This window comes from Aliiglaciecola sp. CAU 1673 (assembly GCF_029223185.1).
Taxonomy (GTDB): domain Bacteria; phylum Pseudomonadota; class Gammaproteobacteria; order Enterobacterales; family Alteromonadaceae; genus Bowmanella.
The window spans coordinates 1-57,671 of sequence record NZ_JARHUG010000012.1 but is presented as its reverse complement, the minus strand read 5'-3'; the positions used below and the strand labels follow the sequence as shown (position 1 = coordinate 57,671).

Genomic DNA, 57,671 nt, shown 5'->3' with positions numbered 1-57,671 from the left:
CAAAGACGGCGACGCCGAGTAAATCGATCCAATGCAACCACTGCCCCATAACCAACCCATTTCTTTAAAATTCAGGGGGATAATCCATTACTCGGAAAACAAAAACAACGCTTTAGAAAAAAAGCCGCAATAAACCCTTGCCTGAAGATGAAATGCCGTGCTATTTGTAAAAATAGTGACGTATTCCGGATAGAAGAATAGGACAAACCTTTCGCTATCCCCCTTGATGAGCAAACTGCTTAACATGAATTTCCTAGCCAAGCTTCTTCTTACTGTTGCCCTCAATGTGGCAGTGATTGTCGTGGTGATTATTCCATCTCCGCGGGGGAAGCCCTTGGCCTAAAGTAGCCCAGCTTCAAAAAACCCCCGCACGAAAGTCCGGGGGTTTTTTCGTTTCTGGGCCGGTAAAAAATGATGACAGCCGGAACAGTTGAAAATGAGCAATAAAATGACAGGTGCACAGGCAATCCTTAAATTTCTCGGCCATCAGGGCATTGAAGCGGTGTTCGGTTACCCGGGCGGAGCCATTATGCCCTTGTATGATGCATTGCTGGATTCGCCCATCCGTCACTACCTGTGCCGCCATGAACAAGGCGCTGCCTTTGCGGCCATCGGCCAGGCCCGCTCAACCAATAGCGTGGGGGTATGCGTCGCCACCTCGGGTCCGGGCGCCACTAATCTGCTGACCAGTCTGGCCGACGCCAAGCTGGACTCAGTACCGTTAGTGGTGATCACCGGCCAGGTGGCGCGCCCGGCCATGGGTACCGATGCCTTCCAGGAAGTGGATGTACTGGGATTGTCGCTGTCCATCAGCAAACACAGTATGCAGGTGCTGGATGGCAAAGATTTACTGCCGAGTCTGGAACGCGCTTTTTTCATTGCTCAGGATGGTCGCCCCGGGCCGGTACTGGTGGATATTCCAAAGGATATCCTGTTATCAGAAGTGAGTTTCCCGGCCCTGAAACCCGTACAACCGAACACAACGACCTCAGCTGATGCGGACCTTATCGCCAAAGCCAATCAATTGCTGGCACAGGCCAAACGCCCGCTCGCCTATGTAGGTGGTGGTGTTGGCATGGCAGAGGCCGTGCCGCAATTGCGGGACTTTATCACCACCAACAGTTTACCCACGGTATCGACCCTCAAAGGCCTGGGTGCCGCCGATGCCGATCATCCTTTGTATCTGGGCATGTTGGGCATGCATGGACTACCCGCGGCCAATCTGGCCGTGCAGGAATGCGATCTACTCATTGCCATCGGCGCACGTTTGGACGATAGGGTAACCGGCAAACTGGATGAATTTGCGCCCCACGCCAAACTGCTGCATCTGGACATTGATCCGGCCGAAATCCACAAGCGCCGCCAGGCCGATGTGGCAATTTTGGGGGATTTGCAAGCGATCCTGCCGCAATTACAAGGGCCGGCCTCAGCAGCTTGGTGTCACCATATAGCCCAACGTAAGGCAGCAAAAGCCTATAACTATTCGCAAGCTGATGACGCAGAGAATATTCATGCTCCCACTCTGCTTCACTATTTAAGTGAGCAGACTAAGCGAGAAGCCATTGTTAGCTGCGATGTGGGCCAACATCAGATGTGGGTGGCCCAGCATATGACATTTGCCGATCCTACCCGACATTTAAGTAGCGGCGGCCTGGGCACCATGGGATTTGGCCTGCCCGCAGCTATTGGTGCACAAGTGGCCCATCCCGACAAAGCGGTTATCGCCGTATGTGGTGATGGCTCATTTATGATGAATGTGCAGGAACTGGCCACCCTGCGTCGCTATGGCCTGCCGGTGAAGATTCTGGTGCTGGATAACCAGCGTTTGGGCATGGTGAAACAGTGGCAGGAGCTATTCCATCAAGAACGCTACAGCGAAACGGATTTGTCCGACAATCCGCCCTTCAGCCGCCTGGCCCAGGCTTTTGATATTGCCGCCGAGGAAATCAGTGAACCAAGTCAGGTGCAGGAAGCAGTAGCCCGTATGCTGGCTCATCAGGGGCCTTATCTTTTGCATGTCAGGCTCGACGCTAACGCCAACGTCTGGCCTATCGTGCCACCCAATACCGCCAACCATCAAATGTGGGAGCAACCTCAATGAACTATCAATTAATGCTGTCATTACAAGATCAACCTGCGGTAATGGAGAGGGTGCTGCAAACCACCCGTTACCGTGGTTTTTGTATTCATCAATTGCGTATGCAGCAAGGTCCTAAGGGACTGTCAGTGACCATGGACGTGAGTGGACAACAACCCATTCATATACTGACGGGCCAGTTGCGTAAACTGTATGATTTATCATCACTGGAAATTGCCAGCGCACAACCGGTTGGCAAAACGGCATAGAAAGGAATATTTATGGCAAAGAAAACAGCTGAATTTATTTGGTTTAACGGCGATATCATGCCCTGGCAGGACGCCAAAGTGCATGTCATGACCCACGCCATTCACTATGGCTCCTCGGTATTCGAGGGCGTTCGCGCCTACCATACACCGGATAAAGGCACCTGCATTTTTCGCCTGCAAGATCACACCCGGCGCCTGTTGGATTCGGCCAAAATATATCGCATGACCATCCCTTATACGGCAGAGCAAATTAACCAAGCCTGTAAAGATATTGTGCGTCAAAACAAGCTGAAATCTGCCTATATCCGACCTATCGCTTTTTATGGCGATATTGGTATGGGTTTGCAGATCCCATTTGGTCAGGAGACAGAATTAGTAGTCGCGGCCTTCGAATGGGGAGCTTACTTGGGCGAGGAAGGCCTGAAAAATGGTGTTGATGCTGGCGTGACTTCCTGGAATCGCTTGGCTGCCAATACCATGCCTACCGGCGCCAAAGCCGGTGGAAACTATCTTTCATCCCAACTGATTTCTATGGAAGCCCGTCGGCACGGCTACCAGGAAGGTATTGCCCTGGATATCAACGGCTATTTGAGCGAAGGGGCGGGCGAAAACCTGTTTATTTTCCGTGACGGCAAGGTGTCCACACCTCCTCGCACCGCCGCCATTTTGCCGGGCATCACCCGCGATACGGTCATTACCTTGCTGAAAGAGCTAGGCTATGAAGTCCGGGAGGAAAATATTCCCCGTGAAACCCTGTATCTGGCCGATGAGATCCTGATGTGCGGCACCGCCGCCGAAGTTACCCCGGTGCGCAGTGTGGATGGTATCAAAGTGGGTAATGGTGGCCGCGGCCCCATCACCGAGAAAGTACAAGAGAAGTTCTTCGGGCTGTTTAACGGCAGCACCGAAGACAAATGGGGCTGGTTAACACCAGTCGAATAACCAGGCAGCCCACACAAGGCCTGCTATTAAAGATTATTGCAAGAATTAAGGAAGTCCTATGCCAAAGTTACGTTCAGCCACCACCACTCAGGGGCGCAATATGGCCGGTGCTCGTGCGCTATGGCGCGCTACCGGTATGACCGATGCGGATTTTGGTAAGCCCATTATTGCCGTGGCCAACTCTTTCACCCAGTTTGTGCCCGGCCATGTGCACCTCAAGGATATGGGTCAATTGGTCGCCCGTAGCATCGAAAAAGCCGGTGGCGTGGCCAAGGAATTTAATACCATCGCCGTGGATGACGGCATTGCCATGGGCCATGGCGGCATGCTCTATAGCCTGCCCTCGCGCGAGCTGATCGCCGACTCGGTGGAGTACATGGTCAATGCCCACTGTGCCGATGCGCTGGTATGCATTTCCAACTGTGACAAGATCACCCCCGGCATGCTGATGGCAGCTCTGCGCCTGAATATCCCTGTGGTATTCGTTTCCGGTGGACCAATGGAGGCGGGTAAAACCAAGCTCTCTGATCAGATTATCGCCCTGGATCTGGTGGATGCCATGGTGGCGGCAGCCGATCCAAAAGTTTCCGATAAAGACAGCGAAGAAATCGAGCGTTCCGCCTGCCCTACCTGTGGCTCTTGCTCCGGCATGTTTACCGCCAACTCCATGAACTGCCTGACCGAGGCGTTGGGTTTATCACTGCCAGGTAACGGCTCGATGCTGGCCACCCATGCCGACCGTAAGCAGCTTTTCTTAAAAGCCGGAGAACTGGTGGTGGAGTTATGCCAGCGTTACTACCGCGACAATGACGAGTCGGCACTACCGCGCAATATCGCCAACTTCCAGGCCTTTGAAAATGCCATGAGCCTGGATATCGCCATGGGCGGCTCGACCAATACCATTTTGCATCTGTTAGCGGCCGCCCAAGAGGCGGAGGTGGATTTCAGCATGGCTGATATCGACCGCTTGTCGCGCAAAGTACCCCATCTTTGCAAAGTGGCGCCGGCGACCCAGAAATACCATATGGAAGATGTGCATCGCGCCGGTGGCGTGATGGGCATCCTGGCCGAGTTGCACCGCGGTGGACTATTAAATGCCGAGGCCGGACACGTTCTGGGTCAATCCATGGAAAAGGTGATTGGCAATTGGGATGTGGTGGACGAAGCCAATGAAACCGCACGCATGTTCTATCGCGCAGGTCCTGCCGGTATTCGCACCACACAGGCTTTCAGTCAGAGTTGTCGCTATCCCGAGTTGGACACCGACCGTGAGGGCGGCTGTATCCGTAATATGCAGCATGCCTTTAGCCTTGAGGGCGGCTTGGCAGTGCTGTTCGGTAACCTGGCACCCAACGGCTGTATCGTCAAAACTGCCGGGGTGGATGAGTCCAACCTGCGCTTTGAGGGCCCGGCGCGAATTTTTGAGAGTCAGGATGCGGCAGTCGCCGGTATCCTTAATGACGAAGTGCAAAGCGGGGAAGTGGTCATTATCCGCTATGAGGGTCCCAAAGGCGGTCCGGGTATGCAGGAAATGCTCTATCCCACTTCCTACTTAAAATCCAAAGGCCTGGGTAAAGCCTGTGCCCTGGTCACCGACGGACGATTCTCTGGCGGTACTTCAGGATTGTCCATCGGCCATGTGTCACCAGAGGCAGCAGGTGGTGGCAATATCGCCTTAGTGCAACCAGGTGATCCTATCGCCATCGATATTCCCAACCGTCGTATTGAGTTATTGGTGTCTGATGTGGAATTGGATGAACGGCGCGCCGCCATGCAGATGCGTGACAAACCCTGGCAACCGGAAAACCGTGAGCGCCAGGTATCTCTGGCCCTGAAAACTTACGCCATGCTGGCCACCAGCGCCGACAAGGGCGCGGTGAGGGATAAATCCTTGCTGGAGGGCTATTAATGGCCCTCTCCGATACCGACTACCTCAGAAAGATCCTGCTTTCACCCGTCTATGATGTGGCGGTGAAGAGCGATCTGGTGCATCTGAATAAACTCTCCGCTTCTCTTGGTAACGATATCTGGCTGAAACGCGAAGACCAGCAGCCGGTAAAATCTTTTAAATTGCGCGGCGCCTACAACCGCCTTTGCCAGCTTACCGATGCACAAAAAGCCGCAGGCGTGATTGCCGCCTCTGCCGGTAACCATGCCCAAGGCGTGGCCTACTCGGCGCGCATCAAAGAAATCAAAGCCGTGATTGTGATGCCGGAAACCACCCCGGATATTAAAGTGGATGCAGTGCGCAGCTTTGGCGGCAAGCAGGTGGAGGTGATCCTGCACGGTACCAGTTTCGATGCCGCCAACGCCAAGGCCAAGGAATTAGCCGCCGAGCATGGCTATGCCTATATCCCCCCCTTCGATGATCCCGATGTGATTGCCGGACAAGGCACCATTGGCCGCGAATTGCTGGAACAAAATCCCAACCTGGAAACCCTGTTTATTGCGGTTGGCGGTGGCGGATTGGCCGCCGGTATTGCCGTCTATCTTAAGCAACTTAAGCCGGATTTACGCATTGTAGCGGTGGAATCGGAAGAGTCTGCCTGCTTACAAGCAGCCATGGCAGCCGGTAAGCCGGTGGAATTGCCCAGTGTCGGTATCTTCGCCGATGGGGTGGCGGTCAAACTGATTGGTATAGAAACTTTTCGCCTCTGTCAGCAATATGTGGATGAAGTGATCACTGTCTCCAGCGATGAGATCTGCGCCGCCATTAAGGATATTTTCGATGATACCCGGGTCATTGCCGAACCAGCAGGCGCCCTATCGGTAGCGGGCATTCGTAAGTATGTTCAGCGCCATAATCTTAAAGGTCAGCAACTGGGCGGTATTCTTTGCGGTGCCAATATTAACTTTCATACGCTGCGTTATGTGTCAGAGCGCTGCGAACTGGGAGAGCAAAAAGAGGCAGTGTTTGCGGTACGTATTCCCGAGCGCCGGGGGGCCTTCAGGCATTTCTGCGGACTACTCGGCGGACGTGCCATTACCGAATTTAATTATCGCTACGCCAGTGATGACGAGGCCCATATTTTTGTAGGCCTGAAGCTACGCCAGGGCCGCGCCGAATTTGAGCAGATAGAAAAAGTCCTGCGCAGCGAAGGCTACGATCTGTTTGATCTGTCAGACAATGAAATGGCCAAGCTGCATGTGCGTTACATGGTGGGTGGCAGGCCGCCTAGTCTGCTCAATGAACATGTATTTTCCTTCGAGTTTCCCGAGTATCCGGGCGCCTTGATGAAGTTTCTTAATACCCTGGGTGAGCGCTGGAACATCACCTTATTCCATTACCGCAACCATGGTGCCGCAGAAGGACTGGTATTGGCGGGCTTTGATATTCCTGCCGATACCAGGGCGGAGTTTGACAGCCATGTGGCACAGCTCGGCTACCACTTTGAGGAGCAAACGACCAATCCGGCTTACCGCTTCTTTTTGTCAGAATTAAATGGGATTGAAAAGTAGCGTTTTGAAAAACTGTGCTTTACTTGCCTAACCACAACAAGGTGAGCATCGAGATGGAAGAGGGCCTGAAAGAGAAAACCGGAAAAACATTGGATGAATGGAAAGCCCTGTTAGCGCCCAAGGGCTTTGCCAAACATGGCGAGATTATGGCGTTTCTCAAGGGAGACTGTGGCCTGACCCATGGCTATGCCAACTTTATTGCCCTCAAGTTCCGCGAAGCAGACGCCGCATCGCACTCTGAAGAGGACTTACTGAGTGCCCAGTACAAGGGCAAAGAGAGCCTGCTGCCTATTTTCGACAAACTTCGTGATGAAATCCTGAAACTGGGCAGCGATATTGAGGTAGCGCCCAAAAAGGCAGCAGTCAGTTTTCGCCGCAAACGCCAGTTTGCCTTGGTACAACCTTCCACCAAGACCCGTATCGACCTGGGACTTAAGTTTAATAACCGGCCCCATAGCGGACGTTTAGAGACCTCAGGCCCTTTTGGCACCATGTGCACCCACCGCGTTCAGTTGACCAGCCCTGAGCAAATAGACCAACAAGTGCTTCAGTGGCTCAAAGACGCTTACGATGAAGCGGGCTAATACCAAGTCCAATAATGATCTGGTTAACTCAGAGCAGGTCAGAAGGGCTTATATCTGCAACTGCTCCTGCGTTGTTCTACTTCACGCCATCCATGGCGCTCCCTGCGGGCGAGGCCAAAATGCCCCCTTGGCTGTGTTAGAGGCCCTTGATTTAGCCCCACTAAACCTGCTGGCCTCTGCCTTGCCAAGGAACATTTTGCCTCTCGCTGAGTGATCACATCATTAATGGACTTGGTATACGCTTAATGATCTTCTTCCTCGAGCGCCAGTCCGGCCAGTCCTGCCACCATCAGCATCAACAGCGGCACACCGATCACATGCATACTCATCGGCATCTCAGTCTGCCATTGGATCCAAAAGGTCAATAACCAACTGCCCAGCATCAGGGCTACCACTAACCAATGTTTAATCAGGTGACTCATGATTTATCCTCCACGTTCAACCTGGGGAAATTGTAGTCTCTTGCAAATCTGACGGTTAGTGGCAATAATGATAAAAAAAGTGCCAATAGTGACATCATGACACCGAAAAAGATTGCCATCCTGGCCACAGATAACGCCATGGGCTCCACCTTGATGGCGGCGGTGGACTTCTTCGCCTTCGCCAATTCATTCTGGCGCTATTTGCACCCGCTGGAGCAACAGGTTCCCTTTGAGACAGCTGTATATAAAGCCGGCGGCGGTAACATTCAGTGCTCGAACGGCTTTGTGTTGCCTTGTCAGGACTTGTCGGCACTTAAGGATGCCGATGCACTGATCTCTGTTGCCGCCTACACCTACGATAAAGGTGGCTTTAGAGAATATCTGACCGAACTTCAGCCCGCCCTATCAACGCTTCGTGAAGCCAAAGCCAGAGGTACTTGGTTGGTCAGTCATTGCACTGGCACCTTTTCATTGGGTGAAGCCGGGGTGCTGGACAATGAGCAAGCCACCAGTTGTTGGTGGATGAAGGATATTTTTAGCGAACGTTACCCGAAAGTGCATCTGCGTATGGATGAAATTGTGGTCACAAGCAACAGGGTGATAACCGGCGGCGCCACCACCTCCTTTCCCAATGTCTGTCTGAAATTGCTGGAGGAGCTAATCGGCGTGCAGTTTGCTAATGGCCTGGGCAAATTAATGCTGCTGGACCGACAGCGTCTGTCGCAACAAACCTTTATGGACCCGACCCTGGTTATCCGTCATCGGGATAGCCTTATCGAGCAGGTGCAGGACTGGATGCTGGCCAACTATGCCGAGCAGGTCAGCCTGGATGCCCTGTGTGACAAATTTGCCGTCACCAAGCGCACCTTAATTCGGCGCTTTAAGGCCGCCACCGGGGAAACGCCACTGGCCTATTTGCAACAAGTGCGGGTGGAACAGGCGAAGAACCTGCTGGCTGGAACCGATATGCCGGTTGAACGTATTGTAGAGAAAGTGGGGTATGGTGATCCGGCGTCATTCAGAAAGCTCTTTGTAGCCCAAACCCAGTTGACGCCTAAGGCTTACCGGCAGCGCTTTAGCTACCTGCCGGCGTTAAGTGCTTAGATACCAAGTATTGGTTATTCGCGCTCGCTCAGTTCCTGTTCAAGCTTAGCCAGGCGCTCTTCCATGGCGGTGAGCTTTTCACGGGTGCGGATCAGCACCTGAGTTTGTACATCAAATTCTTCACGGCTAACAAAGTCCAGCTTGCTTAGCTGTGCCTGCAATACCTGCTTAACCTTGGCTTCCGCCCCTTCTGCTACTTGCTTTACGCCAGGGGGAATGGCATCGGAAATATGCTTGGCAATTTCTTCCAGTTTCTTGGGATCTAACATGTTCTTTCCTGTGGGGATCTCTTTAGGCGAGTATATCAATTATGGGGCTTGAAGGAATCAAGCCCCACATCAACAGGAATTAATGCAGGCGCTCCGCCAATTCCCAAGGCTCCAGCACCAATCCGTCTTCACCGGGTACCGGGAAAACTACCACCTGGATTTCATCATCCTCCAGACCCGGCAACCATTTGTCTTGCCAATCCTTAAGGCTGATGGCATGCGGACGGCAATGGGCCCATTCGCCCTCAATCCAATCCTGCACAAATTCACTGGCCGGCCACACCGGAATGCAGTCTTCATCTTCGGCGGTCATCATCATCGCGCCATGATCATCCACCAGTGTCCAAACGGTCTTCTTCTCCTGTATCAGTTTGTTGAAATAGCCGACCCGTTGCTCCGGGGTCTGGGACAGCACCGATTGCTTCATATCCAGGGTGAGTTCAGCGTTCATGGGATCACTCCTTTTTGGCGTTGAGAGCAGAAACCAGTATTTGTGCGTGCTCGGCCAAATCATGACCGAGATCGGTTAGATAACCACCGTCTATACGATTAATAATCCCCTTATCAAAAAGCCGTTTAGCCGCGTCCACCACTTGCGGATCGGCGTCATGATGGATTTTGAGACCTTGGGTCAGGCTGTCATGGGGAAACTTGAGTAGCAGATTGAGTTCCGCAACGAGGGAAGAATCGAAGGCCATGGCATACTCCTATGTATAACCTTTGGAAGCCCTTAAGACTGCCTCACGGCAATCAGGGCTCTTATTTTCGGTACATGCCGTCGAAGACATCAGTCCAGGTCTCGCCATCGTCTTTGCTGACCTGCCAATGCTGACGCACCGTTCCGTCCATATTGGGCGTCCAGCGAATACGGTGCAAGTGTTTTTCACCCTTGGCTGAGAGGCCCGGTCCCTGTAGTACCATGACACCGCCTTCCAGGCGACCTTCTAATTGTAACAACTGTCCTTGATTATCCACCCAGGTCTGATGCCAGAGGTCGCGACTTTTATCGTAGATATTCAGACTGCGCCCTTCAAAGCCACTCTCGGTGCGATAATGTTCCCTGAGCACACAGTTATCCAGATCGGCGCTGATCTCATTAGTACCGGCTAGCGTACCCTTGGCCGTTACTTGCCAACTGCCTAACCAAAAATCGAACTGGTCATATTCCGGGCCTTCACAAGCACTGTGTACCAACGGACTAAAAAGGGCTGCGAGGGTTAACAAGATTCTCATTCGCTTCTCGGTTATAATGGCTTTGTTTAAAAATATAACTCAAACACATGAAATACAAAGACTTACGGGACTTTATCGGGCAGCTCGAAAAACAGGGCGAGCTTAAGCGCGTCAGTATCGAAATCGATCCGGTACTGGAGATGACGGAAATCGCCGATCGCACCCTGCGTGCCGGTGGTCCCGCCATCTTATTTGAAAATCCAAAGGGCTTCGATATTCCCGTTCTGGCCAATCTTTTTGGCACGCCCAAAAGGGTGGCCATGGGTATGGGACAAGAATCGGTGGAAGCCCTACGCGAAGTAGGCAAGCTGCTCGCTTACTTAAAAGAGCCCGAGCCGCCAAAAGGCTTTAAGGACTTGTGGGATAAACTCCCCGTCTTCAAGCAAGTGCTGAATATGCCGGCCAAAGAGGTTAGCAAAGCCCCCTGCCAACAAGTGATACTCAGTGGCGAGCAGGTGGATTTGACACGCCTGCCTATTCAAACCTGTTGGCCTGGCGATGCTGCACCGCTAATCACCTGGGGTCTGACGGTGACCCGCGGTCCCCATAAAAAACGCCAGAATCTGGGTATCTATCGCCAGCAACTGCTGGGCCCCAATAAACTTATTATGCGTTGGTTGTCTCATCGCGGCGGTGCACTGGATTTTCGTGAATGGTGTGAAGCGCATCCAGGCGAAAAATTCCCGGTGGCGGTAGCCTTAGGCGCCGATCCGGCCACCATTTTGGGCGCCGTTACGCCTGTCCCCGATACCCTCTCGGAATATGCCTTCGCGGGATTGCTGCGCGGTGATAAAACCGAAGTGGTTAAATGTATCAGCAACGATTTGCAGGTCCCGGCCAGCGCGGAAATCATTCTGGAAGGCTATATCGAACCAGGTGAAATGGCACCGGAGGGCCCTTATGGTGATCACACCGGCTATTACAACGAAGTAGATGATTTTCCGGTCTTTACCGTGACCCATCTGACCCATCGTAAGGACCCGATCTACCATTCGACTTACACGGGTAGGCCACCCGATGAGCCGGCTATTTTGGGCGTCGCCCTGAATGAAGTTTTTGTGCCCATTTTGCAAAAGCAATTTCCCGAAATTGTGGATTTTTATTTGCCGCCAGAGGGCTGTTCCTACCGTATGGCCGTGGTCACTATGAAAAAGCAATATCCTGGTCATGCCAAACGGGTGATGATGGGGGTGTGGTCATTCCTGCGCCAGTTTATGTACACCAAGTTTGTGATTGTTTGCGACGATGATGTGAACGCACGTGACTGGAACGACGTGATCTGGGCCATCACCACCAGAATGGACCCAGCGCGCGACACCACCATGATTGAAAATACCCCCATCGACTATCTGGATTTTGCCTCGCCGGTTTCCGGCTTGGGCTCCAAGATGGGGATGGATGCCACCAATAAATGGCCAGGTGAAACCGACAGGGAATGGGGAATACCCATTACCATGCGCCAGGACATTAAAGATAAAATCGACGGCCTGTGGGATGACCTCGGCCTGGTTGCCAATAAAGATTAAACGAGATGACAGAGATTCAAGCCAAAGTACACAGCATCACACCCCTTACCGCCAATGTGTACCGTATTGTGTTGGCACTACCTCAGCCATTGCCTTTTAAAGCGGGGCAATATCTGCGGGTAATTATGGGCGATAAAGACAAACGCCCTTTCTCTATCGCCAGCGCCCCAGGCGAAGATGAGCTGCTGGAACTGCATATTGGCGCCGCCGAGAACAACCCCTGGACCATGCAAGTCATTGAGAAGCTGCGCCAGCAACCATTCATCAACATAGATGGTCCTCATGGCAAAGCACATCTGCGCGAAAACGGTGCAAGACCTCGTATTCTTATAGCCGGCGGTACCGGATTCTCCTACACCTGGAGTATCCTGCAGGAACTGCTGAGATCCCCATTAAAAGAACCGTTGTTCCTTTATTGGGGCACCCGCACCCTGGACGACATGTATGCCCATGATGCGCTTGTGGCCTTAGCGGCCAAGCATGAGAAGTTTAAGTTTATCCCAGTATTGGATCAGCCCCACCATGATTGGCAGGGCCGCAATGGCTGGGTACATAAAGCCGTCATGGAGGACTTTATCAGCCTGGAGCCTTACGAAGTCTACATTGCCGGACGTTTCGAGATGGCCGGTGTCGCCCGCGAAGACTTCCATCAGCAAGGTCTGCTGCTGGAAAATCTGTTCGGCGATGCTTACGAATTTATTTAATTTTTGCAGGTACAGACATGGACAGTCCCGACTACGGCAATTACACGCCTGAAGAGTTGTATCAAGCCCTCAGCAGTATTGATAAAGAAGCCTATCCGGAAAATTACAGGCGCCTGAAATCAGAGTGGGCTAAACGCTCACACCTGGACGCTCAACCAGCACCCGAGCCTGAGGCAGAAGGCGGACCATGGTCCATAGGTGGATGGCTGATTTTAGTGGGATTCGGGATTTGTGTGGGACCGGTGCGACTGTTACTGGCGCTGACCAGCGAAGAATATCTTCAGGCGTTTTCTGTGGACGTTTGGCGCAATCTTACCGATCCGGATAGTCCTGCTTACCGCCCCTTGTATGGGCCTCTTTTTGTGACTGAGGTGGCGGCTAACTTACTGATCCTGCTATTGTCATTGTTGCTGATCTACTTGTTCTTTTGGCGCAAAAAGTTGTTCCCCAGACTTTATGCTGTCTTGGCCTATTCTGCTTTAGTGTTCACGCTGCTAAGCGCCAAAGCCACCGAATACGTATTCGCAGATGTTCTGGACAGATTGCCACCACTACTGCCCATAGAAACACTTCTTCCACAACTGGTCGCCTGTTTTGTTTGGGTGCCCTATATGTTCTTCTCTGAGCGAGCCCAAAAGACCTTTGTGCACTAGCCAAACTGTTTGGCAGGCAATCTGATTTCGGCGCAAGCGCCAGGACCATCGTGATTATTGGTTAACTGCAATGTGCCGCCATGTTGCTCAATAATTTGACGACAGAAAGCCAGGCCGATTCCCTGCCCCTTTTCCTTAGTGGTGTAGAAAGGCACGAAAAGGTTGTCCGGATTCTGGATACCCCTGCCTTGGTCAATGATGCGTATGCGTTGTTCGTCCGCCACCCTATCCACTTCCAGGCGCACCGCGAGGTTTTCGCCACCGGCTTCTTCGGCATTTTTCAGCAGATTAATCAGCACCTGCTCCAGCAATGTGGGGTCTGCCCATAGAATCTCTGTGTTGATACAGGTTTCCAGTGCCAAGCCTGGATTAAGGGCCCGAAGCCGCGGGACCAATTCCGACAGCGCAATATCTCTGGGCTCGGGAGTCGCCGTTTTCGACAGGCTGGCGTAACGGTCAACAAAGTCTTGCAGGGATTGGCTACGATTCACGATGACGTCCAGCGCCTGCTTGGATCTTTCATCCTGCTGCATCATCGATAGGCTTTGTGCCAGAGACTTGATAGGAGTCAGGGAGTTGCGGATCTCATGGCTTAGCACTCGAATAAGCCGTCGCCAGGCAAGCTGTTCGGCCTGGTTGAGTTCTTTTTCAATATTGGTCAGTACCAATAGTTCAAACACCCCTTCGGTTTGCTGGAAATGGCTCTTACGCAATTGCCAGCGCCTACCCTGCTGTGTATCAGCAAACCGCCATCCATCCTGTTCCCGGACTAATCCCAATTGCTGGGCGCCCATGCCTCTTACACTTTGCCAGGGGCGATTTAACCAAACAGAAAAGGCTGCATTGGCATGGCTAAGACGCTGCTTGGGATCGAACACCAGGATTGGTGTGTCCAATTGCTCTATCAGGCGGTAGATAAGAAACACATGCTGGTCATAGCGACTCTTGCGTTTCTGCAGCTCTTCAGACAATCCATTGATTTCACTGACCAGCTCAGAGGCGATACCTCTGCGGTAATGCCCCCGCATCCTCAGGCTGTAATCCTCCAGGCGAATGGCCTCAACTTGCGAGGTCAGTCGGTAAAACGGATCCAGCAATTGCCGGTACAATCGCCCCAGGAACACTCCCAGCGGGGCCAATACCAGTAACAAAAGGGTTAATGTCAGTAGCAAAGAAGCGCCAGTAGAATGCAGACAGAATAAGAGCAGGAAGGTGACCAGTGTGAACAGTGCAAAACCCGTCCATTGCAGCTGTCTTTCCAGTGAGGGGCGCGGTTTTCTAGGCATCTTTAGCCTTAATGCCGAATTTTTCCATACGCCGATAGATGGCGCTCTTGCTGATCCCCAACAATTCTGCGGCTTCCCTCGCCATGCCGCCGGTCTGTTTCAAGGCTTGCTGCAATAATTGTTGCTCGGCTTCATCCAAAGGCATCAATGGCAGCGCTTCGCCGTGCAGAGGACTCTGCACCTGAGCGCGCAACTGCAAGTCTTGAGCCTCAATTCTGCTGCCCCGGCAAAGTAGTACGGCCCTTTCCATCATATGGCTGAGCTCGCGTATATTCCCTGGCCAGGCGTAGGCTTGCAAAGGGCTTTCCACATCCGGCGCAAGGCTTAACTCCGGGCGGGCATATTTATGGCCATGTAGCGCAACAAAATGGCGGGCCAGGGGTAAGATGTCCTCAGGCCGTTCCCGCAATGCCGGGATCCTCAGTTCAATGGTATTCAGCCGGTAATAGAGATCGGGACGGAACAGCCCTTGTTGCATTAAGGCAGAAAAGTCACCATTGCTGGCGCTGATCAGGCGAATATCACACTGCTGGGTGCGGCTTGAGCCCACCGGCTCAAATTCTCCCGACTCCAAGACTCTGAGTAGTTTTGCTTGCTGACTAAGGGGAATATTGGCAATTTCATCCAAAAATAGGGTGCCGCCTTTGGCCATTTCGAAGCGGCCGATACGATTTTCCCTGGCGTCGGTAAACGCACCTTTGGTATGGCCGAACATCTCACTTTCAAAGAGCTGCTCGGGGATGGCGCCCATGTTCACCGTCACCAAACTTTGCTCCCGACGCAAAGATTGCTGGTGTATGGCACGGGCGATACTGCTCTTGCCGGTGCCATTTTCGCCGGTGAGCAATAACGTGGCATCGGTTTTAGCCAGACGCTCAATTTGTTCATGCAGGCAGGCCATGGCATCGCTTTGCCAAATCAATTCAGATTGATTCTGCAATGCTTGATTGTGCTGCTTCAAGCCGCGATTTTGGCGTTCAAGCCCCTGTAACTTGAGTTGTTGCCTAACCACCTGTAACAACCGTTGATTGTCCCAGGGCTTTTCAACAAAGTCGCCGGCGCCTAGTTGCATGGCTTGCACGGCCAACTCTACGCTGGACCAGGCTGTCATCGCCACCACCGGAATGTCCAATGCAGCTTTGTGCAATTGTTGGAGGAAACTCAGACCTTCTTCGCCGGAGGTCGTATCCAGGCTGTAATTCATATCAAGCAGGATCAGCGCAATGTCGTTGCTTTTGAGTAATTCCAATGCCTGGGTGGGCGATTCCGCCTCCAGACAGTGATAGCCATGATTGCCCAACAGAAAGGCGGCGCTTAAACGCACATCGGCCTTATCATCAACAATGAGTATATTTTGCTTCATTTTTTATCTTGGCCCGGCAATGCCGGGCCTTCAGTGTTATTCGTTTCGCAGCGCCTTCACCGGGTCCTGGACTATAACCCGTCTAACCGGTAGATAACAGGCTAGTGCAGCGGTTGCTGACATCAACGGCAAAGCCGATAACAGGGCCAAGACGTTAGGCTGAACCAATTGGCTCAACTGTTGTTTGGCCAGGCCATAGGCTAGCAGCGCGATAAGCAGTCCACCCAGCAAACCTAGGGCCACAGGCAGCAGGCTTTCCAACATGATCTTGCGCTGCAATTGGTGGGTCTTTGCGCCCAACGCCATATGAATGCCCAGTTCATAACGACGCATTTGCGTGCTGTAGCTGAGTACACCGTAGATTCCTGCACCAGCAAGCAACAGCGCCAACAAAGTCAAACCCAATGTCAGGGCCGCAGATACCTTGTGGCGGTAGATCAGTTCCTGGTAGCTGGTATCTAATTTAATAAACTCTTCAATACGCAATTTGGGATAGATCTGTGCCAGGCTTTCCATAATCTGTTGCTTACTCAATGCAGAGTCAGCTGATACTTTGATGTCAAAACCAACGAAATAGGGAAAATGTGGCAAATAATATTTGGCCGCAGAGCCTTCTTCCATATCGCCTGGGTTAAAGTAGTCTTTGACCACGCCCACTACCCGCATGGGCTGATCTTCCTCGAGTTTAAATACTTTACCCAGAATGCCTCCTTCAGGAGCTAATATGTTTGCCAGGGATTCACTGACTACCATTTCGGTACTAGATTGGTCATCGGCCTGATTTTGAAAGCCCCGTCCCTGAGCCATGGGCAACTGCAACAAGTTGAAGTAGTTCTCATCGACCAGATTGATACGAAAACTACCGATACGCTGCATATTTTCATCACTGAGGGTAATACTCATGCGGCCTTCCCGAATGGGAGCTGCAATTGAACGACTCACAGCAGCGACTTGTGGCATTTTCTGCAAAGCAGATTTGAGATCACGACTCAAGGCGGCGCGGGCATCGTTATCCCTGAATTCCTGCCCAGGGTCCACGCGCAGGTGATAGAGCTGGTGGGTGTTGAAACCCAAAGGCTTTTCGATAGTTTGCAGCGCTTGTTGCATCACCATGGTACTGCCAATTAACAGCACGCAGGCGAGGCTGACCTGGGCAATGACAAGACTGCTGCGCACCTTCTTATCAATTTGTACACCGCTTCCTTTACCGCTGCTTTGTAGTTGTTCCCTGAGATCACGAAAGTTAATTACTGAACGAGACAGCCAGGCAAACAATAGAGCCAGCACCAAAGCTACAAACACAGAAAACACCAGGGTGGCAACATCCAGGGACAGCTCATGCAGCCTGGGCAATTCCCCTTCAGCCAGTTGCTGTAGCAAGACAAAACCCCAACCGGCCATTAACAAGCCCACTGTGGTGGATGCCAAACATAGCAGCAAACTCTCAGCAAACAACGCCCTGAACAGCTGTTGGGTGCGGGCTCCAAGGGAGGCCTGAATAGCCAGCATCCTGCGTTTTTGTGCGGCGCGGGATAGAAACAAATTAGTGACATTGGCAGTGGCGATAAGCAAAAGCGCCAGGGCACCGGCCAACAGAAGCAGCGCCACATTCTGACTGTCGGCGCTGATCGCATCCTCAAGACTGATAAGGGCTACACTCAGCATTTCATCTTCTAAGGTACTACCGCTGGCCCGATAAGCATCATTTAAGAGGGCACTGAGCGTTGCTTGGGCCTGCTGATGGGAGACTCCATCTTCAAGCACTGCGATGGCTTTCATGGCACTGGTAAACATCCCCCACTGTGCATCTGCATGTGGATTGTTATCCCATGACAGCCAGATATCTTCGTATTCGATATCTGTCAGTTGCGGGGGCTGGAAGTTTTCGGCGGCCACCCCAACCACCCGGTAGGTATTGTCGCCGAGTTGTAACTTGCTGCCGATAATATCCGCGCGACCTTGGTATTGCTCCTGCCATAAACGAAAACTCATCACCGCTACGTGCTCACCGGAATCTATGCCTTCTTCCTGGCTGAACGGTCGTCCCAGCGCCATTGGTGTAGCCACCAATTGAAAGTACTCGGGCGTCACATAGCGCACTGATAGGCGGGGTTGATCCTGGTGGTTAACCAGCACTGTCCTGTCTCGCTGCACTAAAGCCATCGACTCGAGTGAATTCTGTTGCTTATACAAATGCTGCATGCCGGCAATAGAGTTACTGCCATGCTGGGGAACGCCGTCAACTGTAATGACATGGTCCAGCACCATCAATTTGTCTGCATCCGGATAGGGAAACGCCTTAGTCAGCAGTAGATGGTTTAGATTGAAGATACACAGAAGCGCACCCAGGGTGATACTCAAGGTAGCGACCACAATGGCCACAAACCCAGGGGCTCGCTTCAGGCTAAGGTAGGCCAGCTTGAATTCATGAATAAGGTTGGTGACAGCCATTATACCGCCTCCTGAAAACGCAACGATTCGGCCATACGCCCATCCAGCAGATGCAGACGACGGCCGGCCATATCGGCATAACGAGGATCATGGGTTACCATGCATAAGGTGGTGCCGGCCTGGGTGAGTTTGGCCAGCATATCCATCACTGCATCGCCGTTTTTAGAGTCCAGGTTACCGGTTGGCTCATCCACCAGCAGAATGGCCGGGTCGCCCACCAATGCCCGGGCGATAGCGATACGTTGCTGCTGCCCGCCAGACAACTGATTAGGTTTGTGGCTGGTACGATGGGACATCTGCACCTTTTCCAGGCTGGCCATCACTTTGTCTTTAATCACAGAGGCAGACAATGCCGGTTCGCGGTAGCGCAGGGGCAGCGCTACGTTATCAAATACTGACAACTCATCAATCAGGTTGAATGCCTGGAAAATAAAACCAATTTTCTGATTACGGACCACCGCCCGTTCATTGATGGAGAGCTTGCTGACATCTTTGCCTTCTATCAGATAACGCCCGCTGGTGGGACTGTCGAGCAACCCCAGCAGCGACAGCAAACTGGATTTTCCACAACCGGACGGGCCGGAGATGGAGAGGTAGTCGCCATCGTAAATTTCAAGGTCGACGCCGCGCAGTGCATGGGTTTCCATTTCCTCGGTGACAAAGACCTTAGTGATATCGATCATTTGGATTTTGGCTTCGGTTGTCATGGTTAGTCCTTAATGCTGATGGAGGGTTGGTCTTGCCAGCGCGACATATCGGTGAGGATATAGGATTCTCCTACCGCGGCGCCTGCAATAATTTGAATAAAATCACCTGCCTCTGCTCCTAAGTTGATATTGGTGGCTTTGGCATGGCTTTCGTCGGATAGGCGGAACAGTCTCATGCTGTTACCAGGCCTGGCCCCGATAGGCTTTTTGATATACAAGGTGTTGGTCAATTGTCCGGTGTGGATCAGGCCATCGATGCTGAGCTCCGGCCTGGCGTTGTCGGGTAGGGCACTGGTAATTTCGACTTCCACCAGTACCGAGCCCTGCTGAATAACCGGGTCGATACGTCTGATCCGGCCCTCAGCCTGACCACCACGGGTATCGATATCCACCGACTGACCGATGGCCAATTGCTGAACCTGGGACTGGGAAACCAGCAATTGGGCCTGCAGTTCTTTCATGCTGCCCACCAAGGCAACTTGTTCGCCGATAGCGACGTTTTGTCCGAGTTCAACCGGCAATTGCTGCAGCACGCCATCCATTCCGGCGCGCACGATCAGACGCTCGAAGCGCTGCGTTATCACGGCCAATTGCTCTTGCTGCTGATCGATGCGCTCCTGAGCAATGACTAAGCTTTCTTCATGCCCCTGTGCCAGTTGCTCCAGGCGCTGCTGCTCGATGTTTAGCAGTTGCTTAAACTGCTCCAGTTCGGTGGTTGAGCGCTTGAAGTCCAGACTCGAAACAATCCCCTCGGCATGTAGTTTTGCCTCGGCTTCCACCCGGACTTGGGCCAACTCCAACTTGGAAGACAAATCAGCCAAAATCGCTTTTTGAGTCAACAGCTCACGCTGTTGGTTGATTTTGAGTTGGCGGACCTCGGCTTTGCGGTTGTCCAGCTCGCGTTTGGCATCCCGAACCTCCTGTTCCACTTCCGGATTAGACAGTCGCAATATAATGCTATCGGGGGTGACCAGCGCGCCGGGACGCAGCACAATTTCTTCAACCAAGGCATTGGTGGGTGCGGTAAGAAGCCTTTGCACCTTGGATTTAAGCTTGCCGAAGCCATCCACTTGCATCGGCAGGTCGCCTCGCTGCACTTGGGCAGTCCAAATGTCTTGGCGATCGACTTTGGCCTCGGCGCCAGGCTGAACTAATAACCAAATGCCGGCGATGGCAAAGCTGCCAAAACCCACCAGCAAACCAAGCTTACTCACCGACTTTTTGGGCTTTTCTCTTTTGATATCCATGCTTTGGCTCTATTTGCAGTTAATTAAACAGAAAAAGCAAAGCTGATGCCAATGTATATCTATTTGTTTTTAATGGCTTTTTAAGAGTTTGATGGGGATTTAGAGAGGGGTTGTTCCCGCTTCCGCGAAGAAGAATTGCGAAAGCGGGAGAGGGAAGGTTATGGCTGTGTCGCCAGCCAGCTAATCAATTCCACCACGTCATCAGGAGTCATATCCCGGGTCACAGTAGCTTTGTATTTACCGTTAACAAAGAAGTAGGGTACACCGCCCAGGTTACTGCGGTATTTATCTATCTGCTTATTGTTTTTGGCCAATTGACTGTTGATGCCGAAACTGGCAATCAACTTATCGAACTTGGTACCATCAACGCCGTTTTCGACAAATAGCTTGCGCAGATCGGCTATTCCTTCGATGTTCTTTCTGTCCTTGTGGATGTGGTCAAAAACGACCTTATTCAGTTCGGCCTCTCTACCTAAGGATTTCGCCAACAGCATGCCTTTGGTCAGCAGTTCCTGGGTTTCTTTATCGGCAAAGCCCATGTAGTTCACATGTACTTTTTCAAAGCCCGCACCTTGCTTGGTTAGCTTGGTCTTCAATTCTGCCACCATGGGTTCAATGGCGTTACATGCCGGACACCAAAAGGAGAAAAACTCGGTAACGACGGGGGTGGCTGTGGCCTGCTCTGAGACCACTTCAAAGTGAATGCCTTCCTGCCACTTTGCAGCAAGCGATTGAAAAGGGAGCATGGCCAAAAAGGCGAGAGCAAGAATGGGTTTCATCATGGGCTATCCGTTAGCTAAAAGGCCAGGGTAACAACCCGGATAGCGACCCCAAACAATGAATTTGTAACAAAAATATCCCGGCTTAGAGCCGGGATATTTATGCAGCTTATTTAAGCTTGGTCAGCCAAACCAGTAAATCAATCATATCGTCGGGCGTCATTTCACGGGTGAACTTGGCCTTATATTTGCCGTTGATAATGAAGGTAGGCACTCCGGTCAGGCTGCGCTTGTATTGATCGATGGCTTTGTTGTTTTTGGACAACTGGCTGTTGACGCCAAAGCTGCCGATCAATTTATCGAACTCTTCAGCACTGAAGCCGGCATCCAAGGCGATAGCACGTACATCGGCAGCACTGGTCAGGGGTTGGCGCTTTTCATGGATATGGCTGAAGATGGCCTTGTTCATGGCTTCTTCATGCTTTAGCGCACGGCCGACTAACATGCCCTTGGTGGCAGCATCCTGCGTTTCAGCAGACACATAGCCCATAAAGTTCACATGCACTTTTTCGAATTCGGTGTTGCTATCCAGTTTTTTCTTTAGCTGGGCCACCAGGGGTTCAAACGCATGGCAGTGAGGGCACCAGAAAGAGAAGAACTCTAAAACCTGTGGCTTGGCAGTGGCCTCTTCGGCGATCACTTCGTAATGGGTACCTTCCTGGTATTTTTCCTGCGCGCAGGCTTGCAGGGGCATCATAAAGGCGAAAAACGCCAGTGTTAGTAGCTTTTTCATTGTTATTTGACTTCCAAAAGATAAAAACCGGGGAAAAGAGTATCACAGCTTTTTGCTGATGCCGATAAGGGCAACACTGCCCTTCATCGACCGTTCAGAAAAGCAAGCTAGAAACTAAAAACTGCACCAACATACAAGGTACGTCCCTGACGCCGGTAACCCAGTAACTCCTCATAATCCTTATCCAGCAGATTGTCTGCTCTTAGACTTAGCTTCCACTGGCTGTCGAGGCGATAATGGAAAGCAGCATTCAAGATCGTTGCCACAGGCAGGGCCACATAGGTGGTTTGATAACTCGGAGGAGGAAAGAAAAGATCCTGGCGGCTACCGAGATAATTTATTTGCAGGAAGAAATCAGCTTTTTCGTCCAGGAAAGTATAGGTCAGGGCAAGGTCTGCCGAGTGCTTTGGCCGTCTGACCTCAGGGCTCTCTTCATCACCTTGGCTGGCATCCAGGTAGCTATAATTCAAGGCTATATTTACCCCCTGCCATTGACCAAAAAGTTGCCACTCCAGGCCTTGCCTGTCGCTCTCGCCGTCAATATTGACGGATGTTGCACCGCCCAAATCCACGTCATAGACGTAGCCGTTAATTTCATCCTCTAATTGACTGCTGTACAGGCTCAGTTCACTGCGCCAGCCATTCAACTGAATGCTCAGACCCACCTCGCTGGTAACCGCCTCCTCCGGTCGCAGTCCCGGGTTACCAATGAACTGATCTGGCGTATAACCAAAGCGCTCGATAAATGTAGGATTCTTAATCGCCTTGCCATAACTGGCAAAGGCGCGATAGAGGGGGTTGAACTGATAGCTGAGGCCCACCCGATAGGTGGTCGCATCCTCAAAAACCTGGTTATTGTCCTGACGCAAACTGCCGTTTAGTGTAAGGGCATCACTCAGTTGCTGAACCACGTCGAAGATGGCCGACTGAGTCTGGTTTTGCTGTTTCTGATTGGGATCTCCCCAGAGCGATGCTTGTCCGCGTTGGGTAAAGTCTTCTTCTACATGCTCCAGTGCCAGGGTAACGCGGTTAGCAGCGCCATAGCGAAAGTTGTTTTGCCATAAAAAGCGCAGCTTGTCGCTGTCGGTTTCGCTGACATCATAGACGGAAGCCTCAGAAAAGCCGGGGCTGAAATTTTCACTATTGTTACGACTGTAATGCAGCCCCAATGACTGACTCCAGAGACTGTCAGCAGGGCTATATTGCCACTCTACTTTTCCACTACTTTGTCTGCCATGAGTAAAATTGTCACTATCCGCAGGCAGGCCGGTTATAAAGTCTGTGTTATCAAATTCGTTGTAAGTATCTTGATGGCGCAGTTGTGCAATCAGTTTCGACTGCACCGAAAGGGCCCAGTCTATTCCAGCTGAAACCTCGTTGTTGCGAAAGCCATCGGTCTCGTCGCCTTGACGTGAGATATTCTGACCGTCACTAACACCATGGCTGACGGCCCCGGTAAACCCCAACGCAGAGCTCTTAGTTTGAATATTGGCACTGAGTTGGCGACTTTGGTTTTGACCAACTTCTGCTTTTAGTCCACCACTAATGCGCTCCTTGGCGGATAGGGTAGTGATATTGATCACTCCTGATAACGCCCCGCTGCCCCATAGCGCACTTTGTGGACCGCGCAGAATTTCAATGCGTTCGATGTTATCCAGCGTCAAGTGAGCAAAGTTAACCCCACCATCGCTGAGATCATTTATTTCAACGCCATCCACTAACACCAGCACATGATTTGCCTCACTGCCACGCAGACGTAACTGAGTTTGCGTGCCCTTGCCGCCATCCTGACTAAAATGAAGACCAGCCTGACTTCGTAGCAGATCGGAAACATTCTGCACACCGGCGTCTTCAATTTGCTGACGATCAATGATGGATACTGACGCGCTGAGCTTGGACAGCTCGATGGGCTGTCGGGCCCCAAGGATACTGATAACTTCGATATCTTCGGCCGCATAAAGGCCATAGGACGAGAGCAGGGCGACCGTTAAAGCGCCCCTTATAAACGTTTTTTGCATACAAATTGCCTGGATTAGCACTCCACCCGAGTGCAGATTGAATCCGCTGACAGCTATTGCCAGCACCTGCAAAAGGCCGGTCTCCGGGCTTATGAGTTCGAACAATTCGGGCTTTGTCGCCTTCCCATAGCAAACCGCTACAGTGGCATATGGACAAAGTTCACTCATTTACCGTTGCGGGGGCAGCGTCGGTTTCTCACCGACTTCCCGTTTAACCGCTTATTTATAACAAGCAGCACCATTTACGCGCTCTATTATAAGCGGTTGTTCTTAAAAGGACAGTGTTATTTGGAAATCTAGACGGCTAAAAATAGGTTTGTGATTGTCATTGCAGACTCCCGCTCTCGCGGGAGTGACAAACAATAGAAGTTAAGGCATCAAAGAGAGAGGCGGCTCCTGAAGAGCGGACAACTGCTCCTTAAGTGACAATATCTGCTGTTCCCAATACTTCTCCGACGAGAACCAGGGGTGAGGAGCGCCCGGAACTTACGAGTGCTCGCAGTAAATTCAGCTCCGAACGCGAGGCAGAGGATGCCGAGCTGGGCGAACCACCAGGGACGGATGCATCGCACCTAAGGCATCAAAGACAGCGGCGGCTCATGAAGATCGGACAGTTGCTCCTTAAGTGATAATATCTGCTGCTCCCAATACTTCTCCGACGAGAACCAGGGGAAGGCTTGAGGAAAAGCAGGATCCTGCCAACGACGGCTTAACCAGGCCATATAATGGACCATGCGCATGGCTCGTAGCGGTTCAATCAACTTGAGTTCCTTACTGTCGAAATCACAAAACTCTTCGTAGGCCAGCAGCAGTGTGTCCAACTGTAGCAGCCGCTGCTGACGGTCCCCTGACAGCATCATCCAAAGATCTTGTATTGCCGGGCCCATACGGCAGTCGTCGAGATCCACAAAACTGGGACCATCCCGCCATAGGATATTGCCGGGATGGCAATCGCCGTGCAGGCGTATCAGATGTTGTGGCCGGTATTGGGACTGTGCCAGTGCAATCACCTGGTCCAACACGGTGAAAAAGGCTCTGTGTAGCCCATCTGGTACCAGCGGGTTTTCCGTCAGCGTGCGCCGGGACTCATGCAAAAACTCTTCGCAAGACAGGGCTGGCCTTTGCTCGAAGGGTCGGCTTTTTCCAACGGCATGAATACGGCCGATAAAACGCCCCATCCACTCCAGCTGATCAAGATTGTCCACCTCGAACTGGCGCCCTCCTACAGAGGGGAACAGAGCAAACTTATATTGCTGATACTCTTGCAGGCTTTGTCCATCAAATCGCAGCGGCGCTACCACGGGAATTTCCTGGTCCTGCAACTCCCAGGCAAAATCATGCTCTTCCTGGATTTGTGCCTTGCTCCAGCGTGCCGGACGATAGAACTTCACCACCAGACGGCGTTTATCCTCGTCAATAAACTGGTAAACCCGGTTTTCGTAGCTGTTTAGCGCCAGCAAACCGGATTCCACCCGGATGCCGGTACTTTCGATAGCGTCCAGAATCAGGTCCGGCGTCAGGGTGGAAAAACTGAAATCACTCATCAGCGATACAAAAACTTAGTTTCGCCGATCACCGTGACTTCCTCATCACCTAGAGCGGTTATCTTGAACTGTATTTCCTCTATGCTGCTGGTCAGTTTGTAAGGATCGATAGCCACTGAAATCGGCTGCACATAAACTTCGCCGCCTTGCACCGAAATTTCTGTGTCGCCGGTAATTCGGGGGGAATCCAATCCCTGCAATTCTATCCGATATCTGGCTTCATGCTGTGACTTGTTGAGGACTTTGAGGATGTAGACATTCTCAACCAGGCCGTCAGATGTTTCCCGATAAAGCTGAGTGCGATCACGGATAATATCTACCTGCAGAGGCACTCTGGTCATGATCTCCATAACCAGGAAACTGATCATCACCAGCAACACCACGGCATAGCCTACCAACTTGGGTCGTAGAATATGGCTGCTACCGCCATTAAGACGATTTTCGGTGTTGTAACTGATTAGCCCTTTAGGGTAATCCATCTTTTCCATCACACCATTACAGGCATCTACGCATGCGCCGCAGTTGATACATTCGTACTGCAAGCCGTTACGTATATCAATGCCGGTGGGACATACCTGCACACATAAGTTGCAATCAATACAGTCACCAATTCCCTTTGCCTGCAGTTCCTCGCGGCTGGCTTTGCGGGAACGGGGGCCACGATCCTCACCACGATGCAAGTCATAGGTGACGGTATAGGTGTCTTTATCGAACATCACCGACTGAAAACGGGCATAAGGGCAAATGTGAGTACACATGATTTCACGCATCCAGCCAGCGTTTCCATATGTACAGAAGGCGAAAAACAACACCCAAAATGTCAGCCAGAAACCACTGTTAAAGGTGAGAAAGTCTAAAAACAGGGCATCAATGGGAGTGAAATAGCCGACAAAGGTCAGTGACGTCAGCAATGCAATAGCCCACCAAGCCAGATGTTTGAGCGTTTTGCGCCAGAACTTGTCAAAGTCCAAAGCACGCTCGTCCAGCTTCATGCGTTGATGTCGACTGCCTTCAATCTTCTCTTCTAACCACACAAACATATAGGTCCAGGTAGTCTGCGGACACATAAAGCCACACCATACTCGCCCGGCAAAGGTGGTCACAAAGAACAGCGCAAAAGCGCCGATAATGAAAATCCACGCCAGCAGCGTGAGATCCTGCGGCCACAGTGTCAGCCCGAAGATATTGAAACGCTGTTCGCCGATATCCAGCAAGATGGCCTGATTACCGTCGTAACGAATCCAAGGAAAAACAGCAAACATGGCCAGAAAGATAAAACCGAAATAACGTCGAAATGTTTCCAGAGGTCCCTGTACCGAGCGCACATAGATACGACTCTTCGCACCATATCTCAGCGCCTGTTCCCGGCTGTCCGGAATATGGATCTTTACGGGCGTGACATTTTTTACGGGTATGCGATCACTCATTACCTTGGATCTCTGCTTTTAGTTTCACTCGGTGTGAATACACGCGGTGTGAAAACACTACATTTTTGCCACTTGGCAGTATTATCAATGGTTTAGCCTTCTGAGAGTAGGCGCTTTGTGACTAAATTCACATTTATGTACTTTCAGAAATTTCTGAAAATTATAAAGTTTAACCGCGCCTTGGCAACCATTAACTGCATTACCCTTTATCTGCCCAGCGCCCAAGATACTATCGCCATTGATTTTGGTACTGTAGGCAATACCTAATTTTGAACAGACTAACGAAAAGCGCTCAACTTCCCAGCTTCAACAGCGCTGTGCATATTATGAGCAATTCTTGGTTATGACTTAACATAAGTATTGCTTATGTGCACAGGCACTGGCTTAGGATATTATGACTGCCAATGATGTTACTTGACCCAACACAATGAAACGCTTTGTAGTACTGATTCTTGAGATTGCTTTTCTGGTTGTCGTGTTGCGCAGCCCGTTTGTGCAGTATTGGTTTTCCGATATGCAGAACAGCCTTTCTGATCTCATGCTGGAAATCGCCTTGGCGGGGGAGCGTCAGATGTTGTCTGGTCTTCGCGAAAAGGTAGCGCCGCATATAGCCAATCTAAAGGATTATCAGAAGGCCTACATTGACGATGTGATGTCAAGCCGCGCCAAGCTCGAGCAATTCAACCTGCGCTACTGCCAGGCTGGTGACAAAAACCCCTATGTTTACGGTAATACCCTGACCTACCTGTGCTCAGAGATTAAGAGCACAGATTGGAACTAGTCCTTTCCTGACGCAGCCTGGCTGCTGATCCCGCGAATAAAAAACTCACAGCATTTTGTAACCACGGCGTCAGACTCTTCGCTGCTTAATTGGGGAGACCAGCATATGGCCTGGTCCCAGTAGCCCAAGTCACGAATCGGTCCATAAAACAAAGCCGCCGCCAATTCTGGCGCCATATCACCCAAAGCACCGGCTTTGCTGGCTTGTATAAACCAGTTGTGCAGACCCTGCTCACAGTCCACAAATTTACCGTTTAGGCGATTCGCCTCTTTTTCCGAACGCATGGATTCAATAATCACAATACGGGAAAGGCGTAGATAATCAGGATCGTTACTCAGTTGCACGGCCAAAGTACCGAGCTTCTTCAACTGCTCAAGTAGTGGACGGTCCGGGTCATAAGCAATATTCTTCAGGGGAGCGATACGCTGCAGTAAAGACTCCACCACAGCATCCAGTAGATTTTCTTTGCACGGATAATGGCGATAGAGAGTGCGCTTTGACACGCAAGCACGACCAGCAATGCCTTCCATGGTCGACGCCATCATACCCTTTTCGCAAAACTCACCAATGGCCGCCGCCAGAATATCATTTAACTTGTCATCACTGCGTCCCATTTGGACCCTCAATAGGCCTATACAGGCCTGACTACTTCACCACGAACACAAATAAGCGAGATCAATTTCGCCCTTTTAACTACTGCCTCCTATTATGGAGTCAATGCAAAAAATACATTTTGCAACAACAAAGTGCTGTTGTATCCCTGGCGAAAGTATACGACATCGTGTACTTTTTCCATCTATTTTATCATGATCTCAGCGTTCTCGCTTTTTTAGGAGCCAATGGCAACAATGCACATTACTTCCAAGGCCTCTTCACTTCTTATTACAGTAACGGCTTGTCTGGTTTTGTCCGGATGCAGTCAGGATGCACCTGAACAACATATGGAAATGCACCCGGCAATGGTCAGCGTGATGTCTGTGACACCGCGAACGGTTCCTTTTATGCTGGAACTTCCGGCAACCTTGTCAGGTTCAAAAGAAGTGGAAATTCGCGCCAGGGTGTCGGGGATCGTGGAATCCAGAAATTTTGAGGAAGGGGATAAGGTCGATGCCGGCCAGTCGCTCTTTACGCTGGACTTGAAACCTTTTGAAGTTGAAGTTAATCGCTATCAGGCCGATTTACTGGCGGTAAAATCCCGTTTGAACAAAGCTGTGCGGGAAGTGAAGCGGTTATCCGCTTTGCGCGCTAACAAAACGGTTTCACAGCAGGCTTATGACGATGCGGTGTCGGCTGAAGAAATTGCCCAGGCTGATCTGAAAGCTGCAGATGCCAGACTGCGTGAGGCTGAGCTGAATCTCGAATACGCCAAGGTAGCTTCCCCGGTAACCGGTATTGCAGGTCGCGAACTGGTTTCAGAGGGCACCTATGTGCCTGGTCCCGAAATATTGCTGACCGAGGTCACACAACTGGATCCTATTCGAATTCGCTTTGGTTTATCCGAGCGTGAACAGTTGCAAATGCGCCGCGATGCCGAAGCAGGCCGGTTAAGCTTGCCCCAGGATGGCCATTGGCAAACCCGCGTAAAGCTGCAGGATGGTTCGTTCTACGATCACGTTGGTGAAGTGAATTTCCGCGATGTGCGCATCAATACCTACACTGGCACCAGTGAACTACAAGCCATTGTGCCTAACCCCGACTTCAAACTACGCCCAGGACAGTTCGTACGGGTGGTGCTGGAAGGTGCTGCGCGTGAAAACGCCTATGTGGTGCCCCAGCGCGCCGTACTGGACAGCGGTACGGGCAAATACGTCTATTTGATGGCCGATGGCGAAAACGGCATGAAAGTGGCCAAACCGGCACCGGTGGAAGTGGGAGAGTGGGTAAACCTAGAGGGTGATCAGGGAATGGAAAATGCCTGGGTGATTCGAAACGGCCTTAAAACCGGTGATCAGGTCATTATCGACGGTATGGCCCGCATTTTCTTCCCGGGAATGCCGGTGACCCTGGGTAAGCAGGGCACAGCGCCTGGCGCAGCGGAATAAGGGGTAAGCATGTTTTCCCGTTATTTTATCGACAGGCCCATTTTTGCTTTTGTTCTTTCCATCTTCGTGGTTCTGGCAGGCTTGGCGGCCATGCGCAGTCTACCGATCGCTCAGTATCCCGAAATCGCCCCACCAGTAGTGCAAGTGTTGGCAGTCTATCCAGGTGCATCAGCCGAGGTACTGGAACAAACCGTGGCCACCCCGATAGAGAATGCCATAACCGGTGTAGAAGGCATGATGTATATGTCATCTACGTCCACCAGCGCCGGGGTGACCACCATTCTGGTGACCTTTGAAATTGGCACCGATGTGGATCAAGCGGCGGTGAACGTGAATAATCGCGTCAAACAGGTGGAAGCCCGTTTGCCGGAAGAGACCCGCCGTCAGGGTGTAATAGTAGAAAAAGGCTCCTCCAGCTTCTTGCAGGTGCATGCCTTCTATTCGCCGGATGGCAGCCGCGAAGCCCTTTGGACTTCCAACTATGTGACCCTGAACATCCTCGATCAAATCAAGCGAATTCCAGGCACCACCAACGTACAGATCTTCGGTGCCAAAGACTATGCCATGCGCATATGGCTGCGGCCGGACCTGATGAGTCAGTTAGGGGTCACGGTAGAGGAAATTACTGCTGCGGTACGTGAGCAAAACTCCCAATACGCCGCAGGTAAAATCGGCTCGACACCCACCTCCAGTAGTCCGCAAGAGCTGGTATATAGCGTCACAGCCCAAGGTCGTTTGACCTCCGCAGAAGAATTTGAACAGATCCTGATTCGCTCCAACCCCGATGGTAGCGCCTTGCGCCTGAAAGACCTGGCTCGGGTGGAGTTGGGATCCAAAGACTATGACTTTGCCGGGCGAATCAATGGTAAAGATGCTGTGCTGGTGGGTATTTTCCTGCAACCTGGCGCCAACGCCCTGGAAGTGGCTAAAGAGGTGAATGAAACCGTCGCCGAGCTGAAAACCCGTTTCCCTACCGGCCTGGAACACTCGGTCCCCTATGACACCACGCGCTTTGTGGAAGTGTCCATCAGGGAAGTATTGAAAACCCTGGGTGAAGCCATGGTACTGGTATTCCTGGTGGTCTATCTGTTTCTGCAAAACTGGCGCGCCACGCTGATCCCGACTCTCGCAGTGCCGGTGTCTTTACTGGGCACTTTTGCCGGATTGTACTTACTTGGTTATTCCATCAACACCCTGACCTTGTTTGGTATGGTGCTGTCCATCGGTATTGTAGTGGACGATGCCATCGTGGTGCTCGAAAACGTCGAGCGCATTATGCATGAGCAGCATCTCAATGCCCGGGAAGCGGCCATCAAAGCCATGCAGGAAGTCAGTGGCCCGGTAATAGCCATTGTGCTGGTGCTATGTTCGGTATTTGTACCCATCGCCTTTTTAGGCGGCTTGACCGGTGAGTTGTTCCGCCAATTCGCCATCACTATCAGTATTTCAGTGTCCTTGTCTGGTCTGGTAGCGCTAACCATGACACCAGCCCTGTGTGTGATGATCTTAAAGCGCGAACACAAGCAAACCGACGGCTTGTTCCGCTGGTTTAATGACTGGTTCCATGGGCTGACCAACAAGTACGTGGGCTCGGTCAGTTTTATGCTGCGCCGCGGTCTGCTGGGTCTGGTATTAATGGCGGGCATGATTGCCATTACCATTGGTATGTGGCGGGCAACGCCGGGCTCTTTGGTCCCGGATGAAGACCAGGGTTTTTATATTTCGGCCATTTTCCTGCCTGACGGGGCCTCATTAGAGCGCACCGAAGAAGTGGTGGCCGAAGTGGTCGCGGCCATCCAATCCAATCCTGCCAACGAAAATGTGGTGGCCTTTACCGGCTTCGACTTTATCGGCGGCGGCTATAAAAATAGCGCGGCGACTATCTTTGTTACTCAAACTCACTGGGATGATCGCGAAGTAAGCACGCAACAACTGGTGGGTGAGTTGTTTATGAAAACCGCTCATATTAAGGAAGCGTTGGTGCTGGCCTTTAACCCCCCGCCCATTTTTGGCTTAGGTAATACCGGTGGTTTCGAGTTCTACTTACAAAACCGCGGCGAGGGCGGCCCAGAAAAACTACAGCAAGGTATGCAAACGCTGATGGGTGCTGTCCAGCAGAGCCCGGTTTTAGACGGGGTGCAAACCTTATGGCGTCCCAATTCGCCACAACTGAAGGTGGATATCGATCGCGAACAAGCCCGCGCTATGGGCATTCCGATCGACAGCGCCTTTAATGCATTGGCCGGTACCTTGGGCACCTACTATGTCAATGACTTCAACAAATTTGGTCGCGCCTGGCAGGTATTGATGTCAGCTGATGCCGAGTTTCGCATGTCTCCCCGGGATATTGGTCGTATCTATGTGCGCAGCAACAGCGGCGAAATGGTACCCATTTCTGCTTTTGCTGACATCCAATACAGCACCGGCCCCGACAGCCTGGAACGCTATAACAACCTGCCGGCGGTAAAACTGTTGGGCAATGCCGCCCCTGGCTACAGCTCTGGCCAAGCCATTGCTGAAATTGAGCGTATTGCCAATCAGGTGTTGCCACCGGATATGAGCTATGACTGGACCGGTACCGCTTTCCAGGAAAAGCGTAGCGCAGGTACCACGGGGCTGGCATTGAGCATGGCAGCTGTAATGGTCTTTTTGATCCTGGCTGCCCTTTACGAGCGCTGGTCCTTACCCTTCTCAGTCATGCTGGCGCTGCCTTTCGGTACTTTTGGTGCCTTGGTGGCTATTTGGGTCGCTGGGTTGACCAACGATGTGTACTTCCAGATTGGTTTGGTGACCTTGCTGGGATTGGCCGGCAAAAACGCCATTTTGATTGTCGAATACGCACTGATGAAGAAGCAGCAGGGCTGGAGTAGTGCTGCGGCGGCATTGGAAGCCGCGCGCTTGCGATTCCGCCCCATTATTATGACCTCAATGGCCTTTATACTAGGTGTTGTGCCTTTGGCGTTCAGTTCAGGCGCCGGCGCTGGCGCCCGCCATAGCGTGGGTACCGGGGTGATGGGAGGCATGATAGCCGCCACGTTCCTGGCGGTGTTCTTCCTGCCGCTGTTTTTCTATTGGCTGACGGAACGCAAGCTTAAGGAAAGCCGTGATGGAAAGTCACTCAGCGATGAAATCGCCGAACATCATAAGAAAGAAAACGTGGAGGCGGATGAAGGTTTAGCCTGAAGAGGTTCGGCCCGAAAGGCCTAAACTGAGAAGCTCGGACTGAACGTCTTATAGCGTTCGGTTTGAGCCTCTGCGGCTTGTCCATTTTGAAATCGACAACAGTAGAATTCTGGATAAAGACACTTTATAACAGTAAGTTGTGAGCGAAGGCAGGGACAAGGGATTATGGACGTCAGAAAAATTTCTGAACAGATTAACAGCCTTTCTAATAAGGAATTGGCAGAGCTAACCATCGATCTCGAAACGCAGAAGCTGATCATGGGACATCGACTGGTGCAAAACCAAAATGCATTAATGGCAAAGCGGCTGAAATACTGGTGGCTGCCAACATCAGACTATATGGCTCCAGCGCTGGTCATTGTTGTTTTCCTTCTTCTGCTGTTTCCCTAGCCGCAGCTGGTATAAGCCATATCGATAAGTTTCATCATCATTTGTTCTGAGACGTCTACGCTTTAAAGCCAAGTACACTTATTAAGTGGATTTGGTATCTTGGACGCCTAAGGACAGTGTATGAAAAGCGAATCTTGCCCTCTCCCACCAATACCGGCCTGGCTGACAGAACACCAGTACAGTCTGGAGCTACCGGCCTATCTGCCGGAAAACGCGATGGCGGATCTGTTGAAAATTGCGGCACGGGCAATGGCCATGACACCGCCGTGGTATGTGCCAGCCATTTTTGGCCCCACTCTGTCCTGGCTTCCACCACACCGGCCGTTGTCTGAATTTAAGATTCTTAATATCTGGAAGCTGGCGCGTACCCTGCAGTATTTGTTGGCAGTGTCCGTTCCATCTTATTCCCATAAACCTGGCCCCTGGTCACAAACCCTGCTGCCCGGCATGATTCAGGAACTGTTCTGGCGACCAAGCAGCTACTACGAGCACCCTGATACAAAGCCGATAGACAAACCTTTCGCTGACGAACAATGGTTTTACCTGAACGGTGTGGCCACCAATCAGGCGGTGGCAGAGATTAATGCAGCACTGCTGAGCGAGATGTTCGCTCGCCCGATTACCGGCATCCATAACCAAACCAACGGCTTGTTGCTGGATTTGCTGGAATGCGCCATGGGCAAGAGTTTTAAGGTCGATCCAGATTTAAATCTGGATCAGACCATGACCGAACCTGCGTTTAAGGCGGCCATTATCCTGCTGGAGGCGCTAAAAGATCCCAAGGTATCCCGCATCGTCTGGATCTGCCATTCACAAGGCACCATTATCACCGCCAATGTGCTAAGAGCCATCTCCAAAGCCCTGAGAGTGCTTGAGCATAAGGGGATCCGGGAAGAAGAAAAGCTGGCGCCACTGGATAGACTGGCCCTGGCATTTTTAAAAACCGAAGAATGTGGTATCGCCCAGGCCCAAGACAGTGAACAACGACTGGTACAGGTGCTTGGTAAGCTTGAGATCTATTGCTTTGCCAATTGTGCCAATGTGATGACCCCCGTCACCAAGATTCGACAGACTGATGGCGCCGAGCTTGGCCTGCCTTTTATAGAGAACTTTGCCAATGAGCATGATTTGGTAGCACGACTGGGAATTATCAGTCCCCTACATAAACCAGACAATCCCTTAATCAACCTCGCTGGAGCACTTTACCTGCAACAAGGTAAAAGCGCCTGGGGACATCTTCTGAATGAGCATTATCTCTACCCGATACTGGATTTCCTTAGCGCAAATAACAATGAACGGCCCAATCCTTTTGCGCCGCAAAGTGCGGATATTCCACCAAGACCTCGCCTGTATAGTTACTTCCAAGGCCAACGGCCGGCACCACTTTTAAGCGATGCTCAGTGGCTACGTCCGGTAGGGGCGTGCAAGCCTTGTAATAAGGCCTAATAAAGCCAGGCTATTGCCACCCTAAAGCGGTCTGCTGGGTTATTGAGATCATCAGACGATGCTGGCTGCCACCAGTCAGACTTTTTAACTCAGAGTAATTTAGTGAAACCGATAGCAAAAAATGGCAGTGCTCTTCAAATGACAAATACAGAGCAGCAGCCCTATGGACTGTAAAACTGTCAATACAGCTTTCCGCTACTTCAACACCACCTGATCTAGCATATTCAGCAGCTTATCCATATTGTCTATTTCTTGAGCGCTCAGGCCTGCCAACAGGCGCCTCTCGTATTCCATTGCCAGCGGCACCACTTCTTTATACAAGGCCTGCCCCTGCTCGGAGAGGGACAGTTCAAAGCGGCGATTGTCGCTGTCATCCTGGATTTTGCTGATATGGCCTTTTTCAAGCAGGCGTTTAACGGCGCGGGAGACGGCCACTTTATCCATGGCGGTCAAACCGGCGATCTGTACTGCGGATAGATTGGTGCCCTGACCCAATACCGCCAGGATCCGCCACTCTGGAATACTGATATCGAAGCGCTTGCTGTAAAGCTTGGCTAACGACTGGGAAATTTTATTCGACAGGGTGGACAGGCGATAGGGCAGAAATCGCTGCAAATTCAAAGGAGTAGTTGGTTCTGCCGACAAAATGAGGCTCCCTTATTGAAAAAGGTTTCATTTGAAACTAATGTGGACACCCAAATTATATTGCGGGCACCAATATTGCCAAAGGTTGCCCAAAAACAAGTAAAGAGTAAACAAGGGGACGAGAATGGCTGATTTGTTTGAAAACCCAATGGGCCTGGACGGCTTCGAGTTCGTGGAATTCACCGCACCACAAAAAGGTATTCTGGAGCCGGTATTTGAGTCCATGGGCTTTGTTAAAGTGGCCCGCCATAAATCCAAAGATGTAGAGCTGTGGCGTCAGGGTGATATCAACTTTATCACCAACTATGAGCCTAAAAGCCATGCTTATTACTATGCCATCGAGCACGGCCCATCGGCTTGCGGTATGGCTTTTCGCGTAAAAGACGCCCAGTACGCCTATTCACAAGCGCTGAAAAAAGGCGCGCAACCGGTACAAATTGAAACCGGCGCCATGGAACTGCGTCTGCCTGCGATTAAAGGCATCGGCGGTGCTACCTTGTACCTGATTGACCGCTATGAGGAAGGTCGTACTATCTATGACATCGACTTCAACTGGATTGAAGGCGTAGACCGTCATCCAGAAGGCTGCGGTTTCCATACCCTGGATCACCTTACGCACAACGTTTATCGCGGTCGCATGCAATATTGGGCCGACTTCTACAGCAACTTGTTTAACTTCCGCGAAATCCGCTACTTTGACATCAAAGGCGAATATACCGGTCTGCTGTCTAAGGCGATGACCGCACCCGATGGCAAGATCCGCATTCCTCTGAATGAAGAAGCTGGCGGCGGTGGCGGCGGCCAGATCGAAGAATTCCTGATGAAGTACAACGGCGAAGGCATCCAACATATTGCCTTTGCTTGTGATGACCTGATTGCCTGCTGGGATCGCCTGAAGAAACAGGGCGTGAAGTTTATGACTGCCCCACCGGCCACTTACTATCAGATGCTGGAAGAACGTTTGCCTGGCCATGGCGAGCCGGTAGACGAGTTGCAAGCCCGCGGCATTTTGTTAGACGGCACCACCGAAGGCGGTCAGCCCCGTCTGCTGCTGCAGATTTTCTCTGAAACCGTGTTGGGTCCGGTGTTCTTCGAGTTCATCCAGCGCAAGCAGGACGAAGGTTTCGGTGAAGGCAACTTCAAAGCTTTGTTTGAATCCATCGAACGCGACCAGGTAGCGCGTGGCGTGGTAGGGAGCAAATAATGAATATCCAACGTATCCACCATGTGGCCTATCGCTGCAAGGATGCCAAGGAAACGGTAGAGTTTTACCAGAAAGTCATGGGCATGGAATTTCTGCTGGCCATTGCCGAGGACCAAGTGCCCTCTACCAAGGCACCTGACCCATACATGCACGTCTTTTTAGACGCTGGCATGGGCAACGTTTTGGCGTTCTTTGAACTGCCTAACTCACCGGAAATGGGTCGTGACGGTAATACCCCGGCCTGGGTACAACATATCGCCTTTGAAGTCGCGAGCATGGATGAGCTGCTGGCCGCCAAAGAACGTTTGCTGAACCACGGCCTTGATGTGTTAGGGCCCACAGAGCACACCATCTTCAAATCCATCTATTTCTTCGATCCTAACGGCCATCGTATTGAGCTGGCGGCCAATACCGCCAAGCCCGGCATGCTGGAAGAGCTGAAGCGGGTAGGCCCGGCCATGCTCGAAGAATGGTCGAAAACCAAGAAAGCACCCAAGCACGCAGCCTGGCTGCACGGCGAAGGTGAGTTCAAGGGAGGCAAAGCATGAAGTTAGCCAGCCTTAAAGTTGGACGTGACGGCAAACTGGTGCTGGTGAACCGCTCACTGACTAAAATGGTCTCTGTGGCTGATATCGCGCCTACCTTGCAGTTTGCACTGGATAACTGGGACGAAGTGCAAGGCCTTCTGAATACCCGTTACCAGGCCCTGGAAAGCGGTGAGCTGTCGGGTGAGCCTTTTGAGCAAAGCCAATGTGCCTCGCCCTTGCCCCGCGCCTATCACTGGGCTGACGGCAGCGCCTATGTGAATCACGTAGAGCTGGTGCGTAAAGCCAGAAATGCCGAGATGCCGGAGACATTCTGGACCGATCCACTGATGTATCAGGGTGGTTCCGATACCTTCCTGAATCCGCATGACCCCATTGTGATGCCGCAATCAGATGGCTTTGGCATCGACTTCGAGGCGGAAATTGCGGTGGTACTGGACGATGTGCCCATGGGTGTATCGGCAGAAGAGGCGCTTAAGCACATTCGCCTGGTAATGCTGGTCAACGACGTGTCCCTGCGCGGATTGATTCCTGGTGAGTTGGCCAAAGGTTTTGGGTTCTATCAATCCAAACCTTCCAGTGCCTTCAGCCCGGTCTGTGTAACCTTGGATGAGCTGGGCGATGCCTGGCAGGCTGGTAAGCTTCATCTGCCATTGCTGTCCCATTTAAACGGCAAGCTGTTCGGCAAGCCGGACGCGGGTGTGGATATGACCTTCCATTTCGGTCAGTTGATCGCCCATGCGGCTAAGACTCGACCGCTGGCAGCAGGTACTATCATAGGCTCCGGCACGGTCTCCAATAAACTGGACAACGGGCCCGGTAAACCGGTTGATCAAGGCGGTGTTGGCTATAGCTGTATTGCCGAAATTCGCATGATTGAAACCATTCAGCAAGGCAAACCCAGCACCCCCTTTATGGACTTCGGTGACGAAATCCAGATTGAGATGCTGGATAAAGATGGCCACTCCATCTTCGGTAAGATTCAGCAGTCCGTGAAGAAAGCTTAAGTCTCTGTACATATTGAAAAAGGGCCGAAGGGCCCTTTTTTATTAGGGTTGTGGCCCGCCAAGATCGTCATGCCCGAATGCAGTAATCGGGCATAGCGTCCTAAGCCGCCTTTTGCGCCTTAGCCAGTGCCTTAAACAAGCGCTCAAAGCTATTCAGCCCTTCTTCCAGTTGATCAAAGGGAATGGTCAGCGCCGGCAAAAAGCGAATCACATTGCCATAGAAGCCGCAGGACAGCAGGATCAGGCCATGGCTTGGAGCGTTGGCAATCAGTGCCTTGGTCAGCACCATATTGGGCTGATGCGCGTCGCCGTTATTTACCAGCTCCAACGCGATCATCGCACCACGGTTTCTGACTTCACCAATCAATTGAGGAAACTGCTTTTGCAGCGCGCCCAAGCGGGTTTGGAAGCGCTCACCAATTTCGTTGGAACGGGCAATCAGTTTCTCTTCTTCGATGACATCCAATACCGCCAGCGCTGCTGCACAGCCCACAGGTGAGCCGCCATAAGTACCACCGAGACCGCCTGGCAGTGGGGCATCCATAATGTTGGCCTTACCCACTACAGCAGCGATGGGAAAACCGCCGGCGATACCTTTGGCGGTGGTCATCAAATCTGCTTCAATATTGGCCTGCTCATGACAAAACATGCTGCCGGTGCGGCCAAAACCGCTTTGGATTTCATCCAGGATCATCACTATGCCATGTTCGTCACACAGTTTGCGCAGTGCCTGTAAGAAAGTGGGCGGGGCAATATAAAAGCCACCTTCGCCCTGTACCGGTTCGATGATGATTGCCGCGACATCCGTAGGGGCAATGGCGACCTTAAACAAGGTTTCGATGGCATGCAGGCTTTGCTCCTCACTGACCCCATGCAGCGCCGTTGGAAAAGGCACATGATAAATGTCTGCGGGGAAAGGTCCGAACTGATATTTATAGGGGGTGATTTTGCCGGTCAGCGCCATGGCCAGGTTAGTGCGCCCATGAAAGCCGCCATTAAAAGCAATGACACCACGTCGTCCGGTGTGAGCACGGGCAATCTTGATACAGTTTTCCACCGCCTCAGCACCGGTGGTGACGAAGATGGCTTTCTTGGGGGTATCGCCTGGGGCTAGCTGCACCAGCTGTTCAGCCAAGGCCACCGCTTCCTCATAGGGATTGACCATCACACAACTATGGCTGAAATCATCAATCTGCGCTTTGGCCGCCGCACTGACCTTGGGATGGTTATGACCGGTATTGCACACGGCAATGCCGGTGCCGAAATCGATATAACGGTTATCATCTTCATCCCAGACCTCGGCATTTAAGGCCTTTTTCACATACACCGGGTATAAATTCCCCTGGCCACGGGCAATGACTTTTTCTTTTCTGACCTGCAGTTTGGCGTTGGCTGACATTTCATTTCCTCTTTAAGCGTTATCTATGCCACCCAGGCACAGGTATTTAATTTCAGTATATTCGTCTAATCCATATTTGGAGCCTTCGCGGCCATTTCCGGATGCTTTTATGCCACCAAAGGGGGCGGTCACATTGGAAATAATCCCTTCATTGAGACCTACCATGCCAAATTGCAGCCTTTCTCCCATGCGGTAGATACGTCCAATGTCCCGGCTGTAACAATAAGCCGCCAAGCCCATTTCCGTATCATTGGCCAAAGCCAATGCCTGGGCTTCATCTTTAAAGGAGATCAGCGGCGCAACAGGTCCAAAAATCTCCTGCTCGGCAATCGCCATCCCATTGCTGACACCCGTAAGGACCGTCGGGGCATAGAAATTGTCACCCAAGTCCTGCAAAGGACCGCCCGTTAATCGTTTGGCACCCTGGGCGAGCGCATCTTGCACCAGTTGCTCAACCCGGGTTGCCGCTTGAGCATGGATCATGGGGCCAATCTGCACCCCCTCCTGCAGCCCATGCCCAACCTTGAGCCCTTTTGCTGCCGCAACCAGACGCTCGGCAAATTCATCGTAAATACCTTCCTGAATCAAGAAGCGGTTGGCACAGACACAAGTTTGCCCGGCATTTCTGTATTTACTGGCTATGGCCCCTTTCACCGCGGCATCTAAATCGGCATCGTCAAACACGATAAAGGGCGCATTACCACCAAGTTCCATAGACACCCGCTTAACCGTGCCGGCACATTGGGCAATCAATTGCTTGCCCACTGCGGTTGAACCGGTAAAGGAGAACTTGTCGACTGCAGGATGTTGGGTCAATACCTCGCCCATAGCTTTGGCGTTGGTGCCCGTCACCACATTGAACACCCCTGGCGGGATCCCGGCGCGCTCAGCCAGCTCCGCCAAGGCCAATGCAGAGAGCGGGGTCAACTCTGCCGGACGCACCACAATTGAACAACCAGCCGCCAAGGCCGGTGCCGCCTTCCTGGTGATCATGGCATTGGGGAAGTTCCAAGGGGTGATGGCAGCAACCACACCAACCGGCTGTTTCAGCACCAAGATGCGCTTGTCGGCAGAGGGAGCGGGAATGGTATCCCCATACATTCGCTTGGCTTCTTCGGCGAACCATTCTACAAATGATGCACCATAGGTCACCTCAGCGCGGGACTCGGCCAATGGTTTACCTTGTTCGGCGGTCATCAGGCATGCCAGATCCTGCTGATGACTGACCAATAGCTCGTACCAGCGGCGCAAAATCGCCGAGCGTTCCGCAGCGGGTTTCGCTGCCCAGTTTTTTTGTGCTTTTTGGGCTGCCAGCGCCGCCCGTTCGGTCAGCGCCGGGTCGGCATCGGCCACCTCTGCCAACAATTGGCCATTGGCGGGATTGCGCACATCAAAGCGACTGTTTGCGTCCCACCATGTACCGTCGATATAACATTGGCTCTTTAACAGAGCACTATCCTTAAGATTCAACATAAGCCTTCATGACGTAAGGAAATTTGTTCTATTTAGCGCTGAACTTTTACCCTTTTAAATATTAAACTATCAACATTAAGGTTTATATTTATCAAACAATGTATAAATCACCGGTATTACCCAAACCCGTCAGCGAATATGACCTGCGCCTGTTGCGGGTGTTTCGCACTGTGGTGCAATGCGAAGGCTTCTCTGCTGCCGAATCCGAACTCAACCTGTCGCGTTCCACCATCAGCGTGCATATGGGCAACCTCGAACAGCGTTTGGGCCTGAAACTTTGCAACCGGGGACGGGCCGGGTTTTCACTGACCGGTGCCGGACAACAGATATATGATGCGGCCACCCAACTATTTGCGTCCTTAGATCAGTTTGCTACGGCCGTGGCCACAGTGGCAGGTGAAATCAGTGGTGAACTGGTGATCCAATGCAGTGACGATGTGTCTTTGTCACCCCATATCCGCCTCCCGGCAGTGCTAGGCAAATTGCAGAAGCAACAGCCAAAGCTGCATGTGGTAGTGGATGTGAATGGCATCAACAGCATCGAACAAATGCTGCTTAAGGATCAATGCCACATCGGCTTGTTCCCCAGTTACCGGCAGATCGAAGGTTTGCAATATCAAAGCGTCTACCGGCAACCACTGTATCTCTACTGCGGAGCCAGTCATCCGTTATTTGAAATGGCTGAAGAGCGCATTCAGGATCAGGCGGTACAGCGCTATCCCGTGGTCTATCCGGGCGTGGAAGTCAACGCCCGCGGGCGTGAGCAACTGAGCCAGCTTAATCGGGCAGCCAGGGCTTATCACTTCGATGCCCGTATGGCGCTGGTGCAATCAGGGGGCTACCTGGGCTTTTTCCCCGCCGACTACGCGGCACCTTGGTTAGCCAAGGGGAAATTGCGTGCAGTTCAGCCACATAAGCGCTTTTACGATGTGGAATACAGCCTGGTCACCCGTCAGGCGGCCAAGGAACAGAACAAAGTTTCTGCCTTTTTGGCTATCTGGCAGGCATTACACTCTTAGCCATCAAGACGGCGTGCTGGCCAGAATGCAGCGGCAGCGCACAGAAGCAAGCCCATAGCGGCGATGTTGATCACCGCGCCGTAATTGTCCTCACCCAACAATATACCGGCCACCAAAGGGCCACTGGCCAGACCCATTTTGGAGCAAAAGCCGCCCAGAGCCGCCAGCTTGCCACTGGGATCTAATTCAGAGCAAATCCCAAACAAAAAGGGCAATGCAAAAGCCCAGGTAATGCCGATAAGTATGTTGAATATGGCGTAGACCCAATCCAGCTCACTGTAGTGGAGCAGCCAGGTGGCCAGTGCCGTGACCAGGATCCCCATCAGCAACGGACGGGTTCGGCCAAATTTGGTGCCGATAACAATGACCAATGCCGAACCGGCCAAGGCTATCCAACTGGCGAGCGCCAGGGCCGGGCTAATAAAGTCCAGAGTCAGGCCCGCCGTACGTCCAAGCCCGATGACATAGGCAAACATGCCCATATTGGCAGCCTGAAACAAAAATATCGCGACCAGGGTCAGCACCAGGGCCTTGCCGGGACGCAAGGCGCCGGTAAGCTGCGGTATTTCCTGTTCTACTCTGTAGTCGGGTAAAAACGGCAGCATCATTAAAGTCACGGCCGTAAACAGCATCAGGGCATAAAAAAGGACTGACACCCCGTAATCAGGTACCAAAGCGGGCAGATACATTAACCCTAATCCGCCAAATCCCCATTGGATAAACAACAAGTACCCAAACGCGCGGTCAGCATCACCGGTACGGGATATCACGGCAAAGCCGATCCCTACCAGCAAGCCCCCTACCAAGCCGTGAACGAAGCGCAGGGATGCCAATAGCCAGGGCTGCGTCAGGTAGATAGAGGCAAAATCCAGCATCAGAATACTCAGCAACAGTACCAGACTCCAATTTTTCCAACGGATGCGACGCACTATCAACACCGCCGTCAAGGCACCGATGGAGGCACCGTACAGATTGGAAGAGCTGATGTAGCCCGCCTGTTGATTGCTAAACCCTAATCCATCAATAAGGCCACTCACCAGAGCCGGCATGATATTGATATAAAAAATCCCGGCTGTAGCCAAAAAAGCCAGAAAGATCTTGGCAAGAGTGCCTGAGGGGGCGACCTGGTATTTGCTGACCGGCAAAACGCTGCTGTTGATCATGATCTGCTCTCGGTATTGCTCTGACAGAGGGGAGCCAGGGCGTGTAAAGCCTTCACAGCGGCCAGCCATCGATAAACATGGCCGTCACTGAAATAATAAAAAAGCCGGTTGTCGGGTAGGAAAGCAACCGTCACGCCACCGTAGCCAGACATAAACGCCAGCCAGGTGGGCTTATTGCACTCTAAGCTTTGCGTTACCTCCAATGCCCAGTAACCATTGGCATAGCCTAGCTGGCCTTCGCCGGTATGGTGCCCTGAATAGCCGGTGCCTTGCGGCAATGCCTGAGCCAGCATTGCGGAATCCAACCGTGGCTGCTCGGCCTGCCTTTGGGCCTGGGTAAAACGGGCAATGGCCACCAGGTCACTGTTATACATCAGGCTGCCGTAGCCAAAGAAAGGCACACCACCCTCACTGTGGCGGTGATACCGGGCGATGGGACTCAGCGCTAAATCCCGGTACAGGCCATCTTCAATAACATCCTTTATCAGCGATTGTTTACTGCCCATTTGTTCCCAAACGAATTGCTGCAAAGCGGTACCCAGCAGATAAGTTTGACTGCTTTGGTACACAAAGCGCTCGCCCGCGGCGGCCTGCTTTGGAAACTGCTTGCAGGCATAACCCACCTTGTCCTCGTGGGTAACGGCATTAAAGAACCGTTGGCTGTGGGCGGCACCTTCATCTGTCATATAGGTGTCTGACAAATAATGGCCGCTACGCATATTCAACAGGTCCAACAGTGACACCTGTTGCCAGCTTGGCGCTGTGCACTGAGAAACCAACGCACTGACTTTGACATCCTTAAGCCCTGGGTAGCGATGTTCCAGATACATCAGACCGTTACCGGCAATAAAGGACTTTGCCGTGGAGAAAGAGGGCAGCAATAGCTGTTCACAAAAAGGGTAGTCGCCACTTCGGCTTGGGCAGGCCGCGCGTACATGCGCATTATCCATGACCCAGCCTAATTGGCTGATGTCCTCTGCGGCGACTGCCCCTTTTAGCAGAAGCGCATCCATGTCTGCCTGAGGATAACGATCATGGAATTGCTCTATGCTGATGCCGGGCAGTTTACTGGCCTGTCGCTGTCGGTAGGCTTTCAGTTTGTCAGTGGCGTCGGCCAGCAGTTTGGGTTGCCAATCCAGCTCTCCAGTACCCCATAGATCCGCTTTGAAGTAGGCACAGGTTTCGCTGGTGATCTGGTAATAGAAATGTCCTTTCCCCGAGGTAAAGGGCAAGCGCATGGCCACCACACCGTTATGCACGCAATTTTGATTTTTCTCCACCAGGTGCAGAGGTGCAACAACGTACAATCCCTGTTCCTCGGGGAGGGTCCAATAGCGCCCATGACCAATCACATAGTCCCAGTGACCGGTTTTTGGCTCCTGCAGACCGTCATCCACCGACAGGCTCAATCCCTGCTTGTCGAAAAGCCAGCGGCTGCGCATGGTGGGCAACTGTTGTGCAGCGGGAGCCGGCTCGCTGTCGCCATACAGGCGTATGTTGGCAACAGGCCCGGGAGTAAGGCGCAACCACCCTTGCAGGTCTATTATCCGCTGGGGCTCTGCACTGGCCTCAAGTGGCTGCACCAGTTGGTCATAGTGCAGTGGCACTCGGGTTTTTTCTGCCAGCAGGGTGGGAGATTGCAACCAGTCAGCCATAGCAGGCAAAGCCTGGCAGCAGGGCGTTATCAGTAGCAGGGCAAGGACTCTCAGCACGGGATCCCTGCTTCTGTGAAGGCCTCATGCACAGGAGCCAGCAATGCTTCAACCTGGCGCCACTTACCTACTGAACTGGTGTACAGTGGCTGACGAATCTGGCTGGCGCTGGCAGTCTTGCTGGGCTCATTGTGCTGATGAAACGTCAGGCAGGCGTCCTGCCAGGGAAGATTGCAGTAACCCAGTAAGGCTTGGATCTGTTGTTCCGGCTGGGTCACCAGTGTTTCATAATCGAGGCACAACAGCCTGTCCCCCAGCAATGCCTGCCAATGACCCATAAGGCGATGGTGCGCAATGAAATAACCAGCCAGCTCTTTCAAATCATAAGAAAAGGGATAGCCCTGGGTAAAAAGCTGCTTAAACATGGCATAGCAGCTGTCCAGTGGGTGGCGGCGCACAAGGATAAGTTTGGAGTTTGGCAACGCCTTGGCGATCAGGCCAAGGTTTAATGAGTTAAGCGGTAACTTATCAATAAAATGGCGATGCTGGCCGGTATCTGGCCGGGTACTTTGCACATAGTCCCGGCCTAATAACCCCATGTCCAGTTGAGCACTCATTTCCACCAGTTTCAGTTTGCTGGCCGGCGCCTGACGGAAGGTACGCCGGCACTGTGCCATTATGCACAATGCAAAATTGTTTAGTTCACCGACGCTTTGCACTTCCGAATGTGCACTTAAAATGCGCTCCACCAGCGTGGAGCCGGTTCGCGGTAAGCCAAGAACAAATATGGGCTCTTCACTATCGTGGCCATCCTTGGTTTGGGCCAGCCACTGCCGATCAAAAACCGAACGCAATTTGTCCAGTGTCGCAATATCGCCATCCACCTCATAGCGCATGTTGGCGCGCTTCAGGGCCGCGCCCTGACGCAGCGCTGTTACACTTTCCTGAAAATGGCCCAGATCTTCCAGTTCCTTGGCGAGGGCGTAATGCACTTGGGCCTTTTGCAGACGTGTCAGCTCAGGGTGTTCTGATAAACGCCTCAGCCTCGGTAAGTGATGGTCGTCTAGGGTTTGCCGGCGTAGTTGACTAAGCAGCAAATGCGCCTCGGTATCCAGAGGCCTTAGGGCGATAGCCCTTTCAAGATGCACTTCAGCCTCATCCAGCTTGCCCACATAGCGTAGTACGGTGGCCAGATTAAAATGGTAACCGACTTGACCGGGATCCAGCACCAGAGCCTGACGATAATGCTGTTCTGCCGCAGACAACCGGCCACGCAAATTTTCCAGGTAGGCCAGGTCTGCCAGCAGACAGGCATTGTGTATGGGGGTTTCAGCCAGTCGCTCTAACAGGACATCAAGCACCGCAATCTGTTTCGCCTGATACAGTAGTCTGGCTTTATGCAGGAGGAACTCTGGCTCGCCTGGTTGTAGTGACAAGGCACGATCGATGGCCTCCAAAGCCAACTGCGGGTGACTGCCACGCAGCGCCATATCACTGAGCAACAACCATCCCCTGGCATAATCGGGATAATCGTGGTTGAGTTGCTGGCACAATTGCAGTGCCTCATCAGCCCGTCCCTGGTTCAGGGCTTGCAGGCACTGCGCTTCCATCAGCCGTGCCTGCTTTCCCTGCTGTGCTCTGGAGGGCATTAAATCTTCACCATTGCCGCTCATCTTCACTCCGGATCGTGCATCTGTAAACAGCCTATCAGAACCGATAAGTAGCTGACAGACCTACTGTTCTTGGCAATGAGATGTAGTCCTTCGAGGCATTGCCCAAGAAGTTTTCTTCAGGATCGGTCCCCATATAGGCTTCCGGCAGCATGCCGGTCACGCCCTCTTCGTTAAACAGATTTTTCACGTACAACACCAGATCCCAATCATCACTGCTTAAGCGCACACTGGCATTCCAAATGGAGAAACCATCGATAGTTGCCTGCAGCAGTGGGTGATCTCCGAGGAAATTCACAGAGTCCGACTGGTAGTAGCCATTAAGGGCAGTGATCAGATACCAGTCGCTATTGAGCGAATAAGTGTGATCCAGCGACAAACTCAGGGTATTTTTCGGCGTGGAAGGCAGGCGATCGCCATCCTCGGCCGCTACCCGGGTCGGGTTGTCAGCCCCCACCGAAGAAGGCACCAGGAAGTCACCGGTCAGCTCGGCGCTGACATGGGCATAGCCCAATACATAGCGCAGACTGTCGGTCAGGTAGCCCTTTAGTTCAAACTCTAAGCCTTGAGTGCGCGCGGAATCACCGTTAGCCACAGTGAAGAACCCCCAGGTAGAGGCCGTGTTCAGTTGTGGATCATCCCAATCGATGCGATACAGCGCCAAGGCGTAGCTGTGGTTATTGTCTGCCAGCTTACCCTTTATCCCCAGCTCGTAATTGATCACGCTGTCGGATTGGTATTGCTGCCAGGCTGGCCTTTCCGCCAAGCTGCCTTCAAGAGGCACAGCATTTGCTCCGCCACGACGGTAACCCTCAGCCACGGTAAAATACGCCATGTGGTCCTGGCTGAGGTCATAGGCCAGGTTTAGCTTGAACAGGGTATCGCTTTCATCGGTGTTAAAGGTAGGCTCGGCGCCCAGGAATGGCCAGATCGGTAAGGATAACTCGGTGTCATTAACGAACTCATTGTCAAAGCGCCTGACCCCGACAGTCGCGCGCAGATCTTCAGACAGATGATAAGTCAGCTCACCGAACAACGCCTTGTCTTTGAAATTCTGGTTGCGGCGGTAACGGAAATCCTGATCGGTATACACCATGCCAAAACCTGCCATGGTGGGCCACCAAGAGAAAGCCGCGAAGGCCCATTCCTGATACCCAGGCATAAAGCTATCCTGGGTTGAGAAAGTGTCCTGATCCATGTAATAGGCACCGATGATCCAATCCATATTGGCCTTGGTCTCGTTCGACACCAGCCGCAGCTCTTGCACAAAGGCTTCTTCCGCATAGCCTCTTTCGGCTCTGGCCATGGGACGAGGGGAACCATAGTAAAGATCGGCAAACCAGTTTTGCTTGGCATAAAACCCGGTATTGTCGCTGACGGACTGACCTTCATGCTTATAATCCGAGCTACTGGAGGTGAGGGTAGCGAAACCCAGATCCCATTCAATCTCCAGCGAAGTCAACTGCACATCACGGCTGGAAGGCTCCAGTTGGATAGCGCCATTCTCATATTCACCGTAAGCCTGCTCAGTGCCGGACACCCAGTTGGTTCCCCGGGTAACCTGGCGCCGCCCGCCAATCTCGTCATCCTGCCACTGATGGGCGAGCAAGACTCTGAGGCGTTCGTTTACGTCAAGGGCCAGGGAGGCGCGCCCATAGTCGATATCGACAGTGTCAGCATCTTTTTTGGCGGTAAACAAGGGGCCGCCTGCGGCAATATCGCCACCTTCGGCCAGCGGTGCGCCCTGGTCATTCAACTGGTAAAGATTGACATAATCGACAATGCCATCGTTATCAATTTTGCCGATATTGGCGCGAAAAGCGAGGCGATCGCTGATAGGTACATTGACCATCACATCCAGATTCAGGTTGTTGCCATCGGAGCCTTTGGTCTGTCCATAAGACGCCGATACCATCCCGGCAAATTCATCTGTATCCGGGCGATTCATACGATAGCGCACCGTACCGGCCAGTGACCCGGAACCATAGAGCGTGCCCTGCGGACCACGCAGCACTTCCACAGCCTCAATGTCTTTAAGGATAAAGTTAGCGTACAAAGGGGTGTCGTTGATATAGGTGGCGACAGTGGGTACGGCTGACAGGGCAATATCGCCATTGCTGGCACCATCCACATTCACCCCGCGGATCACCAGTCCATTGACCGTACCTGAGTTGCGATAGCCCCGGTCAACGACCGACAATCCAGCGATATTGCGCATCATTTCACTGGCGTCGATGATATTCTCTTTCTCCAATTCGGCCCCGGAGATGGCCGAGATGTTGTAAGGCACCTCCTGGATATTCTGTACCCTGCGGTTAGCCGTGACTTCGATCACCTCATAACTCTTATCAGGAGAATCGGCTTGCTTTTGTTCCTGAGCCAAAGCAAGCGGGCTGACGGGAACCAGCATCAGGGCGCTGGCAATAGCGCCAGATAGTTTGTGGAGTCTCATTGAGGGCTGTTGCATCATTTTTCTCCTGAAAATGGCGAATTCTTGTTCTTTCCAACTCAGCCTAAAACAACCGGCCGGGCTACCCTAGCGCCAGTTTGACTCCCTCTATGGGGCCAGTTTCAGGCGCTCTGGTCCGTTCTGTGAGGCGCTAATCAGGCACCACTAAGGGCCCTAAATCAGCCAAACCTGGCAGGCTGGCCTTGTCCCCTTGGTATTGGGGAAAGTTGAGCTCAGTGTCGCGGAAACTTTTCAAAGGCTGTCCGAGATTGTCCAGCCCCCGCACGCGGCTGCGCCGCACCCACGCCAAATCCAATTCAAGGGGCACAATTTCTTCCATTTCTTTGGCCTGGTGCAGACAACGGCCATCCGGACCAACGACAATGGACTGGCCGTTGCCATGGCTTCCACAGCCATTGACCGCTACCACATAGCATTGGTGCATGGCGGCGGTGGCATAGGCCATATGTAACTCCTGCGCCCTGTCTATGGTGTTGGTCATCGTCGGATATAGCAGCACCTCTGCTCCCAGGCTTACCAGGGCACGGGCCACTTCGGGAAACCATAAGTCGTAACAAATGGCCAGACCAAACCGCCCGGCCGGGGTGTCGAACACCACAAAATCCTCGCCTGGTGTAACGCCCTGCTCATAAGGAAGAAAAGGGAAAAGCTTGCGATAGCGGGTAATCAGGCACCCATTGTCGTCAATCACCGAACTGGTATTAAAAACCTTGCCATCCTCAAGCTCGAATTCCGAACCGCTGACGATCCAAAGCTTCAGCTCTTTCGCCAGGGTCTGAAATTGCCTTTCTGCTTCGCTCGGGAAAGGGACAGCGTGGCTGGTAGCGGGCCCATTGATACAGAGTTCACTGAACACCAGCATTTTCAACCAGGGGAAACGCGCTTTTGCCTGGCGCGCCTTGGCGCAGAGCAAAGATAAGTTGTTGCCGGGAGGCAGAGCCAATTGCATGGCGGCCAGGGCGATATGATCCATGTTGATTCCACTTAAGTCAGGTGCAGCTTTACAATAGGAAATTCTGGCGTCAGCCTATAGAGCCAGATTATCTGGATGCATGGGTCCAATTGGACTAAACGATTTCCAGTTTTCGTACCAGGCGATAGTCGGCGTCAAACCACTTCATCTGCGTACCATCCACAATCACATAGTAACCGTGGGTTTCACCGTATCCCCATAACTGCCATTGACGATAGTACATGCCGTCTTTCACCCACCAGCGGCCAGTGTCGGCCTCCGGGTTGTAGCCACCGGTCTCGCCTTGCATACGACCGTCAGCTAACAAACGGATTTCGCACGGCACGCCGTAGACCATCTCACAGCACAAGGTCATCCCGGGCAGGCGTTTTTCCAGTTCAGCCTGACTTAACAGGCGGCCTTTGGCGTTAGATAAATTTTCTTCATGATCGGCGACCAATTCGCGAATAAGTTGGGCCAGTCGGCGCACCCCCTCTTTGATGCGATCGGCGCTGATGCTGGTCACCCCCATGCGGAAACAGTTTTTAGGTGCATCACCAGCAGCAAAATACTTACGTACCGGCTCCAGCAAAATACCTTGCTTGGCTGCGGCATCCAGCAGATAACTGTCATCCAGTTCTTTGGGACCGGTGATCCAATAGGCACTGCCACCAAAAATAGGGCCGGTATTGATGGAGTTAGGCAGGTAAATGTTGAGCGCTTCACGCAGCGTCAACCACCGCTCATAGATGGTTTTGTGGACCTGCATCATAAAAGCATCGTAATAACCCAGCGACAAGAAATAAGCGGCGGTGCGCTGGTTATTAAGTGATGGCGTGCGCCCCACCAGCTTGCGTAACTTTCGAAGTTCGGCGATCACCTCAGCCTCAGCCACCACAAAGCTAATCTGCAAACCGGCAGCCAACACCTTGGATAGGCAAGACAAGTAGACAACACGATGCCCGCCTTCCAGGCTGCGCAGCGCAGGATGGGGCTGGCCCAGGAAATTGCTCTCAAACTCAAAGTCATCTTCGAGTATCAGGCTGTCTTGCTGCGTGGCCTTTTGCAGCAGAGCCTGGCGTCTGCTCAGCGACATGGTCACACTAGTGGGAGTCTGATGACTGGGGGTGGTGTAAATCAGGTGACAACCGTCAAGATTGTGATCTACCACCATGCCCTGCAAATCCAAATGTTGATAGCGTAATTTGTCCGTGCGCTGGCGTATCAACTCGCGCGCTTCAGGGAACCCGGGCTCCTCCATGGCCACCTGAGTGTCGCCATCCACCAACAGCTGCATCAGTAAATATAACGCCTGTTGTGAGCCGGCGGTGATCAGGATTTCATTGGCACTGGCACTGATACCACGCCGGGGTAAAATACGGGTCTGAATTTGTTCCACCAGCATTGGATCGTCGCAATCGTGCTGAAGTTGAGACCATTGCAAAATTTCGCTGCTGGCGTTGGCCCTGGCATTAGCGTCTTTCAGCTCTCGTACCGGGTACAGGGAAATATCAAATACCCCATCCACAAAAGGGTAGCGATAGTCGCGCCAATTGCGGGCCAGGCTATGGTGAGAAGTCCCCTGAAAACGCCCTGGCAAACGCAGGGCGGAGCCGGCGGATGGCCGCAATGGGGTGCTGATCTTCTCAGGCTTGCTCGCTTTAAGTTGATCATTGACGTAGATCCCACTTCTTTCGCGACTGACTAAGAATCCCTCTTCAAGCAGGCTGTTATACACCAGCACTACCGTATTGCGGGATACCCGCAACTGCATCGCTAACTTTCTTGAAGACGGTAACTTGCGACCGCCAGGCAAGGCGCCGCTGAGGATATTGTCCACGAACTGACGACGGATCTGACTTTGCAGACTCTCGCCTTTGTCAGAAGGCTCAATATGGATTAGCAAGGCATTGGCGCTGGACATGGCTGCATCTGGACTCATGGTTATCCTGATTGGACCTACCCTAGTCTGAGTCCAGGCCACTGATCAAGCGATATATGGTTATAATTTCAGGCCTAAACAGCATTCCATGATCCTATCCAAAAAGATATTTAATTCAATAAAAACAAATGGTTAAATTAATTCCCTAAGTGAGGCCCAGTAAACTATGGGTTGTCAGCGACAGCATCTGGCTCCATAAGCGCAGCCAATCTGGCACCATAATCTTCGGGTTGTTCTTGGTCCGAAAAAAAACCGATGTCGTTGCGACATCGGTTTTTAAATTGATACCTACCTATTGGTCGGCAACGGATAGCCTTAGACTTTATCGAATCGATCGGCGGTCATCACCTTGCTCCAAGCCTTGATAAAGTCATCAACAAACTTGGTTTTACCATCGTTGGCACCGTAGACCTCAGCGATTGCCCGCAGTTCTGAGTTAGAGCCGAAGATAAGATCTACCGGCGTGGCCGTCCACTTCAGCTTACCGGTCTTGCGATCATGGCCTTCATAGATGCCATCGGTACTGGACTTACTCCACTTGGTGGACATATCCAGCAAGTTAACGAAGAAGTCGTTGTTCAAAGTACCTGGCTTGGCGGTAAATACACCGTGTTTCGAGTCACCATGGTTAGCGCCGAGTACCCGCATACCACCAACCAACACGGTCATTTCAGGTACTGTCAGATTAAGCATGGACGCTTTGTCCACCAGCATATCGGCAGGTGTCATGTAGCTGTCCATGCTGTAGTAGTTTCTGAAGCCATCGGCTTTAGACTCCAGTACTGCAAAAGACGCCACATCAGTTTGCTCTTGCGTAGCGTCAGTACGACCAGGAGAGAATGGCACTTTAACGGTGAAGCCAGCTTCTTTAGCCGCTTTTTCAATAGCCGCCGCGCCACCCAACACAATTACGTCGGCCAGCGATACCTTCTTGCCACCGGACAGTGACTTGTTGAAGCTCTGTTGCACACTTTCCAGCTTGACCAGTACCTTGCTCAACTCGGCAGGATTATTTACCGCCCAGTCTTTTTGCGGGGCCAAAGCGCACTCGGGCACCGTTGGCGCCACCGCGCATATCGGTACCACGGAAGCTGGATGCGGATGCCCAGGCAGTGCGCACCAATTCCGGCACGCTCAAACCGGTTTTCAGGATCTCGCCCTTAAGCTTGTCGACTTCTTTCTCGCTGATCAGCTTGTAATCCACCGCTGGCAAAGGGTCTTGCCACATCAACGCCTCTTTCGGCACTTCAGCACCCAGGTAACGAGCCGAAGGCCCCATATCCCTGTGGGTCAACTTAAACCAGGCTTTGGAAAAGGCCAGTTGATACTCCTCGGGATTATTCTTGAAGCGCATCGCAATCTCGCGATAGCTGGGGTCGAACTTTAATGCCAGGTCTGTGGTAAACATAATAGGCTGATGACGCTTGGTCTTGTCATGGGCGTCAGGCACCAGAATTGATTGCTCTTTGCCTCACCGGCACCAGTATCAGGGGCCGTCACAGCGAGGGAAACGGCAACGACGAGAGTAGAAACAAGCCCTCCGATGATCGATTTCATCTTGATTTCCTCTCTTCAAAGCTTCGACTTCGTAGTAACTATAAGAATGAAAAGCAAATTTGACCGAACACATACGATTAATAAAACTGATTGTGGCAATCGAAAGCATAGAATTATCAGGAGAACCAACGTAATCATTTTGCCGAAAATTTGGTCGCGGATATGAATCACTTGACCCTGGCCGCTATCAACGCCAATCCGTCTCCATGCAGTTCATCCTAAGAACACGCCCCCCTGTCTTTAGCTAGTTAAATGGAAGCCACCTTTACCCCATCATCTTGTGACGAGCCTGGGTTAAAGACAGCGGCTTGGTGTTGACGTAAGGACCATAGAGCTTGGTATGCCAGTGCTACGCCTTGTAAACACCATTCGATCCGCTCGCTGGCTCATGTACTTTACTTTCAAATTGAGGAGAACCTGTTCTATGAATGTTGCCACTAGAATGATGCTACTACCGCTTACCTTCTACAGTCTTTTTTTGCCTTTGCAGGCTGCTGCTTCCAGCGAATTGTGCGCCGGTATTGTTTTCAGGGAAACACCTTATGCCGATATACGCTGTGCCCGAAAACTTTCAGAGAAGGAGGCGGCCGGTATTAAGCATTTTCAATTTGAATACGATGACCAAGGACGTCTCACTTCACTCAAGTATCAGTTACAGGGACGAGTAGTGGATTTTGCTGACCGTTTCGTTAGGGCCCCCCATATCAAAATTGATTATAAAAACGGCAAAGAGACTCGTCGCTTCTATGATCCCCTCGGGGCGCGCACTTTAGTCTCGGGAGATGTCTACGAGAGCCACTTTGATTTGGATGAAAAAGGCCGAAGGACCAGCCTGACCTTTCATGATATCGAGGGAAAAGTCATCAACAATGATTTTGGTATCGCAAGATATCAATGGCAGGTTAGTGATGACGGCCAAGTAACCGAGCAGCGATTTGACACCGGGGGGGAGCTGGTTAGAAATCGACCCGGATTTGGTTTCCTGGTTACTAAGTTTGCCTATGATGCTAACGGTCTATTGACGCGCATGTACAACCTAGGAGCCGACGGCGAGCACCTGAGCACCGATCAGGCTGGTGTTGCTATGACCCAGATAGAATACAATCAACACGGAGAATTCACTCGCTGGCTAAATCTTGAGCATACAGGTCGCGCCCACAAGGGTATGAGTGAAATAGCCGAAATAGTCTATGAACCATCTGGCTATGGTCGTGAGCAACTTGCTTTGTTTATTGATGATCAAGGCCAACCACAATCAACCCGCTGGGGAGCACACAAGGTTTATTATCAGTTTGATAAGGTTGGCAATCCGATAGAGCGCACTCACTTTGGCACAGATGGCAAACCGGTGAACTCCAGCTCTGGCATTGCCAAAATCCTCAGCAAATGGAGCAAAGACGGCGTGTTTAATGTGAGTGACCAATACTACGACAAAGAGGGGAATGCTGTTGTTAGTAGTTATTCTGGAGTGCATTCTGTGGCGACTCTGCTGGATAATCAAGGTCGACCGGTAAGCAGGGTATTTTACAATTTAGATCGTAAGCCGGTTATTCATAAAGGCCTTGGCTATGCGCATGAAGACTTTCAGTATGACAGCAATGGCTATCTCAAATCCCGTCGTTTCCTGGACACCGAGGGACAATTGGCTTTGCATAATATTTGGCAGGTCGCAGAATTTATTTATGAATACGACAGCACAGGAAACATGGTGTCTTATGTCGTCAAAGATGACACGGGAGAGATTACCAAACCAAACTGGAACCCGGCTCATTGATCCTTAATGCCAGTATCGATGCAGATAGCCATAACGGCTATCTTGCTAAGAAAGTGGAGCCCCTGAGAAAGAGATGCCGTGCTCTCTTTCTCAGTCATCACCATAACCGCGCTTTTTTTAAGTCTCCATTGATAAAAGCGAACAAAAGGTTCTATTAGTTCAATTGGTCAAATTGCTGTGCCAGCAACTATACATAAGTCTGCAAGAATGCCTATTACAAGTCAGGAGACAACTTTATGGCCCAGAGCAAATGCCCAATGCACCAAAGCGCTGGCGGTGGAACGACCAACAAGGATTGGTGGCCCAATCAATTGCGGCTCGACATCCTTCATCAGCACTCAGAAAAGTCCAACCCAATGGGCGATGACTTCAACTACGCCGAAGCCTTTAAGTCACTGGACTTTAAAGCCGTTAAACAAGAACTGCATGCACTGATGACAGACTCCAAAGATTGGTGGCCGGCAGACTTCGGCCACTACGGCGGGTTCTTTATTCGTATGGCTTGGCACAGCGCAGGAACCTATCGCGTCCATGATGGACGAGGTGGCGGAGGGACCGGCAATCAGCGCTTTGCGCCGCTCAACAGCTGGCCGGACAACGTCAATCTGGATAAGGCAAGACGATTGTTGTGGCCAGTCAAACAAAAATTCGGTGACAAGATATCCTGGGCCGACCTGATGATTTTGGCCGGTAACGTGGCACTGGAATCCATGGGCTTCAAGACCTTTGGCTTTGGTGGCGGCCGCCCCGACATTTGGGAACCGGAACAAGATATTTATTGGGGCAGGGAAACCACCTGGCTTGAAGACAAGCGTTATTCTGGTGATCGCGATCTGGAAAACCCGCTGGCAGCCGTGCAAATGGGCTTAATTTATGTGAATCCTGAAGGGCCCAATGGCAATCCGGATCCTGTGGCGGCAGCCAAGGATATTCGTGAAACCTTTGCCCGCATGGCCATGAATGACGAAGAAACCGTGGCCCTGATTGCCGGGGGGCATACCTTTGGCAAGACCCATGGTGCTGCTGCAGAATCCCATGTGGGCCCCAACCCCGAAGCAGCGTCCATCGAAGAACAAGGCTTTGGCTGGCGCAACAGCTATGGCTCCGGCAAGGGCAAAGATGCCATCACCAGTGGGCTGGAAGTGACTTGGACACAAACCCCAACCCAGTGGAGCAATTATTATTTTGAAAACTTATTCGGCTTCGAGTGGGAGCTGACCAAAAGTCCGGCCGGTGCCCATCAGTGGGTAGCCAAGAACGCCGATGAGAGCATCCCCGATGCCTTTGACAAGAATAAGCACCACCGTCCTACCATGTTGACCACTGACTTGTCGCTGCGATTCGATCCAGCCTATGAGAAGATATCGCGGCGCTTTTTAAACAATCCTGACCAGCTCGCCGATGCCTTTGCCCGCGCCTGGTTTAAGCTGACTCACCGCGATATGGGGCCAAAATCGCGCTATTTAGGTCCAGAAGTCCCCAAAGAAGATCTGCTGTGGCAAGACCCGATTCCGCCAGTTAACCATCCATTAATAGATAAACAGGATATCGCTAAACTCAAAGACAAATTGCTCGATAGCGGTCTGAGCATCGCCCAATTGGTCAGTACGGCCTGGGCTTCGGCCTCTACTTTCAGGGGGTCTGACATGCGTGGCGGCGCTAATGGTGCCCGCATTCGTTTGGCACCACAAAAGGATTGGGAGGTAAACCAGCCAAAACAGCTGGCCATGGTACTGAAAGTGCTGGAAGGTATTCAGCAAGCATTTAACAGTGTCCAAAGTGGTGGCAAGAAAGTGTCACTGGCAGATTTGATTGTGCTGGGGGGCTGCGCTGCGGTTGAAAAGGCGGCGAGGAACGCCGGTATGAACATCGAAGCCCCCTTTACCCCCGGGCGCATGGATGCATCAGAGAAGCAGACCGATGCGGAAGGACTGGCATACCTTGAACCTCTGGCAGATGGCTTTCGCAATTTCCAAAAGGACAAGTTCGACGTGTCCGCTGAAGAGATGTTGATAGACAAGGCGCAACTTCTGACCCTCACCGCCCCTCAAATGACGGTACTTATAGGCGGTCTCAGGGTGTTGGGTGCAAATCATGGCAATAGCCAGCATGGAGTGTTCACCCATCAAAAGGAATGTCTGAGCAATGACTTCTTTGTCAATCTGCTGGATATGGACACCGTTTGGAAGCCCACCAGCAAAGAGGCACAAAAGTTCGAGGGACTGGATCGCAAAAGCGGCGAGTTGAAATGGACAGGCTCCAGAGTCGACCTGGTATTTGGCTCCAATTCCCAATTACGGGCGATTGCCGAAGTCTACGGCGCCAGCGACGGCCATGAACGATTCGTCAGAGATTTCGTTGCTGCCTGGGACAAGGTAATGAACTTGGATCGGTTTGAATTGAAATAACATTGTCACAGAAAGAAAAGGGCCTGTCGGCCCTTCAGACTGTTGAAAAAGGCCTGGACGCAGATCCAGGCCTTTGATCTAATGAGCATAGTGAACAACATGGATTCACCATGCTTAGAGACAAAACCCCACAACAATATGAACTAGAAATG

The 57,671-nt window shown here is 52.0% G+C and carries 47 protein-coding genes, 1 pseudogene and 1 riboswitch (1 of these 49 running past the window's edge); of the genes and pseudogenes, 21 read left to right on the top strand and 27 right to left on the bottom strand.

Annotation, left to right across the window (positions count from 1 at the left end):
* Positions 1-49, bottom strand: the 5' portion of a protein-coding gene (locus P2G88_RS12560; protein WP_275796475.1) for a trimeric intracellular cation channel family protein. It extends 569 nt beyond the left edge of the window; 49 of the gene's 618 nt are visible here — the first part of the coding sequence; its start codon is at positions 47-49; its stop codon lies off the left edge, out of view.
* A gap of 399 nt (positions 50-448) precedes the next feature.
* On the opposite strand from P2G88_RS12560, the gene ilvG reads away from it, so the two are divergent.
* Genes ilvG through P2G88_RS12530 form a run of 6 tightly spaced genes read left to right on the top strand, consistent with a single transcriptional unit; the run spans position 449 to position 7,331 of the window.
* The gene (gene ilvG / locus P2G88_RS12555; protein ID WP_275796641.1) at positions 449-2,101 is read left to right on the top strand and encodes an acetolactate synthase 2 catalytic subunit; all 1,653 of its coding nucleotides are present in this window, start codon (positions 449-451) and stop codon (positions 2,099-2,101) included.
* Positions 2,098-2,346, top strand: coding sequence for an acetolactate synthase 2 small subunit (gene ilvM / locus P2G88_RS12550; RefSeq protein WP_275796473.1), 249 nt, complete (start codon positions 2,098-2,100; stop codon positions 2,344-2,346). Before ilvG ends, ilvM begins: the two co-directional genes overlap by 4 nt.
* A 12-nt stretch (positions 2,347-2,358) precedes the next feature.
* Positions 2,359-3,288 carry a branched-chain amino acid transaminase gene (locus P2G88_RS12545; protein WP_275796471.1) on the top strand — a complete coding sequence of 310 codons (930 nt, stop codon included), beginning with the start codon at positions 2,359-2,361 and terminating at the stop codon, positions 3,286-3,288.
* A 58-nt stretch (positions 3,289-3,346) separates the two neighbouring features.
* Complete coding sequence (ilvD, locus tag P2G88_RS12540; protein ID WP_275796469.1) at positions 3,347-5,197, top strand: dihydroxy-acid dehydratase; 1,851 nt, start codon at positions 3,347-3,349, stop codon at positions 5,195-5,197.
* Entirely contained in the window at positions 5,197-6,747 is a 1,551-nt protein-coding gene (ilvA, locus tag P2G88_RS12535) for a threonine ammonia-lyase, biosynthetic (RefSeq protein WP_275796467.1), read from the top strand. The genes ilvD and ilvA overlap by 1 nt, the downstream gene beginning before the upstream one ends.
* A gap of 14 nt (positions 6,748-6,761) precedes the next feature.
* A complete protein-coding gene (locus tag P2G88_RS12530; RefSeq protein WP_275796465.1) occupies positions 6,762-7,331 on the top strand; it encodes a DUF5655 domain-containing protein in 570 nt (189 codons plus the stop codon).
* 242 nt (positions 7,332-7,573) lie between these two features.
* On the opposite strand, the gene P2G88_RS12525 is transcribed toward P2G88_RS12530, so the two are convergent.
* Positions 7,574-7,753 carry a hypothetical protein gene (locus P2G88_RS12525; RefSeq protein ID WP_275796463.1) on the bottom strand — a complete coding sequence of 60 codons (180 nt, stop codon included), beginning with the start codon at positions 7,751-7,753 and terminating at the stop codon, positions 7,574-7,576.
* Between the two features lie 96 nt (positions 7,754-7,849).
* Here P2G88_RS12525 and P2G88_RS12520 point away from each other — a divergent pair, with 96 nt between their 5' ends.
* Positions 7,850-8,857, top strand: coding sequence for a helix-turn-helix domain-containing protein (locus P2G88_RS12520; RefSeq protein ID WP_275796461.1), 1,008 nt, complete (start codon positions 7,850-7,852; stop codon positions 8,855-8,857).
* A 14-nt stretch (positions 8,858-8,871) separates the two neighbouring features.
* On the opposite strand, the gene P2G88_RS12515 is transcribed toward P2G88_RS12520, so the two are convergent.
* From P2G88_RS12515 to P2G88_RS12500, 4 genes are all read right to left on the bottom strand, one after another.
* Complete coding sequence (locus tag P2G88_RS12515; protein ID WP_275796459.1) at positions 8,872-9,126, bottom strand: accessory factor UbiK family protein; 255 nt, start codon at positions 9,124-9,126, stop codon at positions 8,872-8,874.
* 79 nt (positions 9,127-9,205) lie between these two features.
* Positions 9,206-9,577: a DUF2750 domain-containing protein gene (locus P2G88_RS12510; protein ID WP_275796457.1), complete on the bottom strand. Its 372-nt coding sequence runs from the start codon at positions 9,575-9,577 to the stop codon at positions 9,206-9,208.
* 4 nt (positions 9,578-9,581) lie between these two features.
* Complete coding sequence (locus P2G88_RS12505; RefSeq protein ID WP_275796455.1) at positions 9,582-9,824, bottom strand: TIGR02647 family protein; 243 nt, start codon at positions 9,822-9,824, stop codon at positions 9,582-9,584.
* Positions 9,825-9,885: 61 nt separating this feature from the next.
* Positions 9,886-10,359 carry a hypothetical protein gene (locus tag P2G88_RS12500; RefSeq protein ID WP_275796453.1) on the bottom strand — a complete coding sequence of 158 codons (474 nt, stop codon included), beginning with the start codon at positions 10,357-10,359 and terminating at the stop codon, positions 9,886-9,888.
* A 47-nt stretch (positions 10,360-10,406) separates the two neighbouring features.
* On the opposite strand from P2G88_RS12500, the gene ubiD reads away from it, so the two are divergent.
* From ubiD to P2G88_RS12485, 3 genes are read left to right on the top strand one after another with little or no spacing between them, the layout of a single operon-like run.
* Positions 10,407-11,885 carry a 4-hydroxy-3-polyprenylbenzoate decarboxylase gene (gene ubiD, locus P2G88_RS12495; protein ID WP_275796450.1) on the top strand — a complete coding sequence of 493 codons (1,479 nt, stop codon included), beginning with the start codon at positions 10,407-10,409 and terminating at the stop codon, positions 11,883-11,885.
* Between the two features lie 5 nt (positions 11,886-11,890).
* Positions 11,891-12,589, top strand: a complete 699-nt coding sequence (fre, locus tag P2G88_RS12490) for an NAD(P)H-flavin reductase (RefSeq protein WP_275796448.1) — start codon at positions 11,891-11,893, stop codon at positions 12,587-12,589.
* Between the two features lie 17 nt (positions 12,590-12,606).
* A complete protein-coding gene (locus P2G88_RS12485) occupies positions 12,607-13,242 on the top strand; it encodes a DUF2569 domain-containing protein (RefSeq protein ID WP_275796446.1) in 636 nt (211 codons plus the stop codon).
* On the opposite strand, the gene P2G88_RS12480 is transcribed toward P2G88_RS12485, so the two are convergent.
* From P2G88_RS12480 to ccoG, 10 genes are all read right to left on the bottom strand, one after another.
* Positions 13,239-14,528 (bottom strand): ATP-binding protein, encoded by a 1,290-nt coding sequence (locus P2G88_RS12480; protein WP_275796445.1) that lies wholly within the window; start codon positions 14,526-14,528, stop codon positions 13,239-13,241. The two genes, P2G88_RS12485 and P2G88_RS12480, sit on opposite strands and share 4 nt — an antisense overlap.
* On the bottom strand, positions 14,521-15,891 hold the full coding sequence (locus tag P2G88_RS12475) for a sigma-54 dependent transcriptional regulator (RefSeq protein ID WP_275796444.1): 1,371 nt from the start codon (positions 15,889-15,891) through the stop codon (positions 14,521-14,523). The genes P2G88_RS12480 and P2G88_RS12475 overlap by 8 nt, the downstream gene beginning before the upstream one ends.
* Before the next feature lie 36 nt (positions 15,892-15,927).
* On the bottom strand, positions 15,928-18,342 hold the full coding sequence (locus P2G88_RS12470; RefSeq protein WP_275796443.1) for an ABC transporter permease: 2,415 nt from the start codon (positions 18,340-18,342) through the stop codon (positions 15,928-15,930).
* The gene (locus P2G88_RS12465; RefSeq protein ID WP_275796441.1) at positions 18,342-19,049 is read right to left on the bottom strand and encodes an ABC transporter ATP-binding protein; all 708 of its coding nucleotides are present in this window, start codon (positions 19,047-19,049) and stop codon (positions 18,342-18,344) included. The genes P2G88_RS12470 and P2G88_RS12465 overlap by 1 nt, the downstream gene beginning before the upstream one ends.
* Positions 19,050-19,051: 2 nt before the next feature.
* Positions 19,052-20,296, bottom strand: a complete 1,245-nt coding sequence (locus P2G88_RS12460) for an HlyD family efflux transporter periplasmic adaptor subunit (RefSeq protein ID WP_275796439.1) — start codon at positions 20,294-20,296, stop codon at positions 19,052-19,054.
* A gap of 158 nt (positions 20,297-20,454) precedes the next feature.
* Positions 20,455-21,078 carry a thiol:disulfide interchange protein DsbA/DsbL gene (locus P2G88_RS12455; RefSeq protein ID WP_275796437.1) on the bottom strand — a complete coding sequence of 208 codons (624 nt, stop codon included), beginning with the start codon at positions 21,076-21,078 and terminating at the stop codon, positions 20,455-20,457.
* Positions 21,079-21,184: 106 nt separating this feature from the next.
* Positions 21,185-21,808 (bottom strand): thiol:disulfide interchange protein DsbA/DsbL, encoded by a 624-nt coding sequence (locus P2G88_RS12450; protein WP_275796435.1) that lies wholly within the window; start codon positions 21,806-21,808, stop codon positions 21,185-21,187.
* 107 nt (positions 21,809-21,915) lie between these two features.
* A complete protein-coding gene (locus P2G88_RS12445; RefSeq protein WP_275796433.1) occupies positions 21,916-23,826 on the bottom strand; it encodes a TonB-dependent receptor in 1,911 nt (636 codons plus the stop codon).
* A 56-nt stretch (positions 23,827-23,882) separates the two neighbouring features.
* Positions 23,883-24,084, bottom strand: a riboswitch (cobalamin riboswitch).
* Between the two features lie 314 nt (positions 24,085-24,398).
* Positions 24,399-25,370: a serine/threonine protein kinase gene (locus P2G88_RS12440; RefSeq protein ID WP_275796431.1), complete on the bottom strand. Its 972-nt coding sequence runs from the start codon at positions 25,368-25,370 to the stop codon at positions 24,399-24,401.
* Positions 25,370-26,797 carry a cytochrome c oxidase accessory protein CcoG gene (ccoG, locus tag P2G88_RS12435; protein ID WP_275796429.1) on the bottom strand — a complete coding sequence of 476 codons (1,428 nt, stop codon included), beginning with the start codon at positions 26,795-26,797 and terminating at the stop codon, positions 25,370-25,372. The genes P2G88_RS12440 and ccoG overlap by 1 nt, the downstream gene beginning before the upstream one ends.
* Positions 26,798-27,224: 427 nt before the next feature.
* Here ccoG and P2G88_RS12430 point away from each other — a divergent pair, with 427 nt between their 5' ends.
* Positions 27,225-27,578 (top strand): hypothetical protein, encoded by a 354-nt coding sequence (locus P2G88_RS12430; RefSeq protein ID WP_275796428.1) that lies wholly within the window; start codon positions 27,225-27,227, stop codon positions 27,576-27,578.
* Here the strand turns inward: P2G88_RS12430 and P2G88_RS12425 are convergent.
* A complete protein-coding gene (locus P2G88_RS12425) occupies positions 27,575-28,192 on the bottom strand; it encodes a TetR/AcrR family transcriptional regulator (protein WP_275796426.1) in 618 nt (205 codons plus the stop codon). The two genes, P2G88_RS12430 and P2G88_RS12425, sit on opposite strands and share 4 nt — an antisense overlap.
* Before the next feature lie 234 nt (positions 28,193-28,426).
* On the opposite strand from P2G88_RS12425, the gene P2G88_RS12420 reads away from it, so the two are divergent.
* From P2G88_RS12420 to P2G88_RS12405, 4 genes are all read left to right on the top strand, one after another.
* Positions 28,427-29,620 (top strand): efflux RND transporter periplasmic adaptor subunit, encoded by a 1,194-nt coding sequence (locus P2G88_RS12420; RefSeq protein WP_275796424.1) that lies wholly within the window; start codon positions 28,427-28,429, stop codon positions 29,618-29,620.
* A gap of 9 nt (positions 29,621-29,629) precedes the next feature.
* Positions 29,630-32,803 carry a multidrug efflux RND transporter permease subunit gene (locus P2G88_RS12415; protein ID WP_275796422.1) on the top strand — a complete coding sequence of 1,058 codons (3,174 nt, stop codon included), beginning with the start codon at positions 29,630-29,632 and terminating at the stop codon, positions 32,801-32,803.
* Positions 32,804-32,968: 165 nt separating this feature from the next.
* Positions 32,969-33,193 (top strand): hypothetical protein, encoded by a 225-nt coding sequence (locus P2G88_RS12410; RefSeq protein ID WP_275796420.1) that lies wholly within the window; start codon positions 32,969-32,971, stop codon positions 33,191-33,193.
* Between the two features lie 120 nt (positions 33,194-33,313).
* Positions 33,314-34,639 carry a hypothetical protein gene (locus P2G88_RS12405; RefSeq protein ID WP_275796418.1) on the top strand — a complete coding sequence of 442 codons (1,326 nt, stop codon included), beginning with the start codon at positions 33,314-33,316 and terminating at the stop codon, positions 34,637-34,639.
* Between the two features lie 195 nt (positions 34,640-34,834).
* Here the strand turns inward: P2G88_RS12405 and P2G88_RS12400 are convergent, their stop codons facing one another.
* Entirely contained in the window at positions 34,835-35,284 is a 450-nt protein-coding gene (locus tag P2G88_RS12400; protein ID WP_275796416.1) for a MarR family transcriptional regulator, read from the bottom strand.
* A gap of 124 nt (positions 35,285-35,408) precedes the next feature.
* Here P2G88_RS12400 and hppD point away from each other — a divergent pair, with 124 nt between their 5' ends.
* Genes hppD through P2G88_RS12385 form a run of 3 tightly spaced genes read left to right on the top strand, consistent with a single transcriptional unit; the run spans position 35,409 to position 38,040 of the window.
* The gene (gene hppD, locus P2G88_RS12395; protein WP_275796414.1) at positions 35,409-36,488 is read left to right on the top strand and encodes a 4-hydroxyphenylpyruvate dioxygenase; all 1,080 of its coding nucleotides are present in this window, start codon (positions 35,409-35,411) and stop codon (positions 36,486-36,488) included.
* A complete protein-coding gene (locus tag P2G88_RS12390; protein ID WP_275796412.1) occupies positions 36,488-37,036 on the top strand; it encodes a VOC family protein in 549 nt (182 codons plus the stop codon). The genes hppD and P2G88_RS12390 overlap by 1 nt, the downstream gene beginning before the upstream one ends.
* Positions 37,033-38,040: a fumarylacetoacetate hydrolase family protein gene (locus P2G88_RS12385; RefSeq protein ID WP_275796410.1), complete on the top strand. Its 1,008-nt coding sequence runs from the start codon at positions 37,033-37,035 to the stop codon at positions 38,038-38,040. Before P2G88_RS12390 ends, P2G88_RS12385 begins: the two co-directional genes overlap by 4 nt.
* A 100-nt stretch (positions 38,041-38,140) precedes the next feature.
* Here P2G88_RS12385 and gabT read toward each other — a convergent pair whose 3' ends face one another.
* On the bottom strand, positions 38,141-39,439 hold the full coding sequence (gabT, locus tag P2G88_RS12380) for a 4-aminobutyrate--2-oxoglutarate transaminase (protein WP_275796408.1): 1,299 nt from the start codon (positions 39,437-39,439) through the stop codon (positions 38,141-38,143).
* A 12-nt stretch (positions 39,440-39,451) separates the two neighbouring features.
* The gene (locus P2G88_RS12375) at positions 39,452-40,912 is read right to left on the bottom strand and encodes an NAD-dependent succinate-semialdehyde dehydrogenase (protein WP_275796406.1); all 1,461 of its coding nucleotides are present in this window, start codon (positions 40,910-40,912) and stop codon (positions 39,452-39,454) included.
* A gap of 98 nt (positions 40,913-41,010) precedes the next feature.
* Here P2G88_RS12375 and P2G88_RS12370 point away from each other — a divergent pair, with 98 nt between their 5' ends.
* Positions 41,011-41,931, top strand: coding sequence for a LysR family transcriptional regulator (locus tag P2G88_RS12370; protein WP_275796404.1), 921 nt, complete (start codon positions 41,011-41,013; stop codon positions 41,929-41,931).
* Here the strand turns inward: P2G88_RS12370 and P2G88_RS12365 are convergent.
* The 7 genes and pseudogenes from P2G88_RS12365 to P2G88_RS12335 form a co-directional block, all read right to left on the bottom strand.
* Entirely contained in the window at positions 41,928-43,094 is a 1,167-nt protein-coding gene (locus P2G88_RS12365) for an MFS transporter (RefSeq protein WP_275796402.1), read from the bottom strand. The genes P2G88_RS12370 and P2G88_RS12365 overlap by 4 nt on opposite strands.
* The gene (locus P2G88_RS12360; RefSeq protein WP_275796400.1) at positions 43,091-44,806 is read right to left on the bottom strand and encodes a serine hydrolase; all 1,716 of its coding nucleotides are present in this window, start codon (positions 44,804-44,806) and stop codon (positions 43,091-43,093) included. Before P2G88_RS12360 ends, P2G88_RS12365 begins: the two co-directional genes overlap by 4 nt.
* Entirely contained in the window at positions 44,800-46,419 is a 1,620-nt protein-coding gene (locus P2G88_RS12355) for a tetratricopeptide repeat-containing sulfotransferase family protein (RefSeq protein WP_275796398.1), read from the bottom strand. Before P2G88_RS12355 ends, P2G88_RS12360 begins: the two co-directional genes overlap by 7 nt.
* Positions 46,420-46,453: 34 nt before the next feature.
* Positions 46,454-48,868 carry a TonB-dependent receptor gene (locus P2G88_RS12350; RefSeq protein WP_275796396.1) on the bottom strand — a complete coding sequence of 805 codons (2,415 nt, stop codon included), beginning with the start codon at positions 48,866-48,868 and terminating at the stop codon, positions 46,454-46,456.
* Between the two features lie 148 nt (positions 48,869-49,016).
* Positions 49,017-49,859: a carbon-nitrogen hydrolase family protein gene (locus tag P2G88_RS12345; RefSeq protein ID WP_275796394.1), complete on the bottom strand. Its 843-nt coding sequence runs from the start codon at positions 49,857-49,859 to the stop codon at positions 49,017-49,019.
* A 94-nt stretch (positions 49,860-49,953) separates the two neighbouring features.
* Positions 49,954-51,780 (bottom strand): PLP-dependent aminotransferase family protein, encoded by a 1,827-nt coding sequence (locus P2G88_RS12340; protein WP_275796392.1) that lies wholly within the window; start codon positions 51,778-51,780, stop codon positions 49,954-49,956.
* Positions 51,781-52,095: 315 nt separating this feature from the next.
* Positions 52,096-53,245 (bottom strand): annotated as a pseudogene (locus tag P2G88_RS12335) (peroxidase family protein); the annotation flags it as partial.
* A 432-nt stretch (positions 53,246-53,677) separates the two neighbouring features.
* Here P2G88_RS12335 and P2G88_RS12330 point away from each other — a divergent pair.
* Positions 53,678-55,111, top strand: a complete 1,434-nt coding sequence (locus tag P2G88_RS12330) for a hypothetical protein (protein WP_275796391.1) — start codon at positions 53,678-53,680, stop codon at positions 55,109-55,111.
* Between the two features lie 236 nt (positions 55,112-55,347).
* On the top strand, positions 55,348-57,519 hold the full coding sequence (katG, locus tag P2G88_RS12325; RefSeq protein WP_275796389.1) for a catalase/peroxidase HPI: 2,172 nt from the start codon (positions 55,348-55,350) through the stop codon (positions 57,517-57,519).
* The last annotated feature ends 152 nt before the right edge of the window (positions 57,520-57,671 follow it).

Excerpts from the sequence above, each read along its gene's own strand:
- ilvG (WP_275796641.1), top strand. The coding sequence starts at position 449 with ATGACAGGTGCACAGGCAATCCTTAAATTTCTCGGCCATCAGGGCATT.
- ilvM (WP_275796473.1), top strand. The coding sequence starts at position 2,098 with ATGAACTATCAATTAATGCTGTCATTACAAGATCAACCTGCGGTAATG.
- P2G88_RS12545 (WP_275796471.1), top strand. The coding sequence starts at position 2,359 with ATGGCAAAGAAAACAGCTGAATTTATTTGGTTTAACGGCGATATCATG.
- ilvD (WP_275796469.1), top strand. The coding sequence starts at position 3,347 with ATGCCAAAGTTACGTTCAGCCACCACCACTCAGGGGCGCAATATGGCC.
- ilvA (WP_275796467.1), top strand. The coding sequence starts at position 5,197 with ATGGCCCTCTCCGATACCGACTACCTCAGAAAGATCCTGCTTTCACCC.
- P2G88_RS12525 (WP_275796463.1), bottom strand. The coding sequence starts at position 7,753 with ATGAGTCACCTGATTAAACATTGGTTAGTGGTAGCCCTGATGCTGGGC.
- P2G88_RS12520 (WP_275796461.1), top strand. The coding sequence starts at position 7,850 with ATGACACCGAAAAAGATTGCCATCCTGGCCACAGATAACGCCATGGGC.
- P2G88_RS12515 (WP_275796459.1), bottom strand. The coding sequence starts at position 9,126 with ATGTTAGATCCCAAGAAACTGGAAGAAATTGCCAAGCATATTTCCGAT.
- P2G88_RS12510 (WP_275796457.1), bottom strand. The coding sequence starts at position 9,577 with ATGAACGCTGAACTCACCCTGGATATGAAGCAATCGGTGCTGTCCCAG.
- P2G88_RS12505 (WP_275796455.1), bottom strand. The coding sequence starts at position 9,824 with ATGGCCTTCGATTCTTCCCTCGTTGCGGAACTCAATCTGCTACTCAAG.
- P2G88_RS12500 (WP_275796453.1), bottom strand. The coding sequence starts at position 10,359 with ATGAGAATCTTGTTAACCCTCGCAGCCCTTTTTAGTCCGTTGGTACAC.
- ubiD (WP_275796450.1), top strand. The coding sequence starts at position 10,407 with ATGAAATACAAAGACTTACGGGACTTTATCGGGCAGCTCGAAAAACAG.
- fre (WP_275796448.1), top strand. The coding sequence starts at position 11,891 with ATGACAGAGATTCAAGCCAAAGTACACAGCATCACACCCCTTACCGCC.
- P2G88_RS12485 (WP_275796446.1), top strand. The coding sequence starts at position 12,607 with ATGGACAGTCCCGACTACGGCAATTACACGCCTGAAGAGTTGTATCAA.
- P2G88_RS12480 (WP_275796445.1), bottom strand. The coding sequence starts at position 14,528 with ATGCCTAGAAAACCGCGCCCCTCACTGGAAAGACAGCTGCAATGGACG.
- P2G88_RS12475 (WP_275796444.1), bottom strand. The coding sequence starts at position 15,891 with ATGAAGCAAAATATACTCATTGTTGATGATAAGGCCGATGTGCGTTTA.
- P2G88_RS12470 (WP_275796443.1), bottom strand. The coding sequence starts at position 18,342 with ATGGCTGTCACCAACCTTATTCATGAATTCAAGCTGGCCTACCTTAGC.
- P2G88_RS12465 (WP_275796441.1), bottom strand. The coding sequence starts at position 19,049 with ATGACAACCGAAGCCAAAATCCAAATGATCGATATCACTAAGGTCTTT.
- P2G88_RS12460 (WP_275796439.1), bottom strand. The coding sequence starts at position 20,296 with ATGGATATCAAAAGAGAAAAGCCCAAAAAGTCGGTGAGTAAGCTTGGT.
- P2G88_RS12455 (WP_275796437.1), bottom strand. The coding sequence starts at position 21,078 with ATGATGAAACCCATTCTTGCTCTCGCCTTTTTGGCCATGCTCCCTTTT.
- P2G88_RS12450 (WP_275796435.1), bottom strand. The coding sequence starts at position 21,808 with ATGAAAAAGCTACTAACACTGGCGTTTTTCGCCTTTATGATGCCCCTG.
- P2G88_RS12445 (WP_275796433.1), bottom strand. The coding sequence starts at position 23,826 with ATGCAAAAAACGTTTATAAGGGGCGCTTTAACGGTCGCCCTGCTCTCG.
- P2G88_RS12440 (WP_275796431.1), bottom strand. The coding sequence starts at position 25,370 with ATGAGTGATTTCAGTTTTTCCACCCTGACGCCGGACCTGATTCTGGAC.
- ccoG (WP_275796429.1), bottom strand. The coding sequence starts at position 26,797 with ATGAGTGATCGCATACCCGTAAAAAATGTCACGCCCGTAAAGATCCAT.
- P2G88_RS12430 (WP_275796428.1), top strand. The coding sequence starts at position 27,225 with ATGAAACGCTTTGTAGTACTGATTCTTGAGATTGCTTTTCTGGTTGTC.
- P2G88_RS12425 (WP_275796426.1), bottom strand. The coding sequence starts at position 28,192 with ATGGGACGCAGTGATGACAAGTTAAATGATATTCTGGCGGCGGCCATT.
- P2G88_RS12420 (WP_275796424.1), top strand. The coding sequence starts at position 28,427 with ATGCACATTACTTCCAAGGCCTCTTCACTTCTTATTACAGTAACGGCT.
- P2G88_RS12415 (WP_275796422.1), top strand. The coding sequence starts at position 29,630 with ATGTTTTCCCGTTATTTTATCGACAGGCCCATTTTTGCTTTTGTTCTT.
- P2G88_RS12410 (WP_275796420.1), top strand. The coding sequence starts at position 32,969 with ATGGACGTCAGAAAAATTTCTGAACAGATTAACAGCCTTTCTAATAAG.
- P2G88_RS12405 (WP_275796418.1), top strand. The coding sequence starts at position 33,314 with ATGAAAAGCGAATCTTGCCCTCTCCCACCAATACCGGCCTGGCTGACA.
- hppD (WP_275796414.1), top strand. The coding sequence starts at position 35,409 with ATGGCTGATTTGTTTGAAAACCCAATGGGCCTGGACGGCTTCGAGTTC.
- P2G88_RS12390 (WP_275796412.1), top strand. The coding sequence starts at position 36,488 with ATGAATATCCAACGTATCCACCATGTGGCCTATCGCTGCAAGGATGCC.
- P2G88_RS12385 (WP_275796410.1), top strand. The coding sequence starts at position 37,033 with ATGAAGTTAGCCAGCCTTAAAGTTGGACGTGACGGCAAACTGGTGCTG.
- gabT (WP_275796408.1), bottom strand. The coding sequence starts at position 39,439 with ATGTCAGCCAACGCCAAACTGCAGGTCAGAAAAGAAAAAGTCATTGCC.
- P2G88_RS12375 (WP_275796406.1), bottom strand. The coding sequence starts at position 40,912 with ATGTTGAATCTTAAGGATAGTGCTCTGTTAAAGAGCCAATGTTATATC.
- P2G88_RS12370 (WP_275796404.1), top strand. The coding sequence starts at position 41,011 with ATGTATAAATCACCGGTATTACCCAAACCCGTCAGCGAATATGACCTG.
- P2G88_RS12365 (WP_275796402.1), bottom strand. The coding sequence starts at position 43,094 with ATGATCAACAGCAGCGTTTTGCCGGTCAGCAAATACCAGGTCGCCCCC.
- P2G88_RS12355 (WP_275796398.1), bottom strand. The coding sequence starts at position 46,419 with ATGAGCGGCAATGGTGAAGATTTAATGCCCTCCAGAGCACAGCAGGGA.
- P2G88_RS12350 (WP_275796396.1), bottom strand. The coding sequence starts at position 48,868 with ATGAGACTCCACAAACTATCTGGCGCTATTGCCAGCGCCCTGATGCTG.
- P2G88_RS12345 (WP_275796394.1), bottom strand. The coding sequence starts at position 49,859 with ATGGATCATATCGCCCTGGCCGCCATGCAATTGGCTCTGCCTCCCGGC.
- P2G88_RS12340 (WP_275796392.1), bottom strand. The coding sequence starts at position 51,780 with ATGAGTCCAGATGCAGCCATGTCCAGCGCCAATGCCTTGCTAATCCAT.
- P2G88_RS12330 (WP_275796391.1), top strand. The coding sequence starts at position 53,678 with ATGCCAGTGCTACGCCTTGTAAACACCATTCGATCCGCTCGCTGGCTC.
- katG (WP_275796389.1), top strand. The coding sequence starts at position 55,348 with ATGGCCCAGAGCAAATGCCCAATGCACCAAAGCGCTGGCGGTGGAACG.